The sequence below is a fragment of the Saccharopolyspora sp. NPDC047091 genome (assembly GCF_040643635.1).
Taxonomy (GTDB): Bacteria; Actinomycetota; Actinomycetes; order Mycobacteriales; family Pseudonocardiaceae; genus Saccharopolyspora_C.
The window spans coordinates 1-50,326 of sequence record NZ_JBEYUS010000048.1 but is presented as its reverse complement, the minus strand read 5'-3'; the positions used below and the strand labels follow the sequence as shown (position 1 = coordinate 50,326).

General features: G+C 72.5%; 50 protein-coding genes and 2 pseudogenes. 26 read left to right on the top strand and 26 right to left on the bottom strand.

The window, feature by feature from the left end; genetic code table 11:
* Window positions 1–933, bottom strand: a 933-nt coding sequence (locus ABZ805_RS20080) for an aldo/keto reductase (protein WP_358442297.1), incomplete at its 3' end; no start/stop codon positions are given.
* A 125-nt stretch (window positions 934–1,058) separates the two neighbouring features.
* Between ABZ805_RS20080 and ABZ805_RS20075 the strand changes: the two genes are divergently transcribed.
* Complete coding sequence (locus ABZ805_RS20075; protein ID WP_358442295.1) at window positions 1,059–1,910, top strand: helix-turn-helix transcriptional regulator; 852 nt, start codon at window positions 1,059–1,061, stop codon at window positions 1,908–1,910.
* Window positions 1,911–2,110: 200 nt separating this feature from the next.
* Here the strand turns inward: ABZ805_RS20075 and ABZ805_RS20070 are convergent, their stop codons facing one another.
* Window positions 2,111–2,500, bottom strand: a complete 390-nt coding sequence (locus tag ABZ805_RS20070; RefSeq protein ID WP_358442293.1) for a hypothetical protein — start codon at window positions 2,498–2,500, stop codon at window positions 2,111–2,113.
* On the bottom strand, window positions 2,497–2,745 hold the full coding sequence (locus ABZ805_RS20065; RefSeq protein ID WP_358442290.1) for a hypothetical protein: 249 nt from the start codon (window positions 2,743–2,745) through the stop codon (window positions 2,497–2,499). Before ABZ805_RS20065 ends, ABZ805_RS20070 begins: the two co-directional genes overlap by 4 nt.
* 166 nt (window positions 2,746–2,911) lie before the next feature.
* Between ABZ805_RS20065 and ABZ805_RS20060 the strand changes: the two genes are divergently transcribed.
* Both ABZ805_RS20060 and ABZ805_RS20055 read left to right on the top strand, forming a co-directional pair.
* Window positions 2,912–3,760, top strand: a complete 849-nt coding sequence (locus tag ABZ805_RS20060) for a helix-turn-helix transcriptional regulator (RefSeq protein ID WP_358442288.1) — start codon at window positions 2,912–2,914, stop codon at window positions 3,758–3,760.
* Between the two features lie 5 nt (window positions 3,761–3,765).
* Window positions 3,766–3,972, top strand: coding sequence for a DUF397 domain-containing protein (locus ABZ805_RS20055; RefSeq protein WP_358442285.1), 207 nt, complete (start codon window positions 3,766–3,768; stop codon window positions 3,970–3,972).
* Window positions 3,973–4,014: 42 nt separating this feature from the next.
* On the opposite strand, the gene ABZ805_RS20050 is transcribed toward ABZ805_RS20055, so the two are convergent.
* The 9 genes from ABZ805_RS20050 to ABZ805_RS20010 form a co-directional block, all read right to left on the bottom strand.
* The gene (locus ABZ805_RS20050; RefSeq protein ID WP_358442282.1) at window positions 4,015–5,232 is read right to left on the bottom strand and encodes a VanZ family protein; all 1,218 of its coding nucleotides are present in this window, start codon (window positions 5,230–5,232) and stop codon (window positions 4,015–4,017) included.
* 70 nt (window positions 5,233–5,302) lie between these two features.
* Window positions 5,303–5,980: an HAD-IA family hydrolase gene (locus ABZ805_RS20045; protein WP_358442279.1), complete on the bottom strand. Its 678-nt coding sequence runs from the start codon at window positions 5,978–5,980 to the stop codon at window positions 5,303–5,305.
* Window positions 5,981–6,144: 164 nt separating this feature from the next.
* Window positions 6,145–6,540: a hypothetical protein gene (locus ABZ805_RS20040; protein ID WP_258343461.1), complete on the bottom strand. Its 396-nt coding sequence runs from the start codon at window positions 6,538–6,540 to the stop codon at window positions 6,145–6,147.
* Window positions 6,541–6,794: 254 nt separating this feature from the next.
* Complete coding sequence (locus ABZ805_RS20035; RefSeq protein WP_358442276.1) at window positions 6,795–7,160, bottom strand: CrcB family protein; 366 nt, start codon at window positions 7,158–7,160, stop codon at window positions 6,795–6,797.
* On the bottom strand, window positions 7,157–7,483 hold the full coding sequence (locus ABZ805_RS20030) for a DUF190 domain-containing protein (protein WP_258343465.1): 327 nt from the start codon (window positions 7,481–7,483) through the stop codon (window positions 7,157–7,159). Before ABZ805_RS20030 ends, ABZ805_RS20035 begins: the two co-directional genes overlap by 4 nt.
* A 1-nt stretch (window position 7,484) precedes the next feature.
* On the bottom strand, window positions 7,485–7,955 hold the full coding sequence (gene crcB / locus ABZ805_RS20025) for a fluoride efflux transporter CrcB (RefSeq protein ID WP_358442272.1): 471 nt from the start codon (window positions 7,953–7,955) through the stop codon (window positions 7,485–7,487).
* A 137-nt stretch (window positions 7,956–8,092) separates the two neighbouring features.
* Window positions 8,093–8,755: a response regulator transcription factor gene (locus ABZ805_RS20020; protein ID WP_358442269.1), complete on the bottom strand. Its 663-nt coding sequence runs from the start codon at window positions 8,753–8,755 to the stop codon at window positions 8,093–8,095.
* Entirely contained in the window at window positions 8,752–9,972 is a 1,221-nt protein-coding gene (locus ABZ805_RS20015) for a histidine kinase (protein WP_358442267.1), read from the bottom strand. The genes ABZ805_RS20020 and ABZ805_RS20015 overlap by 4 nt, the downstream gene beginning before the upstream one ends.
* Before the next feature lie 21 nt (window positions 9,973–9,993).
* Window positions 9,994–10,461, bottom strand: a complete 468-nt coding sequence (locus ABZ805_RS20010; RefSeq protein WP_358442264.1) for a DUF3995 domain-containing protein — start codon at window positions 10,459–10,461, stop codon at window positions 9,994–9,996.
* 193 nt (window positions 10,462–10,654) lie between these two features.
* On the opposite strand from ABZ805_RS20010, the gene ABZ805_RS20005 reads away from it, so the two are divergent.
* Both ABZ805_RS20005 and ABZ805_RS20000 read left to right on the top strand, forming a co-directional pair.
* Window positions 10,655–11,605 carry an RsmB/NOP family class I SAM-dependent RNA methyltransferase gene (locus ABZ805_RS20005; protein ID WP_358442261.1) on the top strand — a complete coding sequence of 317 codons (951 nt, stop codon included), beginning with the start codon at window positions 10,655–10,657 and terminating at the stop codon, window positions 11,603–11,605.
* A gap of 167 nt (window positions 11,606–11,772) precedes the next feature.
* The gene (locus ABZ805_RS20000; protein ID WP_358442258.1) at window positions 11,773–14,175 is read left to right on the top strand and encodes a heavy metal translocating P-type ATPase; all 2,403 of its coding nucleotides are present in this window, start codon (window positions 11,773–11,775) and stop codon (window positions 14,173–14,175) included.
* On the opposite strand, the gene ABZ805_RS19995 is transcribed toward ABZ805_RS20000, so the two are convergent.
* Window positions 14,153–14,812, bottom strand: a complete 660-nt coding sequence (locus ABZ805_RS19995) for a hypothetical protein (protein WP_358442255.1) — start codon at window positions 14,810–14,812, stop codon at window positions 14,153–14,155. The two genes, ABZ805_RS20000 and ABZ805_RS19995, sit on opposite strands and share 23 nt — an antisense overlap.
* 79 nt (window positions 14,813–14,891) lie before the next feature.
* On the bottom strand, window positions 14,892–16,832 hold the full coding sequence (locus ABZ805_RS19990) for a cytochrome c oxidase assembly protein (RefSeq protein ID WP_358442252.1): 1,941 nt from the start codon (window positions 16,830–16,832) through the stop codon (window positions 14,892–14,894).
* A 384-nt stretch (window positions 16,833–17,216) separates the two neighbouring features.
* Here ABZ805_RS19990 and ABZ805_RS19985 point away from each other — a divergent pair.
* Window positions 17,217–18,458 (top strand): annotated as a pseudogene (locus ABZ805_RS19985) (PepSY-associated TM helix domain-containing protein); the annotation flags it as partial.
* A 372-nt stretch (window positions 18,459–18,830) separates the two neighbouring features.
* Here the strand turns inward: ABZ805_RS19985 and ABZ805_RS19980 are convergent.
* The 4 genes and pseudogenes from ABZ805_RS19980 to ABZ805_RS19965 all read right to left on the bottom strand — a co-directional run.
* Window positions 18,831–19,190 (bottom strand): annotated as a pseudogene (locus ABZ805_RS19980) (DUF2637 domain-containing protein); the annotation flags it as partial.
* Window positions 19,191–19,508: 318 nt separating this feature from the next.
* Window positions 19,509–20,393: a glycine betaine ABC transporter substrate-binding protein gene (locus ABZ805_RS19975; RefSeq protein ID WP_358442250.1), complete on the bottom strand. Its 885-nt coding sequence runs from the start codon at window positions 20,391–20,393 to the stop codon at window positions 19,509–19,511.
* Between the two features lie 20 nt (window positions 20,394–20,413).
* Window positions 20,414–21,274: an ABC transporter permease subunit gene (locus ABZ805_RS19970; RefSeq protein WP_224958668.1), complete on the bottom strand. Its 861-nt coding sequence runs from the start codon at window positions 21,272–21,274 to the stop codon at window positions 20,414–20,416.
* On the bottom strand, window positions 21,267–22,430 hold the full coding sequence (locus ABZ805_RS19965; protein ID WP_358442248.1) for a betaine/proline/choline family ABC transporter ATP-binding protein: 1,164 nt from the start codon (window positions 22,428–22,430) through the stop codon (window positions 21,267–21,269). Before ABZ805_RS19965 ends, ABZ805_RS19970 begins: the two co-directional genes overlap by 8 nt.
* Before the next feature lie 225 nt (window positions 22,431–22,655).
* Here ABZ805_RS19965 and mshC point away from each other — a divergent pair, with 225 nt between their 5' ends.
* Window positions 22,656–23,891 carry a cysteine--1-D-myo-inosityl 2-amino-2-deoxy-alpha-D-glucopyranoside ligase gene (mshC, locus tag ABZ805_RS19960; RefSeq protein ID WP_358442245.1) on the top strand — a complete coding sequence of 412 codons (1,236 nt, stop codon included), beginning with the start codon at window positions 22,656–22,658 and terminating at the stop codon, window positions 23,889–23,891.
* Window positions 23,892–23,964: 73 nt separating this feature from the next.
* Here the strand turns inward: mshC and ABZ805_RS19955 are convergent, their stop codons facing one another.
* Complete coding sequence (locus ABZ805_RS19955) at window positions 23,965–24,798, bottom strand: PAC2 family protein (protein ID WP_358442242.1); 834 nt, start codon at window positions 24,796–24,798, stop codon at window positions 23,965–23,967.
* A 269-nt stretch (window positions 24,799–25,067) separates the two neighbouring features.
* Here ABZ805_RS19955 and ABZ805_RS19950 point away from each other — a divergent pair, with 269 nt between their 5' ends.
* The 3 genes from ABZ805_RS19950 to ABZ805_RS19940 all read left to right on the top strand — a co-directional run bounded on the left by ABZ805_RS19950 (window position 25,068) and on the right by ABZ805_RS19940 (window position 27,072).
* Window positions 25,068–25,748: an HAD family phosphatase gene (locus tag ABZ805_RS19950; RefSeq protein WP_358442240.1), complete on the top strand. Its 681-nt coding sequence runs from the start codon at window positions 25,068–25,070 to the stop codon at window positions 25,746–25,748.
* A gap of 55 nt (window positions 25,749–25,803) precedes the next feature.
* A complete protein-coding gene (locus ABZ805_RS19945) occupies window positions 25,804–26,067 on the top strand; it encodes a phosphoribosyl-ATP diphosphatase (protein WP_358442237.1) in 264 nt (87 codons plus the stop codon).
* 156 nt (window positions 26,068–26,223) lie between these two features.
* Window positions 26,224–27,072 (top strand): VOC family protein, encoded by an 849-nt coding sequence (locus tag ABZ805_RS19940; RefSeq protein WP_358442234.1) that lies wholly within the window; start codon window positions 26,224–26,226, stop codon window positions 27,070–27,072.
* Window positions 27,073–27,278: 206 nt separating this feature from the next.
* Here the strand turns inward: ABZ805_RS19940 and ABZ805_RS19935 are convergent, their stop codons facing one another.
* Together ABZ805_RS19935 and ABZ805_RS19930 are read right to left on the bottom strand one after the other, a co-directional pair.
* On the bottom strand, window positions 27,279–28,055 hold the full coding sequence (locus ABZ805_RS19935; protein WP_358442231.1) for a thioesterase family protein: 777 nt from the start codon (window positions 28,053–28,055) through the stop codon (window positions 27,279–27,281).
* Window positions 28,056–28,093: 38 nt separating this feature from the next.
* Window positions 28,094–29,020: a RecB family exonuclease gene (locus ABZ805_RS19930; protein WP_358442228.1), complete on the bottom strand. Its 927-nt coding sequence runs from the start codon at window positions 29,018–29,020 to the stop codon at window positions 28,094–28,096.
* Window positions 29,021–29,108: 88 nt separating this feature from the next.
* Between ABZ805_RS19930 and ABZ805_RS19925 the strand changes: the two genes are divergently transcribed.
* Complete coding sequence (locus tag ABZ805_RS19925) at window positions 29,109–30,251, top strand: site-2 protease family protein (protein WP_358442225.1); 1,143 nt, start codon at window positions 29,109–29,111, stop codon at window positions 30,249–30,251.
* 134 nt (window positions 30,252–30,385) lie between these two features.
* Window positions 30,386–31,216: a tRNA (adenine-N1)-methyltransferase gene (locus ABZ805_RS19920; RefSeq protein WP_224960100.1), complete on the top strand. Its 831-nt coding sequence runs from the start codon at window positions 30,386–30,388 to the stop codon at window positions 31,214–31,216.
* Between the two features lie 45 nt (window positions 31,217–31,261).
* Here ABZ805_RS19920 and ABZ805_RS19915 read toward each other — a convergent pair whose 3' ends face one another.
* Window positions 31,262–32,053: a hypothetical protein gene (locus tag ABZ805_RS19915; protein ID WP_358442221.1), complete on the bottom strand. Its 792-nt coding sequence runs from the start codon at window positions 32,051–32,053 to the stop codon at window positions 31,262–31,264.
* 570 nt (window positions 32,054–32,623) lie between these two features.
* Here ABZ805_RS19915 and arc point away from each other — a divergent pair.
* Window positions 32,624–34,423, top strand: coding sequence for a proteasome ATPase (gene arc, locus ABZ805_RS19910; protein WP_358442219.1), 1,800 nt, complete (start codon window positions 32,624–32,626; stop codon window positions 34,421–34,423).
* Window positions 34,424–34,550: 127 nt separating this feature from the next.
* The gene (locus ABZ805_RS19905) at window positions 34,551–35,495 is read left to right on the top strand and encodes an aldo/keto reductase (protein WP_358442216.1); all 945 of its coding nucleotides are present in this window, start codon (window positions 34,551–34,553) and stop codon (window positions 35,493–35,495) included.
* 12 nt (window positions 35,496–35,507) lie between these two features.
* Here ABZ805_RS19905 and ABZ805_RS19900 read toward each other — a convergent pair whose 3' ends face one another.
* Window positions 35,508–36,023, bottom strand: a complete 516-nt coding sequence (locus ABZ805_RS19900; protein ID WP_358442213.1) for an NUDIX domain-containing protein — start codon at window positions 36,021–36,023, stop codon at window positions 35,508–35,510.
* A gap of 124 nt (window positions 36,024–36,147) precedes the next feature.
* Here ABZ805_RS19900 and dop point away from each other — a divergent pair, with 124 nt between their 5' ends.
* The 4 genes from dop to prcA all read left to right on the top strand — a co-directional run bounded on the left by dop (window position 36,148) and on the right by prcA (window position 39,867).
* The gene (gene dop, locus ABZ805_RS19895; protein WP_358442210.1) at window positions 36,148–37,647 is read left to right on the top strand and encodes a depupylase/deamidase Dop; all 1,500 of its coding nucleotides are present in this window, start codon (window positions 36,148–36,150) and stop codon (window positions 37,645–37,647) included.
* A gap of 166 nt (window positions 37,648–37,813) precedes the next feature.
* Window positions 37,814–38,005 carry a ubiquitin-like protein Pup gene (locus tag ABZ805_RS19890; protein WP_184478281.1) on the top strand — a complete coding sequence of 64 codons (192 nt, stop codon included), beginning with the start codon at window positions 37,814–37,816 and terminating at the stop codon, window positions 38,003–38,005.
* Window positions 38,006–38,179: 174 nt separating this feature from the next.
* Window positions 38,180–39,028: a proteasome subunit beta gene (prcB, locus tag ABZ805_RS19885; RefSeq protein ID WP_358442207.1), complete on the top strand. Its 849-nt coding sequence runs from the start codon at window positions 38,180–38,182 to the stop codon at window positions 39,026–39,028.
* Window positions 39,029–39,102: 74 nt separating this feature from the next.
* Window positions 39,103–39,867: a proteasome subunit alpha gene (prcA, locus tag ABZ805_RS19880; RefSeq protein ID WP_358442205.1), complete on the top strand. Its 765-nt coding sequence runs from the start codon at window positions 39,103–39,105 to the stop codon at window positions 39,865–39,867.
* Window positions 39,868–39,872: 5 nt separating this feature from the next.
* On the opposite strand, the gene ABZ805_RS19875 is transcribed toward prcA, so the two are convergent.
* Window positions 39,873–40,916, bottom strand: a complete 1,044-nt coding sequence (locus tag ABZ805_RS19875; RefSeq protein WP_358442203.1) for a zinc-binding dehydrogenase — start codon at window positions 40,914–40,916, stop codon at window positions 39,873–39,875.
* Between the two features lie 75 nt (window positions 40,917–40,991).
* Between ABZ805_RS19875 and ABZ805_RS19870 the strand changes: the two genes are divergently transcribed.
* Window positions 40,992–41,573: a TetR/AcrR family transcriptional regulator gene (locus ABZ805_RS19870; RefSeq protein WP_358442299.1), complete on the top strand. Its 582-nt coding sequence runs from the start codon at window positions 40,992–40,994 to the stop codon at window positions 41,571–41,573.
* A 248-nt stretch (window positions 41,574–41,821) separates the two neighbouring features.
* Here ABZ805_RS19870 and ABZ805_RS19865 read toward each other — a convergent pair whose 3' ends face one another.
* Window positions 41,822–43,306 carry a phosphatase PAP2 family protein gene (locus tag ABZ805_RS19865; RefSeq protein WP_358442200.1) on the bottom strand — a complete coding sequence of 495 codons (1,485 nt, stop codon included), beginning with the start codon at window positions 43,304–43,306 and terminating at the stop codon, window positions 41,822–41,824.
* Between the two features lie 67 nt (window positions 43,307–43,373).
* Here ABZ805_RS19865 and pafA point away from each other — a divergent pair, with 67 nt between their 5' ends.
* Both pafA and ABZ805_RS19855 read left to right on the top strand, forming a co-directional pair.
* On the top strand, window positions 43,374–44,732 hold the full coding sequence (pafA, locus tag ABZ805_RS19860) for a Pup--protein ligase (RefSeq protein WP_224960113.1): 1,359 nt from the start codon (window positions 43,374–43,376) through the stop codon (window positions 44,730–44,732).
* 114 nt (window positions 44,733–44,846) lie between these two features.
* Window positions 44,847–45,245 (top strand): VOC family protein, encoded by a 399-nt coding sequence (locus tag ABZ805_RS19855; RefSeq protein WP_358442197.1) that lies wholly within the window; start codon window positions 44,847–44,849, stop codon window positions 45,243–45,245.
* Between the two features lie 84 nt (window positions 45,246–45,329).
* Here ABZ805_RS19855 and ABZ805_RS19850 read toward each other — a convergent pair whose 3' ends face one another.
* Window positions 45,330–46,073: an SDR family NAD(P)-dependent oxidoreductase gene (locus ABZ805_RS19850; RefSeq protein WP_358442194.1), complete on the bottom strand. Its 744-nt coding sequence runs from the start codon at window positions 46,071–46,073 to the stop codon at window positions 45,330–45,332.
* 200 nt (window positions 46,074–46,273) lie between these two features.
* On the opposite strand from ABZ805_RS19850, the gene ABZ805_RS19845 reads away from it, so the two are divergent.
* The 5 genes from ABZ805_RS19845 (at window position 46,274) to tatC (ending at window position 50,188) form a co-directional block, all read left to right on the top strand.
* Window positions 46,274–47,281 (top strand): WYL domain-containing protein, encoded by a 1,008-nt coding sequence (locus ABZ805_RS19845; RefSeq protein ID WP_358442192.1) that lies wholly within the window; start codon window positions 46,274–46,276, stop codon window positions 47,279–47,281.
* Window positions 47,278–48,252 carry a YafY family protein gene (locus ABZ805_RS19840; protein WP_358442189.1) on the top strand — a complete coding sequence of 325 codons (975 nt, stop codon included), beginning with the start codon at window positions 47,278–47,280 and terminating at the stop codon, window positions 48,250–48,252. Before ABZ805_RS19845 ends, ABZ805_RS19840 begins: the two co-directional genes overlap by 4 nt.
* Before the next feature lie 408 nt (window positions 48,253–48,660).
* A complete protein-coding gene (locus tag ABZ805_RS19835) occupies window positions 48,661–48,867 on the top strand; it encodes a bacteriophage holin (RefSeq protein WP_358442187.1) in 207 nt (68 codons plus the stop codon).
* Between the two features lie 70 nt (window positions 48,868–48,937).
* Window positions 48,938–49,210 carry a Sec-independent protein translocase subunit TatA gene (gene tatA / locus ABZ805_RS19830; protein WP_358442184.1) on the top strand — a complete coding sequence of 91 codons (273 nt, stop codon included), beginning with the start codon at window positions 48,938–48,940 and terminating at the stop codon, window positions 49,208–49,210.
* A gap of 102 nt (window positions 49,211–49,312) precedes the next feature.
* The gene (tatC, locus tag ABZ805_RS19825) at window positions 49,313–50,188 is read left to right on the top strand and encodes a twin-arginine translocase subunit TatC (protein ID WP_358442181.1); all 876 of its coding nucleotides are present in this window, start codon (window positions 49,313–49,315) and stop codon (window positions 50,186–50,188) included.
* Window positions 50,189–50,326 lie beyond the last annotated feature (138 nt).

Here is a 50,326-nt window from a genome sequence, read left to right as displayed (position 1 = left end):
CCTGGCCGATCCGGTGGTGGCGCTGCTGATCGGCTTGCTGATCGGGTGCGCGCTGACCGCGTGGACGTTGTCCCGCGACGCCGTGGTGCGGGCGCCGACCAGCGGCACCACGTCCTCGCCCTGCGCGGCGACCCACGCGATGGCCAGCTGGGCGACGGTGCAGCCCTTCTCGTCCGCGACCCGGCGCAGCTCCTCCACCAGCGCCAGGTTGTGCTCCACGTTGCCGCTGGAGAACCGCGGCGACGCCCCGCGCGCGTCCCCGGTGGCACCGCCGCGCTCCGCGCTCCAGTGCCCGGAGATGAGGCCGCGACCCAGCACGCCGTACGCGGTCAGGCCGATGCCGAGCTCGCGCAACGTCGGCAGCACCTCGGCCTCCACCGCGCGGGACAGCAGCGAGTACTCGATCTGCAGGTCCGCGATCGGGTGCACCGCGTGGGCCCGGCGGATCGTGTCCGCGTCCACCTCGGAGAGACCGATGTGGCGCACGTGCCCGGCCTCGACCATCTCGGCGATCGCCCCGATGGTGTCCTCGATGGGCACCGCCGGGTCGAGCCGCGCGGGCCGGTACACGTCGATGTGGTCGGTGCCCAGCCGCTGCAGCGAGTAGGCCAGGAAGTTCCGCACCGCCGCCGGCCGGTTGTCCTGCCCGCCGAAGCGCATGCCGGGGCCGCGGAGCGCGCCGAACTTGACGCTCAGCAGGTAGTCCTCCCGGTTCCGGTCGCGCAGCGCCTCGGCGAGCAGCAGTTCGTTGTGGCCCATCGCGTAGAAGTCGCCGGTGTCGATGAGCGTGACCCCCGCGTCCAGCGCGCGGTGCACGGTGGCGATGCTCTCCGCCCGGTCGGACGCGCCGTACGCCTCCCCGGACATGCCCATCGCGCCGAGCCCCAGCGCGGAGCTCACCGGTCCGGTCGTCCCCAGCTTTCGTTGCCGCATGGCGTGTTCTCCTTCGTAGGTCTCGCCGTCCACCTTGCGCCGGAACCGGGCGGTGCGGGAGCGAGCGTGCATCGTGGGAGAGCCGCTCCCTGGATGCGGTCGGCGGCCGGGAGCAAGATGGAACCGTGCAGCGTGATGCCCTGGCCGATTTCCTGCGCCGCCGCCGCGAAGCGGTCCGCCCCGCCCAGGTGGGGCTGCCCGCCGGGCCGCGGCGCCGCACCGCCGGACTCCGCCGGGAGGAGGTGGCGATGCTGGCGGGCATGTCGGTGGACTACGTGGTGCGCCTGGAGCAGGGCCGCAGCAGCCAGCCGTCGACGCAGCTGCTCGGCGCGCTCGCGCGGGCGCTGCGGCTGTCCGACGACGAGTGCGCGCACCTGTTCCACCTCGCCGGGCACCACCCGCCGCACGCGGCCGGGACGGCCCGCACGGCCCGCGCCGGGCTGGTGCGGATGCTCGACCTGCTCGGCGACACGCCCGCGCTGGTGCTGTCCGACCTGGGCGAGGTGCTGGCGCAGAACCCGGCGAGCCTGGCGCTGATGGGCGACCAGACCCGGTTCACCGGCGACGACCGCTACCTGGTGCACCGGTGGTTCACCGACCCCGACGTGCAGCTGCGGCACCTGCCGGAGGAGCACGACCGGCACTCCCACCAGCTGGTCGCGGACCTGCGGGCGACCGCGGGCCGCCGCGCGGACGATCCGGAGGTGGCCGCGCTGGTGGAACGGCTGCGGGCGGCGAGCGACGAGTTCCGGCGGCGCTGGGACGAGCACGAGGTGGCCGTCCGCCGCGCCGACCGCAAGACCCTGGTGCACCCGCGGGTGGGCCCGCTGCTGATGGACTGCGAAACGCTCGTCACCCCGGACCAGCGGCAAGAACTCCTCGTCCTCACCCCCGCCGACACCGACACCCGCGAACGCCTGGACCTGCTCCTGGTCCTCGGCACCGAGGAATTCCCGGCAGACGCCCCACCCCGCTGACCGCCCGCGCGGCTGCGGCGGGGCGGGCGGCCTTCCGGGCCGGTGACGCGTGGGCCGGTCACCGGCCCGAAGCCCCGGTACCCGTCGGGGAAGGGGTTCCGGGTACCGGGGCCGGGTTCCTCGCCGGAGCTCGCGGTCGGGGGAGCGAGTCCGGCGAGGCGCGGCCTGCCGCCGGGGGCTGCGGACGGCCGCGGTCCGGGTCAGGCCGCCGCGCTCAGGCGGCGGCCGAATCCGGGGATCGGCGGGAGCCACTGCGGTGTCGCGATCCGGCCCGGCGCGTCCGGGTCCTGCTCGGGCCAGGCGATCGGCGGCTCCGGCGGCGGTTCGGCGTGGAACGAACGGCGTTCGGACAGCACGACCAAGGCGATCTCGAACGCGGACGACGTTCCCGGCTCGTCGTCGTGCGCCACCGCCGCGACGCAGGACTGGCACACCTCGCGCCCGTCCGGCGGTGGGATGTCCAGGACGCGCGACATCCGGCCGGTGAGCGGGTGTCTGCAGATCGCGACGATCACCGCTCCCCGCGCGCCACGACCCACCAGGTGCCAGGTCGAGCACCACTCCGAGGTCAGCCAGGCCCGCCCGGTCACGCCGGTGCCTCGAAACCGAGTTCGGCGCGCGCGGCGGCGGACCGGAGCGCCGTCGTGCGGACGCACACCATGCACGGCATCCCGCGGAGGCCGTCGACGAGCTCCGCTTCGTCCGCGCGCAGCACCGCCGCGCAGAGCGTGCCCCAGTCCCCGTCCGGGCGGCGAACACCCGCGTGCACGACCCGGCGGGTCTCGCCCACCAGACCCGGCGCGTAGCGGACCCGCACGACGTCATCGGCGTTCACGATCGCTTCCCGAGGTTCGAGGGACAGGTTCTCAACCCTGTCCCGAGTTCTCCGAGCTGTTCAGCCGTGGACTCACTGTTCTCGCTGTATCAAGAACAGCTTCCATGTACCCGAGCACACGATCAATGCCTCTTTCGAGTGCACCGGCTTCGCTTAGCCTGTGGTCATGCCAGAGACCACGCCGTCACCACGCGCGTACATCCTGGGCTCCGAGATCAGGGAGGCGCGGAAGCGCTGCGGACACTCGCTCCGCGCCATGGGCGAGAAACTGGACGTCGCGCACTCCGTGATCGCCCGTTGGGAACGTGGCGAACGCGTACCGGGACAAGATTCGATCGTCGCGTTGTGCGCCGTACTCGACATCAACGGCGAGGCGCGTGAACGTGTGATCACGCTCGCCCGCGAGGCTGCCGCGGAATTGGCCAATTCCGTCTCCGTCGGGGCAGACGGTGAAGCGGATGTGTTGGCCGCGCTGATGGACTTCGAGCGGAACGCCCAGCGGATCACCAACGTGGCACCCGTCGTCATCCCGGGATTGCTGCAGACGTCGGACTACGCGCGAGCCATCGTCGACGGCAGCGCGTCGAACGCCGAGCGGGACCGAATGGTGTCGATGCGGATCGGCCGTCGCGACGTGCTGACTCGCCGCAGGAACCCGGTGCAGTACACGGCTTTCCTCCTCGAATGGTCATTGCTCCAACCGATCGGCGACGACGCGGCGATGCGCGATCAGCTGGAGTTCCTCATCGAGATGTCCGAGCGGGAGAACGTCACGATCCGAGTCGTGCCGCAGTCAGCGGGATGGACGCCGATCCACGCCGGTCAGTACGTGCTCCTGGAGTTCGCGAAGGCTTCGCCAGTGGTGCTCATGGAACACCTCCGTTCGTCGACGTTCCTCCGCGACGAAGGTGATGTCCGCGCGTTCGTGGAAGCGCGAGACGATATCGAGACAATGGCGATGAGTCCGGCGGACACGGTCGGGCTCATCGGCGAGGTTCTCGAACGGAGGGGATGAACGACGTGACTGTTTCGAACTCGTCGACACCGACCGGGTGGCGCAAGTCCACCCGCAGCCACCAGCACAGCGACTGCGTCGAGGTCGGCCGGGTCGGGGGAGGTGCCGCGGTGCGGGACAGCAAGGACCGGGGCGCGGGCCACTTCACCACCACCGCCGCGCAGTGGACCGCGTTCGTGCGGGCGGTCGGGAACGGCCGCTTCGACGCCTGAGCAGGACCGGCCCCGGCGAACGTCCTCGCCGGGGCCGTCGCGCTACGGTGCCGCGACCGGATCGTCGCTGCGCTGCGGTTCGGGGGCCGGGCGGGGTGCGTTGTGGTGCGGGCGGGCCCGGTTGTGCACTCCGGACGCGAGCTCGTGCAGGCTGCGGTCCTTCGGGTGCAGCCGCACCACCAGGGCGTACAGCGCGACGAACACCATCGACAGCAGCCCGGCCGCCACCCCGGCCAAGGCCACCAGCAGCACGTTCTCGTGGAGCTCGCCGGAGCGGAACACCTCCAGCACCGCGCCCGGCGTGCCCCGGCCCCACAGCACCCCGGCCGCCACCACCAGGAGCAGCAGCGGTGGCAGGAACGGCACGGCCAGCACCACGGCGCGCAGCAGCAGCCGCCACGCCGCCGGACGAGCTCCCGACTCGTCGACGAGCTCCAGCAGCAGCAAGCGCTTGCCCGGCGTCGCCCCGATCCACGCGGGCAGCGCCACGAACCAACCGCCCAGCACCGCGGCCGGACCCCACCACGCGGGCAGCCCGACCACGACCGCCGAGAGCAGCGCGAGCGCGCTCAGCACCGCGGCCCCGGCCAGGTCCAGCAGCAGCGCCACCGCCCGCCGTCCGAACGGGACCGGGTGCCGCGCCAGCACCCGCTCGTCCAACGCGTTCAACGCGGGCACCGCACGCCCCACCTGCCCGCCGAGCCACCAGCCGAGCATCGCGCCGAGCGTGTTCACCAGCAGGTCGTCCACGTCGAACAGCCGGTACGGGCACGGGTAGAGGCCGAACACGCCGGTCCCCTGCGTCACCTCGAACGACAGCGCCACGCCCGCCGCCACCGCCAGCGACGTCCACGGGCCGCGCCGGAAGTGGTAGCGCAGGAACACGCCCAGCGGCAGCAGCAGGAGCAGGTTGAACCCGGTCTCGATCACCGCGGAGTTGTGCAGCACCAGGTCGCCGAAGGTCACCCGGTGCCCGGATTCCTTCCACACGTCCAGAAACGTGTTGCCCGGCGTCAGCTGCCACTGCCCCATCAGCGGGTACTCGCGGCACACGTCCACCGAGGCGCCGGGCAGCGGCATCAGCACCAGGCAGTACGCGGTGATCAGGTAGTACAGGAAGGCGTAGAACGACAGCGCCCACCAGCGCACCACGCCGTGCCTGCGGTAGAGCACCACGGCCACCGGGACGAGCAGGGCGAAGGCGAGCAGCGGGAACAGCACCGCGGCGGTGCGGATCGGCAAGAGGTACGCGTCGGCCACGCGGAGCAGCATCCCCGCAGGGCGGTCCCGGGCACCTCGGCCGATCGGCGCGTTCCCGTCGGCCATCAGGTCAGCGGTGCGCGGCCTCCCCGCCGGTGTGCGCGCGGAGTTCCACGGTGAGACCGGATTCCGCCGAGGTGGCGCGGACACCGGTGAAGTCGGAGATGCGGGGCAGCCCGTCCGCCGCGGGTCCGGTGCGGGAGCCGACGACGACCACCCGGCCGCCTGCGGCGCGGGCGGCCTCGATCCCGGCCTCGGCGTCCTCGAAGATCAGGGCCTCGGTGGCGGGAACGCCGAGCGCGGCCGCCGCCTGCAGGTAGCCCTCCGGGTCGGGTTTGCCGCGCCGCACGTCCTCACCGGTGACGACCACGTCCGGCATCGGCAGCCCCACCGCCGCCATGCGGCGCGCGGCCAGCGCCGGTCCCGCGGAGGTCACCAGCGCCCAGCTCCCGCCGGGCAGCCCGGCCAGCAGTTCGGCGGCGCCGGGGATCGCCACGACCCCGTCCAGGTCGCGCAGTTCCTGCTCGTCGATGCGGGCGGTCTCCGCGGCCACGTCGGCGCCCGCGGGCAGGTGGCGGGCGACGGTCTCGCCGCCGCGGCGGCCGTGCGAGTCGACGAGGATGTCGGCCACGTCCAGCCCGTGCCGTGCCGCGAAGTCGTGCCAGACCCGCTCCACCACCGCGGTGGAGTCGACGAGCGTGCCGTCCATGTCGAACAGCAGGGCGCGCGGGCGGAACCGTGCGGTCATGGTGGTCCTTCCTGGTGCTGCGGTCCGGTGCGCTCCCACCTTCGCGGTGGACGCCGTTCCGCGCCAGGTTCCCTGCTGAATCGTGACACCAGAACTTGAAAATGATTCAGGAAAGGCCCGGAATTCTTCGCGCCGAAGAATTCCGGACCCACCCGAGGACTACATCACCACTGGACCATCGAGGGGTTTCCCTCGCTGCCCTGGGCGCCGAGACCGATTCCGGATCCCGCGTTGTAGGTGGACGCGCCCACGTGGAAAGTGGAACCGTCGGCGCGGATGCCCCAGACGTCGACCGGCGCGTTCGGGCCCGCCGAGGAGAAGTCGTGGTTCCAGCACTGGCCCGGGTTCTGGATGGTGCTGGCCATGCCCGGCGAGCTCATGCCGCCGCCCAGGTCGACGGAGTGGACCTCCACGTACGCCGCGTAGTCGCCCTGCGCGCAGAACTCGATCTTGCCCGGCACGGCGGCCGAGGCCGCGGTCGCGCCGACCGTCCCCGCCAGCAGCGCGCCACCCAGCAGCGCGACCGCGCCCGCGGAGATGCGCCGGACAGAATTGTTCATTCCCATGTGGGGATTCCCTTCGCGAAAGCAGAAACCGGCACCGCTCGGATGCCGCACTCACATTCAATCCCCGGTGTACGACGAGACCGCCGCCGACATCACTCCGGAACTCGGCCCTGCGGGGATTCCCCCCACGAAGGAGGAATCGTCGGCACATCGCGGCGGAACCCGATTCCGCCGTTCGAGGAAGTGCGATCCCGGTGGCCCACCGCCCGGGAACCCGCGGCCGAGCGAGCCGGACCTGCACGACCTGCTCAGACCACCGCCTGCACCGCCGTGTGCCCGAGCAGCGCCGCGCCCACCGACGCCAGCACGCTGATCGCGATGTTCAACCCCGCGTAGAAGTACGCGCGGTCCTCCGCGAGCCGCACGGTCTCGTAACCGAACGTGCTGTACGTCGTCAGCGCGCCGCAGAACCCGACACCGACCAGCTCCGAGACCAGCGGCGGTAACGCCCCGCCCGCCCCGGCGAGACCACCGAGCACCATCGAACCCAGCACGTTCACCGTCAGCGTCCCCCACGGGAAAAGCGTGTCGTGCCGGGACTGCACCGCGCGGTCCGTGAGGTAGCGCAGCGGGGCACCGATCATCGCCCCGAGGAACACCAGTGCCACCGTCACGCCCGCTCGCTCCCCCGGTAGACGATGGTCTCGACCTCGTCGAGCACCACCGCGCCATCGCCGATCAGCCCGTCCAGCTGCGGCAGGAAATCGCGCACCTTCTGCTCCGAGTCCACGATCACCACCAGCACCGGCAGGTCCTCCGCCAAGTCCAGCAACCGCGTCGTGTGCACCCGGGACGACAACCCGTAGCCCTCCACGCCGCGCAGCACGGTCGCCCCGGCCAGGCCCGCGTCCCGGGCCCGCTTGACGATCTCGTGGTAGAGCGGTTTGTGATGCCACCGGTCGTCGGCACCGAGGAATATGGACATCCGCAAGGCCATCTCAGCCCACCTCCCTGACCACGGCCCACCGGGTCAACGCCACGCCGAGCAGCACCGCGAACAGCGCGCACAGCAACGTTCCCGCCAGGTAGGCCCCCGCGACCAGCGCGCTCCCCGGAGCCAGCAGCGCGCCGAACTCCACCGCATAGGTGGAAAAAGTGGTGAACCCGCCGAGCACGCCGACGCCGAAGAACGGCCGCACCAGCGGATGCGCCGTCCACACCTCGGTGATCAGCACCATCAGCACGCCGATGAGCAGGCAACCCAGCACGTTGATCGAGAACGTCCCCCACGGGAACCGCCCCGGCTCGGTCGGCAGCAGCAGCCCCACGCCGTAGCGGGAGATCGCGCCCAGCCCGCCACCGAGGGCGATGACCAGCAGGACCGCACCTCTGGTGCGGGAGAGTTCGCGCCGTTGCGCGGGAATCCGGGTGTCCACGTCCGGATCGATGACGTCGTCGGGGTTCGCCATGCACGCCTCCTACCGGCATCGGACGCACGCGTCCGGTCCGATAGGGACCGTTGGCGGCGTCGTGCCGCGGTTCTCCGACCTTCGGAGCGGCGAGCCCCACCACCGCTGCGCACGATGGTACCTGCCCGCAGGCCCGGTCAGCTCCCGGTCGACGGCGGGACGAACCCCGATTCGAACGCTCGGATCACGGCCTGCGTGCGGTCCCGCGCGCCGAGCTTGGCCAGCACGTTCCCCACGTGCGTCTTCACCGTCTGCACCCCGACGAACAACCGCTGCGCGATCTCGCCGTTGGACAGGCCCGCCGCCATCAGCCGCAGCACCTCCGCCTCCCGCGCACTCAGCCCGGCCCCGTCGAGCCCGCCCGAGCCGGTCGCACCGCGGTGCGCGGCGAGACGCCGGATCGCGGCCGGGAACAGCAGCGAATCGCCCGCGGCGACCGTGCGCACGGCGGCGACGATCTGCTCCGGCCCGGCCCGCTTGAGCAGGAAACCGCTGGCTCCGGCGCGCAGTGCGTCGTACACGTGGTCGTCGTTCTCGAACGTCGTCAGCACGACCACCTTCGGCGGCCCGTCCGCGGCGACCAGGTGTTCGGTGGCCCTGATGCCGTCCACCGCGGGCATCCGCACGTCCATCAGCACCACGTCGGGCTTCGCCCGGCGCACCTGGTCCGGCACGTCGGCGCCGTCGGCGGCCTCACCGACCACGGCGATGTCCGGTTCGGAGTCCAGGATCGCGCGCAGCCCCGAGCGGATCAGCGGCTCGTCGTCCACCAGCAGGACGCCGATGCGGCCTTCGGTCATGCGCCCTCCAGCGGAATCCGCACCGCTACCTCCCACTCGTCCCCGCTCGGCCCCGCCGCGAACTCCCCGCGCAGCAGTTCCACGCGCTCGGCGATGCCGACCAGGCCGCGCCCGCCGCGCGCGACGGCGCGCGAGCGGGATTCGCCGCGCGGGTTGCGCACCCGCACGCGCAGCGACCCGTCCGCCACCTCGACGCGCAGGACGACCGGCACCTTGCCCGCGTGGCGCAGCACGTTCGTCAAGCTCTCCTGCACGATCCGGAACGCGGCGGCGGACGGCTCCGCCCCGACGGCCCCCAGGTCACCGCGCAGTTCGGCGTCCACCTCGATCCCGGCGTGCTCGGTCGCGGCCAGCAGCGCGGGCAACCGGGCGAGGCCCGCCTCCTCGTGCGGCGCCTCGTCCCGCAGCAAGCCGAGCACGTGGTCGAGGTCCTCCAGCGCGGCGCGGGCCGAATCCTCGATCGCCAGCAACGCCGCCTCCGCACCGTCGCGATCGCGGTCCAGCACGCGGCGCGCGGCCCCCGCCTGCACCGAGACGACGCTGAGCGCGTGCCCGACCGAATCGTGCAGCTCCCGGGCCAGCAGGTCGCGCTCCACGAGCCGCTCGGCCCGCCGCTGCAACCGCGCGATCCGCTCCCCCGCGGGGACGCCGAGCAGCACCGCCGCGGCCCGCCCGAACAGCGCACCGGTGCCCGCGACCACGCACACCAGCGCCAGCAGCGCCGCCGACGCCGCGGCGGGCAGCCACGCGCCGGCCCACCCGGCGGGCACCGGCACCATCCCCCCGGGGCCCAGCCCGAACTCGCCGGTGAACGGGGCGGTCCACGCCAGCACGAACACCACCGGCAGCACCAGGCTCGCCGCGCTCACCAGCCCGCCGACGAGGGCGTGCGCCACGAACAGCGCGCTCATCCGCAGCCGCACCGCCGGTTCCGCCGCATCCGCCTCCGGCGCGGGGTCGTCGAGCAGCACCCGCACCGCCGTCCCCTCCAGCACCCGCACCGCGGGCACGGCGGAGACGGCCACCGTCGCCGCGAGGGTCAGCGCGGTCCCGATGGCGAACGCCGTGCCGAGACCTGTCACGACCGGCACCGCGGCCGGCACGGCCACCGCCGCGAAAACCAGCGGCGGCACCAGCATCGCCCCGCCGAACACCAGGTACGCCCAGCGCCGGTAGGTCGAACCGCGCAGCACCGGCCCGAGCGTCCACTGCCTCATCCGCTGATCCTCACCCGTGCGTCACCGGCCGCGCAGGCAGCCGAGGCCGGTGAGTCCGAACAGCAACCCACCGGTCAGGAACACCGGCTCGTAGACCACCGTGGCGAACCTGGCCATCGGGTCCAGGTCCGCCACGGCGAGCCGCCCGGACGCCAGTGCCAGCCAGTCGACGACCGAGGGCGCCGCGTGCACCACCAGCAGCGCCGCGGACCCCCAGACCGCGGCGTGCAGCAGCCACCTCGGCACCCGGCGCCCCCAGGGCCGCACCGGCGCCAGCGCCACCGCCACCGCGACCGCGCACAGCGGGATCGCCACGATGTCGATGACCAGCAGCGGGAGGTTCGAGGTCACGGACGTTCCCGGTGGCAGGCCGATCGTGCCGCCCGCCAGCCAGTGCACGTGCACGAGACCGAACAGCGCCGCCCAGGCCGCCGCTCCGTGCGCGGCGGCGGTGCCCCACCGCCGCCGCTCACCACGTTCCTCCGCCATGCCAAGAGAATCGTCCCGCGCGCCCGTCCTCCGACTCCCCCGCCGGAGGGAATCGGCTCCCGCCCGGGAGTGATCGCTACGCCGCGCCCCCGGCTGCCCGGTGACCAGCGGGCCGGGCCCGGGGGAGCCGCGCGCGAGGCCGCCGTGCCAGGCTTCGGGTACCGGACCGGACGACCCGACAGGAGCAGCGGCCGTGAGCAGCCAGCGCAAGACCCGTGCGTTCGAGAAGCGGATGTCGGAGGTGCTCGGCATCCGCCCGAACCAGGTCGAGTCCGTGTTCCGCGGCGCCCGGCCCACCTCGATCCGGGTGAACCGGCTGCTGGACGAGGAGCGGTACCGGGAGACGCTGGAGTTCGTGCGGGCCGAGGCGCCCGGGCTGATCCCGGTGGACTGGTGCGAGCACTCGTTCTTCTGGCCGGACAACGACGGTTTCGACGAGGTGCTGCCGCTCGCCCACGAAGGCCGGGTGTACCTGCAGAACGCGGCGAGCCTGATCCCGCCGGTGGCGCTGGACGCGCAGCCCGGGGACTCGGTGCTCGACGTCGCCGCCGCCCCCGGTGGGAAGGCGTTCCACATCGCGGCGCGCACCGGCAACGAGGGTGAGTTGTGGCTGAACGACTCGGCCCCGCCGCGGGCCGCGAAGCTCGCGGAGCTGGCCGAGCTCTACGGGGTGCGGTACGCGGAGCTGACCACGCACAACGCGCAGTACATCGACAAGTCGGTGCCCGCGGAGCGGTTCGACCGGATCCTGCTGGACGTGCAGTGCTCCGGGGAGGGCCGGGTGAACCTGCGCAAGTCCGACGCGCTGCGCTTCTGGTCCGAGGAGCGGATCGAGAAGTACAAGCACCTGCAGACGAAGATGTGCGACGCGGCGTACAAGCTGCTGAAACCGGGCGGGACGCTGGTGTACTCGACGTGCACGTTGAGCCCGGAGGAGGACGAGTTCCCGGTGCACAAGGTGCTGCGCAGGCACTCCGACCTGTCGGTGGCGCCGCTCGGGTTCAGCGAGGAGGAGTTCCTGCCGGGCCTGGGTTCCTGGCGGGGCGAGAAGTTCGACCAGGGCCTGCGGCACGCGGTGCGGGTGCGGCCCTCGGACGTCTTCGAGGGGTTCTTCGTGGCGAAGCTGGTCAAGGACCCGTCCTGACGACGACCGATCGTGTAATGGCGAACGCCTGTTCGACCCCGTAATCATGGAAGAGGCCCGGAGTTCCGCAGCTCACAACGAGCCGCGGGAACCCCGCACCGGGCCGGACCGACTGTGTGCACGGGTGGCCTGATCGCGGCCACCGGAGTTCCGCGAGAGGGTGCCCGATGTCCCCGACGACGACCCAGCCGACCGGACCGCCCGCCGGATCGGCGCCGACCGCCCCGTCCCGGCAGGTCGAGCTGTCCGTGCGCGGCATGACCTGCGCCGCCTGCGCGACCCGGGTGGAGCGCAAGCTCAACAAGCTCGACGGCGTGCGGGCCGCCGTGAACTACGCGACGGCCGTCGCCACCGTCGAGCTCTCCGCCGGACGCGGGGCCGAGGACGAGGTCGAGCGGCTGATCGGCACCGTGCGCGGAGCCGGCTACGACGCGGAACCGGTGCCCCCACCGGACGCGGAGCCCGAACCCGCCGCGAACGGGTCCGCGCCGGACCGGGTGCGGGACCTGTGGCGGCGGATGCTGGTCGCGGTGGTGCTGTTCGTGCCGCTGTGCGACCTGTCGATCCTGTTCACGGTGGTGCCGCAGTCCCGCTTCCCCGGCTGGCAGTGGCTGCTGGTGGCGTTGACGCTGCCGGTCGCGGGCTGGGCCGCGTGGCCGTTCCACCGGGCCGCGCTGCGCGGCGCCCGGCGCGGCGCGTCCTCGATGGACACCCTGGTGTCGCTGGGCGTCACCGCCGCCGTCGGCTGGTCGCTGTACGCGATGTTCGCCCGGCCCGACCCGGTCGGCGAACCCGGCTGGTGGCTGCTGCTGAACCCGCAGGGCGCGCTGTACCTGGAGGTCGCGGCGGGCGTGACCGCGTTCGTGCTGGCCGGCCGCTACTTCGAGGCGCGGGCGCAGCGGCGGGCCGGGGACGCGCTGCACGCGCTGGCCGCGCTGCGGGCCAAGGACGTGACCGTGCTGCTCGACGACGGTTCCCAGCAGGAGGTCCCGGCGGCGGAACTCCGCACCGGGCAGCGGTTCCTGGTGCGGCCCGGTGGGACCGTCGCCACCGACGGGATCGTCGAGGACGGTCGCGGTGCGCTGGATCGCAGCGCCATGACCGGCGAATCCGCGCCGGTCGAGGTCGGTGCCGGGGACGACGTGCTCGGCGGCACGACGGTGCTCGACGGGCGGCTCGTGGTGCGGGCCACCCAGGTCGGGGCGGACACCCGGCTCGGGGCCATGCTGCGGCTGGTGTCCGAGGCCCAGTCCGGCAAGGCCGCCGTGCAGCGGCTGGCGGACCGGATCTCCGCGTACTTCGTGCCCGCCGTGCTGGCCGGATCGGCGCTGACCCTGCTGGCCTGGCTGCTGTGGACCGGCGACCCGGACCGCGCGTTCACGGCGGCGCTGGCGGTGCTGGTGATCGCCTGCCCGTGCGCGCTGGGCCTGGCCACGCCCACGGCGCTGATGGTCGCGTCCGGGCGCGGCGCCACGCTGGGCATCTTCATCAAGGGCTACCAGGCGCTGGAGTCGACCCGCGACGTGGACACCGTGGTGCTGGACAAGACCGGCACCGTCACCGAGGGCCGGATGTCGGTGGTGGAGCTGCACGTCCTGCCGGAGCACGACCGGGCCGGGGTGCTGCGCCGGGCGGGCGCGGTCGAGGACGCCTCGGAGCACGCGGTGGCCGCCGCGATCACCGCGTTCGCCCGCACCGAAGCGGATTCCCGCGCGGTGGGCGCCGACGGCGGAGGTGCCGGAGCGGCCGATACCGGCGGGACCGATACCGGCGCACCGTCCGAAGAGGACAGTACGGCGGTCCGGTTCCCCGCGGTCCACTCGTTCGCGGCCCGGCCAGGACTCGGCGCGCACGGCGTCGTCGAGGACCGCGACGTCCTCATCGGCCGCCGCGCGCTGTTCGACGAACGGGATTGGGACGTGCCCGCCGGGCTCGACCGGCTCCGCGAGAGCTGGGAGGCGCAGGGCCGCACCGCGGTGCTCTGCGGCGAGGACGGCGCGGCCGTCGCCGTGTTCGCGCTGGCCGACGCGGTGAAACCCACCGCCGCGCGGGCCGTCGCCGAACTGCACCGGCTCGGGCTGCGCACCATCCTGCTCACCGGCGACAACGCCACGACCGGCCGGGCGGTGGCCGACGAGGTCGGCATCGAACGCATCATCTCCGAAGTGCTGCCCGACGAGAAGGCCGAAGTGGTGCGCGGTCTCCGCACCGAAGGCCACGTCGTCGCGGTGATCGGCGACGGCGTGAACGACGCCCCCGCACTGGCCACCGCCGACCTCGGGCTGGCCGTCGCGACCGGCACCGACATCGCCATCGACGCCGCCGACCTGATCCTGGTCCGGGACGACCTGACGGTCGCACCGGACGCGATCCGGCTGGCGCGGGCCACGTTGCGCACGATCCGCGGGAACCTGCTCTGGGCCTTCGGCTACAACCTCGCCGCGCTGCCGCTGGCCGCGCTGGGGCTGCTCAACCCGCTCATCGCGGGCGCCACGATGGCGCTGTCCTCGTTCTTCGTGGTGTCCAACAGCCTGCGGCTGCGGCGCTTCACCGGGCTGCGCACCGACTAGCGGCGACGCGCGCGACCGGGCCGCACCAGCACCGGCCGACGGTCCGGTCGCGCGCCCACGCCCGGATCTCCGCGTCGAGCGTGGGACGCGCATCCGGTTCGTCCTCGTACCGGACCCGCCACTCCCGCATCGCCGCGAGCTCCTGGTCCGGGTGGAAGTAGCCGACACCCACGACGAACCCGACGGCCCGGTACGGCGAGATCATCCCGTCCAGCAGGGCACCGGCCGCGTTCCGGCACGCCATCGGGAACGACCGCTCGGCGCCGCCCGGACCGATCAGGACCTGCGGCGGGATCTCCACCAGCGGGGCCAGTGCGAGCCGCTCGTCGCGGGAGGCGTGCCGGTGCGGATCGGCCGCCACCTCCGCCAGCGGTTCCCGCAGCTGGTCGACGCAGCGCAGCACGGCCCGCTCCCAGTGGCTGCCGGTGCGGTGCTGCGCCGGATCGTCCAGCAGGGCGAGCACTTCCCGGTAGAGCTGCACCACGCCGCTCGTCGCCACGTCCAGGTCGAGCAGCGCGCAGCCGTGCACGAACCAGGCCAATGCCCGGCCACGGGCCCGCTCCGGCTCCGCGTGGTCCCGCCGCGCGTCGAGACCGCGCAGCTCCTCGACGCGCAGCCGCACTCCACGTGGTCGCACGCCCGCCGAGGATAGGGGCTCGTCCAGGTCCGGTCCCCCGAATCCCGTTGCCGGTCGGGGCAGGTTCGCGGACCCTCCGTCAGCGGCGTTCCGCCAGCTTCGCCAACATCGCGTTGTAGGCCGCGAGCTCGTCGTCCCCGGACCGGTCGGCGCGGCGCGCCACCCGCGTGTCGTGCCGGTTCCACTGGGTCAGCAGCGCGATCAGCACCACCACCAGCGGCGCCTCCCCCGCCGCCCACGCGATGCCGCCGCCGAGCTTCTGGTCCGCGAGCAGGTCCTGCGCCCACGGCAGGTCGAGGGTCCGGTAGAAGTTCTCCGCGATCACGTCGTTCATGCCCATCACGATCACGCCGAAGAACGCGTGGAACGGCATCACCGCGAACACCATGCCCAGCCGCCCCAGGTGCGGCAGCGGCTTCGGCGCCGGATCGACCCCGATCACCGTCCAGTAGTACAGGTAGCCGATGAGGACGAAGTGGACGTTCATCAACTCGTGCGCCCAGTGCTCGGACATCGCGTTCTCGAACAACGGCGTGAAGTACAAGGCGTAGAACGAACCCACGAACAGCACCGTCGCGATCCCCGGATGCGCCACCGCTCGCGCCACCGGTGAGTGCACCACCGCCAGCAGCACCTCCCTGGCGCCGTGCGGATTCCCCCGGCCCGCGGTCGGCAACGCCCGCAGCGCCAACGTGATCGGACCACCCAGCACGAGCAGCACCGGCGCCAGCATGTTCAGCACCATGTGCACCAGCATGTGCACGCTGAACACCCCGGACGAGTAGACGCCCAGCCCGGAGGACGTCGCGACCAGCACCGTCGCGCAGCCGAGCAGCCACGCCGCCGTGCGCCCGGCAGGCCACCGGTCCCCGCGCCGGCGCAACCGGCGCACCCCCGCCACGTACAGCGCCGCCAGCACCACCACGGCGAGGCCCAGGACCAGGTCGAAGCGCCAGGTGCCCAGGAATCCCCAGGCGCTCGGCGGGCCCGGCAGGTCGTAGCCGAGGATCACCTCCGAGGAGCTCGCCTCGCGGTCCAGCATGTTCGGCGGCGGCGTCTGCGCCATGCCCATCGACACCCCGACCGACACCAGCATGATCACCAGCTCGGCGGACAGCAGCGCCACCGGCGCCGCGAACCGGCGCCGCACCCAACTCCCGCAAGCGCCGAGCAGCGCCAGCAGCACGATCTTCGCGAGCACCAGCGCACCGAACCCGGTCCGCCCCAGGTCGGACAGCGGCATCAGCACCAGCACGTCCACCAGGCCGGACGCCGCCAGCACCAGCCAGCTCACGCCGGCGAACCGGCGGTACCTGCGCAGCACCAGCTCGCGGTGCGCGCCACCGCGCCGCAGGTGCGCGATCACCGCCGCGAGCAGCCCCAGCCACAGCGCCGCCGCCAGCACGTGCAGCACGATCGCGTTGGTCCCGAAGTCGTGCCCCGCGTTCGACGCCGAATGGCCCACCACCGCGGGCGGCAGCAGCCCGAACGCGGCGAGCGCCACTAGCCCCAGCGCGGGCCGCCAGCGCAAGGTCATCCGCGCGCTGATCGCCACCACCAGCGCGACGCCCGCGGTGATCGCCCACGCGGTCGGCTCGTACAGGGCGCTGAACAACCCGGTGAACGCATCCGGGGGCAGCACGCGGCGCAGCGGATGGCCGGTCCCGTCCGCCATCTCGAACGGCATCATCAGCACCGCCGCGACCGCCCACACCCACGCCGCCGCACCCGCCGCGCGCACCGCGGCGAACCCGTCCGGCGCGATGCCGCCGGAGTTTCGCGGCGAGGTGAAGAACGCGGCGAACGCCAACGCCCCCAGCGTGATCGCGGCGGCCGAGTCCGCCACCAGCCGCACCAGCCCGATCCCGATCCGCACCACCACGCCCGGATCGGACAACCCGAGCAGCGCGTAGCCGGATTCGCCGAGGAACACGGCGACGAACGCGGACACCAGCGCCGCGACGCTCGCGCCCGCGATCCACGGCAGGCGGTGCGGGGGCTGCGAACCGGGTGGTGCCACTGCGTTCGTCCTCGTGCTCGGCGTCCGGCGGCGGACGGCGGCCCGCCCCGGGAACGGGCCGCTGCCCGTTCCCCGACTGGTCGCGCACCCCGCTGCCCGAGTTCCGCGCACCCGCTGTGACCTCACTCGCACCCGGCTCCGGCGGAGTGAGCGGACCGTTCGTCCGATCCCGCTGGACGAACGGTCCGCTCACCCACCCCGAACCCGAGTGAACGGACCCCTCGCCCAATCCCACTGGACCAACGGTCCGCTCACCCACCCCGAACCCGAGTGAACGGACCCCTCGCCCAATCCCACTGGACCAACGGTCCGTTCACCCGCGCCCGTCGGGTTCGGCGAACGGGGCAGCGGGCACCTCCGTCCGCTCCCACATCGTGGAGGGGGATGTCACAGCGGGAACCGAGCACGATGATCAGGCGACTAGTGGATCGACCGAAGCGGCTGAGGACAGGAGCGGCGATGGCCACGGATCCAGGTCTCGCGGAGCAGCAGGCGCCGGAATCACCCGGTGCGGAGGCGGCGCGGCCGGCGGACCCGCCCGCGTGGGCGGTGCTGCGGCCGCTGGTGCTGCGCCTGCACTTCTACGCGGGTGTGTTCATCGCACCGTTCCTGGTGGTGGCCGCGCTGACCGGCCTGGTGTACGTGTTCACACCGCAGCTGGAGGAGGCCGTCTACGCCCGGGAGCTGCACGTGCCCGCCGCGTCGGCGGTGCACCCGCTGTCGGAGCAGGTCGCGACGGCCCGCGGCGTGCGCCCGAGCGAGCGGGTGCAGGCGGTGCGCCCGGGCGCGACCGGCACCGACACCACCCAAGTGATCTTCGCGGCGCCGGACCTCCCGGAGAGCTACGTGCGCACCGTCTTCGTCGACCCGCACACGCTGGAGGTGCGCGGCGACCTGGTCACCTACGGTTCGGGCCAGGCGCTGCCGCTGCGCGCGTGGATCGACAACCTGCACCGGGGCCTGCACCTGGGCGATGCGGGCCGGCTCTACAGCGAGCTGGCGGCGAGCTGGTTGTGGCTGGTGGTGCTGGGCGGGGTGGCGCTGTGGATCGGCCGCACCCGCCGCGAACGGCGCGCCCGGCTGCTGCTGGCGCCGGAGTTCCGCCCGGCCGGGCGCAGGCGAGTGCTGTCCTGGCACGGGGCGGTCGGGTTGTGGGCGGCGCTCGGGCTGCTGTTCCTGTCCGCGACCGGCCTGACCTGGTCGGTGCACGCGGGCGAGAACGTGACCGCGGTGCGCGAGCAGCTGTCCTGGGAGACCCCGGCGGTGTCGACCGCGCTGCCGTCGCACGCCGCGCGGGACGTGGGCATCGACCGGGTGCACGCCGCGGCTCTGGAGGCAGGCCTGGACGGGCCGGTGGAGATCACGGCGCCCGCCGACCCGGGTTCCGCCTACACCGTGCAGCAGGTGCAGCGCAGCTGGCCGACGAAGCAGGACCAGGTGGCGGTGGACCCGTCGACCGGGTCGATCACCGAGACGATCCGGTTCGCCGACTACCCGCTGATGGCGAAGCTGTCCCGCTGGGGCATCGACGCGCACATGGGGCTGCTGTTCGGGCTGGCGAACCAGCTGGTGCTGGCGGCGCTGATGCTCGGCCTGCTCTCGATGATCTTCTGGGGCTACCGGATGTGGTGGCTGCGCAGGCCCACCCGCGGCGGCGGCCGGGTCGGCCGGGTGCCTCCGCGGCGCGTTCCGGGAGTTCTCGGCGCGTTCGTCGTCCGAAGTGGACGATTCGGTCCTGGCGGCGGGTTCGGCTTCGACGCGCGGCTGGACCTCCGCGCGGGGTTCGACGCGTTCGGTCTCCCGCTCGCCGATCGCGCCGGCCGCCTGTTGCTCCTGCTCGGCCTGCGCCGCGATCTTGAGCGCGTTCGCGCGGCGGGTTCCGGGCGGGGCGAGGGTGCCGAGCCCGGCGATCTCCTCGACCGGGATGTCGATGACCTGCTTGCGGAACGCTTCGCCGGTGCTGCGCCGGTCCACCATCCAGCGCAGCACGAGCAGGCCCGGCCGCAGCCGGAACCCGCGCATGCCGTGCTTGGCCTCGTAGTCCGCGCGCAGCTCCAGCAGCACCACGTCGAACACCGCGACCGCCGCGATGGGGAGCCCGGCGGCGACGATCTGCGCCTCCTGGCTCGGCTGGTGGATCCAGTTGATCCACGAGCTGACGCCGGTGAACGCCCACATCAGGATGCGGCCGCGCACCGCGGAGCGGCCGTTGATGGAGGAGCGGTAGGTCATCAGGGTGCAGGCGAACGCGGCGCCGTCGAAGGTGGCGGGCACCAGCCACGCCGACCAGTAGGTGAACCCGGCCATCGACTGCATGCCGTACTCGTGCAGGCCGACGAAGCTCGCGCCCCAGCCCATCACGGCGGCCATCGCCACGAAGATCAGCGCGGCGATGGACAGCGAGCGGCTTCCGCGATCGCGGGGGGCGCTGGGAAGCGGCTCCGCGTTCGGAATCGGGCTGCTGGTCGAGTGCTCGCTGCTCTTGGCGGCGTCATGCACGGGGTGTCCTCCAGATTCGCGTGACGGCACGCTCGGCAGTGCCGGATAGTAACTAACCCATCACCTGGACGGATGACCGGATGCCGATTCTGTGCTAGGGGAGGGCCCGATTCGCTAGCAATGAGTGGTTTTCGCCGGGTGGCCGACCGCCGCGCGGCAGGAGCGGAGGCGCCGGGATCAGCCGGTGAAGCTCGCGATGACCTCCGGGTGCGCGTCGGCCCACCGAGCCGCCGCCGCCTTCTCCTGGCCCTTGGGCGCGGCGTTGACCTCGTTCTCCAGCGACGCCAGCTGCGCGTCGTCGAGGTGGAACTTCCGCACCATTCCCGTCACCTCGGGGAAGTCGGCCGTGAAGCCCTTCCGGCCGACCGCGTGGATCTGTTCCGCCGCCCCCATCGCGCCGCGCGGATCGGCCAGGTCCTTGATCGGGAACTTCGCGTACGCCCAGTGCGGGTGCCACAGCGTCACCACGATCGGCTGGTGCGCGTCGACGGCGCGTTGCAGCGACGCGAGCATCGCGGTGGTGGAGGAGGTCTGGAGGGTGTACTGCCCGTCCAGCCCGTACTGCGGGATCATCTGGTCGCGGGTCACCCGGCTGAGACCGGCCCCCGGGTCGATGCCGGTGATGGTGCCGCCGAACTCGCCGGCCCGGCCGCGCAGGTCCTCGATCGAGTTCACGTCCACCAGGTAGTCCGGTACCGCGATGTTCAACGTCGCCCGGTCGTACCAGACGCCGAGGTCCTCCAGCCGGTCGTGGTACTGCGCCCAGTAGTCGGCGTGCGTCTGCGGCAGCCACGAGTCGAGGAACAGGTCGACGTCGCCCTTCGCCAGCCCCGCGTAGGTCGGTCCGGCCTCCAGCTCGGTCAGCTGCACCTGGTAGCCCCGCCGTTCCAGCACCACCTCGTACAGGTTGCTGACGGCGATCGCCTCGTCCCAGGCGATGTAGCCGATGGTGATCCGCTTGCTCTGCTGCCCGGTCTCCGGTTGCCTGCCGCCGCACCCGGCGGCGAGCAGCACGAGCGCCGCCAGCAGTGCGACGCACGCGACCCAGCGCGATCTCCGCATGGTCCTGCCTCCCGTCCTCGTCATCCGGTGCGCGCGGCGCGGCGCGCCGCGGGGGAGCGGTCGGCGAGCACGGCGGTGATCCGGTCCAGGTAGACGGCGAGGATCACCACCGCCACGCCCGCTTCGAACCCGGCGCCCAGCTGCACCCGCGTTACCGCGGTGTAGACCTCGGTGCCCAGGCCTTCGGCGCCGACCATGCCCGCGATGACCACCATCGACAGCGACAGCATGATCACCTGGTTGATTCCGGCCATGATCGACGGCAGGGCCAGCGGCAGCTGGATGCCGGTGAGGATCCGGCGCGGCGGCGCCCCGAACGCGTGGCCCGCTTCGACCACCTCGGCGTCGACCTGCCGGATGCCCAGCTCGGTCAGCCGCACCCCCGGCGGCAGCGCGAAGATCACCGTGGCGACCACGCCGGGCACCGACCCGATGTTGAAGAAGAAGATCACCGGGATGAGGTAGACGAACGCGGGCATCGTCTGCATCAGGTCCAGCACCGGCCGCACCACCCGGCTCACCACCCGGCTGCGGGCCGCCAGCACTCCCAGCGGGACGGCCACCGCGATCGCGATCGCGCTGGCCACGAGCACGAGCGCCGAGGTCTGCACCGTCGGCGGGAACTCCCGCATGCTCACCACCAGCCCGAACCCCAGCAGCGCGAACAACGCGAACCGCCAGCCGCGCAGCCACCAGCCCAGCGCCGCCAGCAGCAGCACCAGCACCCACGACGGCGGCCACAGCAGCGCCGCGGTCAGCCCGTCCACCGCCGAGCGCACCACCAGGTCGATGAAGTCGAAGACCGGGCCGATCGTGTCGTCGAGGAAGTTCACCAGCGCCTGGAACCAGTCGCCGAGCGGAACCCTGGGTAGCTCAGGCATCGCCGCCCTCCTGCCCGCCCGCGCCGAGCGCGCGCAGCAGCGGCACCGGCCGCACCAGCCCCACCAGCCGGCCCGTCCCGTCGACGACCGGGGTGTCGGTGCCGACGCGGCCGAGGAATCCGTCGAGCGTGCGGTCCGCGGCCACGGGCTCCGGCCCGGGGTGCAGCAGGTCGGCGAGCGCGGCGTCCGGTGGTGCGAGCTCCGCGGCCGACCGCTCCAGCAGCCCCACCGGCCGCCCGCGGTCGGTGATCGGCAGCCGGTCCAGGTCGTGCTCGCGCAGCAGCTCCAGCGCCCGCCGCAGCGGCTCGGCGCGATCCGCGTGCACGGCCGGTTCGGCGACGAGCCCGGCGGTGAGCACCCGGCTGCGGTCCACGTCCCGCACGAAGCGCGCCACGTAGTCGTCCGCCGGGCGGTGCAGGATCTCGGCGGCGGTGCCGACCTGCACGATGCGCCCGGCGCGCATCACCGCGATGCGGTCGCCCAGCCGCATCGCCTCGTTGAGGTCGTGGGTGATGAACACGATCGTCTTGCCCAGCTCGCCCTGCAGCCGCACCAGCTGGTCCTGCATGTCCCGCTTGATCAGCGGGTCGAGCGCGCTGAACGCCTCGTCCATCAGCAGCACGTCGGTGCCCGCGGCCAGTGCTCTGGCCAGCCCCACCCGCTGGCGCATGCCGCCGGAGAGCTGCGCCGGGAACCGGTGCTCCCACCCGGTCAGGCCCACCATGCCCAGCGCCTCCGCCGCCCGTCCGCGGGCGCGCGCCGGCGGATCGCCGCGGACCAGCGGCCCGTACTCGGCGTTGTCCAGCACGGTGCGGTGCGGCAGCAGCGCGAAGTGCTGGAACACCATGCTCATGGTGCGTTGCCGCAGCACCCGCAGGTCCCGGCCGGTGAGCGCGGTGACGTCGCGGTCGTCGGCGCGCACCCGGCCCGCGGTGGGGGTGAGCAGGCCGTTGAGCATCCGGATCAGCGTGGACTTGCCGGAGCCGGACAGGCCCATCACCACGAACGTCTCCCCGGGCTCGACGGTGAACCCGACGTCGAGCACGGCGACGGTGGCGCCCGCCCCGGCCGGGTCACCGGCCCGGCAACGCCGCAGCGCCTCCTCGGGCCGGGTGCCGAAGACCTTGCACAGACCGTCCGCTCGGAGCGATGTCAACGCCTCGCCTCCTCGCCCGGTGCGGCTCGCGCGGACCTGTGCCAGATCCCGCGATCCCGTGCGGTGCGGCGGAAATCCTCCGCATCCGACCGAGGATAGGCCCGGGGCGGGCGGGGCCCGACATTGTCGAAAGTCCCGACTGCGGGCGGCCCGCGGCAGTGCCCTGGTTCTCACGATGTGTAACGGGGCGGCGTCCGGTCGGCGGAGACGTTTAAGGTCGGATGCATGCAACCCTGGTCGTCGGTCCCCGTGCCCCAGGTGCCGGGCACACCCCGCCCCCTCCGGCTCTTCGACACCGCCACCGGCGAGGTCCGGCCCACCCAGCCCGGCCCCGTCGCGCGGATGTACGTCTGCGGCATCACCCCGTACGACGCCACCCACCTCGGTCACGCCGCCACCTACCTGGCGTTCGACCTGGTCCACCGCATGTGGCTGGACAACGGCCACGAAGTGCACTACGTGCAGAACGTCACCGACATCGACGACCCGCTGCTGGAGCGGGCCGACCGGGACGGCGAGGACTGGATCGTGCTGGGCATGCGCGAGACGGCGCTGTTCCGGGAGGACATGTCCGCGCTGCGGGTGCTGCCGCCGCAGGACTTCATCGGTGCGGTCGAGGCCATGCCGGAGATCGTGGAGGCCGTCGGGAAGCTGCTGTCCTCCGGCGCGGCCTACCGGGTCGACGACGAGTACCCGGACGTCTACTACCGGCACGATGCGACCGGCCGGTTCGGCTACGAGTCGAACTACGGCCCGGAGGACATGCTCAAGTTCTTCGCCGAGCGCGGCGGCGACCCGGACCGCCCCGGCAAGGAGCACCCGCTGGACGCGCTGCTGTGGCGGGCCGCCCGTCCCGGTGAGCCGTCCTGGGAGTCCGAGCTCGGGCCCGGCAGGCCCGGCTGGCACCTGGAGTGCTCGGTGATCGCGCTGAACCGGCTGCGGATGGACTTCGACGTGCAGGGCGGCGGCTCCGACCTCGCGTTCCCGCACCACGAGTACAGCGCCGCGCACGCCGAGGCGCTGACCGGCGAATCCCCGTTCGCGCGGCACTACTGCCACGCGGGCATGGTCGGCCTCGACGGCGAGAAGATGTCCAAGTCCAAGGGCAACCTGGTGTTCGTCTCGCGGCTGCGCGGCGACCGGGTGGACCCGATGGCGGTGCGGCTGGCGCTGCTGGACGCGCACTACCGCACGGACCGCTCCTGGACGGCGGACGCGCTCACCGCGGGCACCGCTCGGCTCGCCCGCTGGCGGGAGGCCGCGGCGCTGACCGCGGGGCCCGCCACGGCGACCGCGATCGCCGGGTTGCGGGACCGGCTCGCCGACGACCTGGACACCGAAGGCGCGCTGCGCGCGATCGACACGTGGGCCGACGAGGCGCTCGCGGGCGGCGGCAGCGACGCGGCCGCGCCCGACGAGATCCGCGCCGCGGTCGACGCGCTGCTGGGCGTGCAGCTCTGAGCAGCGGGCCCGAACAGCGGAACGCCCTCCGAGCCTGGCTCGGAGGGCGTTCTCGTGCGATCGGGCGTGCGCATCAGCCGGGTCCGGGACCCAGCGGCCCCTTGCCGCCCGGCCCCCGCCTGCGCAGGTAGCGCTCGAACTCGGCGGCGATCGCGTCGCCGCTGGTCTCGGTGAGCTTCACCTCGGCATCGCCGCGTTCTTCCAGGGCGCGCACGTAGTTGCGCACGTCCTCGTCCTCCTCGGCCATCTCGCTGACCGTGGTCTCCCACTCCTCGGCCTGGTCGGGCAGGTTGCCGAGCGGGACCTCCAGGTCCAGCGCGTCCTCCACCCGGTGCAGCAGCGCCAGCGTCGCCTTCGGCGACGGCGGCTGCGACACGTAGTGCGGGACCGCCGCCCAGAACGAGATCGCCGGGATGCCCGACTGCACGCACGAGTCCTGGAAGATCCCCACGATGCCCGTCGGGCCCTCGTAGGTGGAGCGCTCCAGCCCGTAGCGGGTCGCCGAGTCCGCGTCGTAGGCCGTGCCGGTCACCGGAACCGGGCGGGTGTGCGGCGAATCGGCCAGCAGCGCGCCTAGCGAGACCACGGTGCGCACCCCCGCCTTGTCGAGGTGCTCCAGCAGCTCCGCGCAGAACGCGTTCCAGCGCATGTTCGGCTCTATCCCGTGCACGAGCACCACGTCGTGCTCGGCGCCCGGCGGCCGGCACACCGACAGCCGCGTCGTCGGCCAGCTCACCTTGCGGGTCACGCCGTCCACCAGCTTCACCGTGGGGCGCGAGACCTGGAAGTCGTAGTACGGGTCCGGGTCGATCTCGGCCAGCGGGGAGGCGTCCCAGGTGAGTTCGAGGTGCTCGATCGCGGAGCTTGCGGCGTCGCCCGCATCGTTCCAACCTTCGAATCCGATCACCGCGATCGGAGCGGTCGGCCCTGCGGGTTTGCCTTCGGTCGATGTCCCTTCGGTCGATTTCCCCTCGGTCCGGTCCACCTGGTCTGCGGAGCGTGGTTCGCGATCGTTCACCGCGTCAGCCTACGACCTATCGCCGACGTGAGCGCCCGACATCCCGCAGACGTTCGGAACCGGCGGGGGAGGGATCGGCCACGTTCGCTGGGAGCCGCCCCGGGCGCCCTGCTGTACTGGCGGGGTGGGACTGATGAGCTTGCTGAGATCAGGGCGCGATGGCTGACGCCCGCCCCGCCGCCGTTCTGTTCGACATGGACGGCACCTTGGTCGATTCCGAGAAGCTGTGGTCGATCTCGCTGAGCGATTACGCCGTGCACCGCGGTGGTGAGCTCGGCGTCGCCACCCGCGAAGCGATGGTCGGCTCGAACATGTCCACCAGCATGCGGATGCTGCTGGCCGATCTGGGCCTGCCCGCCGATCCGGCGAACGTCGCGGACGCCGCCGGGTGGGTCGAGAAGCGCAGCGCCGAGCTGTTCCGCCAGGGCCTGCCGTGGCGGCCCGGGGCCCGGGAGGCGCTCGACCAGGTGCGCGCGCTGGGCATCCCGTCCGCGCTGGTCACCTCCACGATCCGCTCGCTGGCGGAGATCGCGCTGGACACGCTGGGCCGGGATTTCTTCGACGTCACCGTCTGCGGTGACGAGGTCGACGGCCGCAACAAGCCCGACCCGGAGCCGTACCTGCGGGCGGCGCGGCTGCTGGACGTGGACCCGCGGCGCTGCGTGGCGGTGGAGGACTCGCCGACCGGAGTGGCGGCGGCCGTCGCCGCCGGGTGCACCGTGGTCGCGGTGCCCTGCGAGGTGCCGCTGGAGCCGGGGGAGCGGCGGGTGCTGCTGTCCTCGCTGGAGTCCTTCGACGTGCCCGCGCTGAGCGCGCTGCTGCCGGGCGCGGTCGCGTGAGCGGCGGCGGGACCGCTGTCGGGTCCCGCCGCGCCGGATGCGAGGATCGAACGTCGTGAAGACCTTCGACGAGCTGTTCAGCGAGCTCCAGGAACGCGCCCGCACCCGGCCGGAGGGCTCGGCCACCGTCGCCGCGCTCGACGCCGGAGTGCACGCGCAGGGCAAGAAGGTCATCGAGGAGGCGGGCGAGGTGTGGCTCGCCGCCGAGCACGAGTCCGACGAAGCGCTGGCCGAGGAGATCTCGCAGCTGCTCTACCGGCTCCAAGTGATCATGCTCGCCCGCGGGCTGAGCACCGAGGACGTCTACCGGTACCTCTGAACGTGCGACGCGAGCGGGTGGAACATCCCGTTCGTCCCTGTCGTCCCGTTCAACTCCGTTGCCCCGATGGAGGAATCCGCCTCGGCGCGACCTCGATCGCCGATCACTCGGTCATAATGGGAGTGATCTTGAAGCGATGAGGTGGGGGTGAGGAAGATGGCCGTAGTGCAGCCAGGGGAAGCGGCTCCCCAATGGGAGATCGTGGCCGGGATGCCGTGCTGGATCGAGCTGGTCACCACCGACGTGGACCAGGCCCGCGAGTTCTACGCCGAGCTCTTCGGCTGGCAGTACGACACGCACCAGGACGACGAGGCCGGGGAGCACGTCGTCGCCTACCGCGACGGGTTCCCCGTCGCCAGCATCCGCCGCTCCGCGGGCGAGCACTCCGAATGGCGGCTGTTCCTCGCGGCGCAGGACGTCGACGCCGTCGCGGAGCAGGCCCGGGGCGAAGGCGCCCGGATCGTCGTGCCGCCCGCCGACGTCCCCGGCATCGGCCGCAAGACCGTCCTCACGGGGCCCTCCGACGCCGAGTTCGGGTTGCTCTCGCCCGACGACTCCTGGCAGTTCGACGTCGGCCTGCCCGGCACCCTCATGTGGGCCGAGCTCGTCACCATCAAAGCCGCCGCCGCCGACGGCTTCTTCCAGCACCTCTTCGGCTACGAAGCCGAGCAGTTCGGCGCCGAGAACCGCTCCAACTACGCCGTCTGGTACCTCGCCGGGGAATCCGTGCTCGCCCGGGTCAGCATGATCCGGGACTACATCACCCCCGACACCCGGCCGCACTGGCTGCTCTACCTCGGCGCCGACGCCGAGGAAGGCATCGACGGGCTCGTGCACCGCGCCATCGGACTCGGCGGACGAGTCCGCGTCGACCCCTACGGCTCCAGCATCGGCCGGGTCGCCGTGCTGCGGGACCCCACCGGGGCGCGGTTCGCGGTCGTGGACGACACCCAGGCCACCGACTGGTTCGACAGCGCGGCCAACTTCGATCCTTACGACGACTGATCGTCTTCGGCCTGCCCGGCGGGGCGAGTAGCGGAACCTCAGCGTCCTCCTCGCTGCGGGATCGTTTTCACCGGTGGCTCCGCCACAGGAGAAAACGCTGTCCTCGCGAGGAGAACGCTGAGAACCCGCGGGTGGTCCCGTTGCTCTGGTGGTCGCTGCTCAGCGGCTGCGCCGCTGACAGGAAAGAGGGAAGACGGTCGGCTCGGTCAGCGGGGGGTGACCAGGAGGGTCTGGGCGGAGCGGCCGACCGGGCCGGTTCCGTCGTGGACGGTGCTGGTGGCGAGGCCGCCGCCGTCCGGGCCGAGCGTGGTCTCCGCGTCCAGGCCGACCCACTCGCCGACCGGTTCCCGGTGCAGGTGCACCGTCAGGTCGGTGTTCGCGAACGACCACTCCGACATCCGCGCCCGCCGGGACACGCCGCTGGACGAGTCCACCACCGCGAACAACCGCTGCAGCGGGCTCGGTTCCTCCCCGGCCAGCAGCGGAATCCGCTGCCGCGCCCACACCCGCGCGCTGCCGAGCTCGGCGCCCGGACCCGCGCGCCACTCCATCGCCGCCGCGTAGCCGTGGTCCCAGCCGTCGATGCCCGGCACCTCCGGCCACGCCAGCGGATCGCCCAGCACCTCGTGCGCACCGCCCGCGACCGGCGTGCTGTCCCCGCGGACCATGCGCCACGCGCGAGCCGTCGCGCACACCCGCCCGCCCGCGGACAGCTCCGCCGACAGCAACTGCACCGAACGACCCGGGCGCAGCACCTCGGCGCGCACCGCCAGCTCGGCCACCGGCACCGGGCCCAGCACGTCCACCGCCACCCGGCGGATCGCCGTGCCCGGCGCGGGATCGCAGCGCTCCAGCTCGCGCACCAGCAGCGCCGACACCGGGCCGAAGTGCTGCGCCGCATCCGACCAGGGGCCCGCGGTGTGCTCGGTGGCGCGGAACCGGTCCGCGCCCAGCCGCTCGTAGAACACGGCCCGTTCGTCCACTGCGTCCTCCTCGATCACGGTTCGCCCTCGGCGAACGCTCAGTCCGTCCGGTCCAGCAAGGACTCCTGTCCCGGGTCGGGCTCCGGCCAGCCCGGGTAGGGCGGGGGAGTGCCGCCGAACTCCGGGCAGCGGGACTTGTGATCGCAGTAGTCGCACAGCTTGCTCGGGTTCGGGCGGAAGTCGCCGGTCCTCCCGGCGCGCAGGATCGCCTGCCAGATCGCCTCCAGCGTCCGCTCGAACCGGCGCAGCTCGGCCTCGTCCGGCGCGTAGGCCAGCGACTGCTTGTCCGACAGGTACATCAGCAGCAGCTGCTTCGGCACCTCACCGCGGGTGCGCCACAGCACCAGCGCGTAGAACTTCATCTGGAACATGGCCTTCGCCTCGCCGATCAGCCGAGGCGCCGCGCCCGTCTTGTAGTCGACCAGCCGGATCTCCCCGGTCGGCGCCACGTCCACCCGGTCGATGAACCCGCGCAGCAGCAGCCCCGACTCCAGCTCCGTCTCCACCCGCAGCTCGCAGGCCTCCGGCTCCAGGCGGCGCGGATCCTCCAGCTCGAAGTACGAATCGAGCAGCCGGGTCGCCGACCCCAACCAGGTGCGCAGCTGCGGGTCGTCCGGTCCGTCGAACAGCTCCGCCAGCTCCGGCTGCCCCGCGAGCAGGTCCTGCCAAGCCGGTTCCAGCAGGTCCCGGGCGTGCTCGGCGTCGCGCTGCTCGGTGGGCAGCGCGAACATCCGCTCCAGCACCGAGTGCACCACCGTGCCGCGCACCTGCGCCCGCGTCGGCGTCTCCGGCAGCCGGTCCACCGCGCGGAAGCGGTACAGCAGCGGGCACTGCTTGAAGTCACCCGCGCGCGACGGCGACAACGCCGGTCTGCGCCTCCCCGCGGGCAGGCTCGCCCCGTCCGACCCGCCCACGGCGGCGAGCTCCGATCGGGTGCCATCGCTGGTCCGGGCCGGTTCCACCATGCCCGCACCCTAGAACAGGGGTCCGACGGGATCGCGCACGCGTGGCGGATCACCGGCGCCTCACGGGTCCCGCTCTACCCTGTGGGCCATGTCCGCCAACACGGCCCGCGGCCGAGCCGCTCCACCGGACAACGGCCTGCTGCTGTGCCGGGTGGCCGGGGTGCCGGTGCTGCTGTCGCCGTCCTGGTGGGTGGGGGCCGCGTTCATCGTGCTGCTCTACACCCCGCTGGTCGGCCGCATCCTGCCCGCCGCGAGCGTGTGGACCTGCGCGTTCCTCGCCGCCGGGTGCACCGTGCTGCTGGCCGCCTCGGTGCTGCTGCACGAGCTCGGGCACTGCGTGGTGGCGATGCGGCTGGGTCTTCCGGTGCGGCGGATCCGGCTGTTCCTGCTCGGCGGCGTCTCCGAGATCAGCCGCGAGCCCGCGGCCCCCGCGCAGGAGGGCCTGGTGGCCGCCGCGGGGCCCGCCGTGTCGGTGTTGCTCGCCGCGGGCAGCGGACTCGGCTGGTACGCGATGGAACCCGGCGGGGCGATCTGGTTGCTCGTCGCGCAGACCTGCGTCGCCAACATCGCGGTCGCCGTGTTCAACCTGCTGCCCGGGCTGCCGCTGGACGGCGGGCGGATGCTGCGCTCCCTGCTGTGGGCGGTCACCGGGCGCAGGCAGCTCGGCACCACCGCGGGGGTCGTCGGCGCCGGGCTCGTCGCCGCCGGACTGCTGGTGTGGGCGCTGCTCGGGCTGCTGCAGGACGTGGACGACCAGTGGCTGCGGCTGCTGGCCTGCGTGTTCATGGTGTGGTTCGTCATCGCGGGCGCCACCGCCGAGCACGCCGCCGAACAGCGCAAGAGCCGGCCGGTGCGGTTCTCGCTGGCCGAGCTGATGCGCCCCGTGCTGCAACTGCCCGCCGAGAGCCCCGTCGGCGACGCGCTGGTCGCCGCCGCCGGGCGCGGGGTGGTGCTGGTGCGCGCCGACGGCGTCGCGGTGGGCCTGCTCGACCAGTCCGCCGCCGAACGCCTCGCGACCCGCGCGCCCCGCGACCCCGCCGAGCACGCCGCCGAACCCGTCGGCCCGGACACCATCCTGCTGGAGGGAGAGCCGGGGGAGGACGTGCTCGAACGGGTGCGTACCGTACTGGCCTGGCAGTTCCTCGTCATCGACACCGAAGGCAGGCCCTGCGGGGTGCTGCGCCGGGAGGACCTGCGCAGCGCGCTCCGCTCCCGCGCCCGCGAACGGTGAGCACCGGCGGGAACCGCCCGGACCCTCTGCGACGATGGTCCGCCGAACCCGCCGAGCCGCGGCACCCCCGCTCACTCCCGTGACGTCCCGCGCCGGCGGCCCTTGCCGAACGCGCACTTGGAGGAACGAAGCACGTGAGCACCGTCAGCGGTGAGTTCCAGCCCGGCGACCGGGTCCAGCTGACCGATCCGAAGGGCAGGCACTACACCGTCGTCCTCGAGACCGGCGGCGAGTACCACACCCACCGGGGCGCACTGGCGCACGACGACCTCATCGGCAGCCCCGAGGGCTCGGTGGTCACCTCGGCGGGCGGCACCTCGTTCCTGGCGGTGCGGCCGCTGCTGGCCGACTACGTGCTGTCCATGCCGCGCGGCGCGCAGGTCATCTACCCGAAGGACGCCGCGCAGATCCTGATGTGGGGCGACATCCGCCCCGGCGCGCGGGTGCTCGAAGCGGGCGCCGGTTCCGGTGCGCTGAGCTGCTCGCTGCTGCGCGCCGTCGGCGAGCAGGGCAGCGTCGTCTCCTACGAGGTGCGGGAGGACCACGCCGAGCACGCCGAGCGCAACGTGCGGAAGTTCTTCGGCGAGGTCCCGGAGAACTGGACGCTGCGCGTCGCCGACCTCGCCGACTACGACGAGGGCCAGGTCGACCGGGTCGTGCTGGACATGCTCTCGCCGTGGGACGTGCTGGACACCGTCTTCCAGAACCTGGTGCCGGGCGGCGTCCTGGTGGTCTACGTGGCGACCACGACGCAGCTGTCCAAGGTCACCGAGGCCATCCGCGAGCAGCAGTGCTGGACCGAGCCGCAGGCGTGGGAGACGCTGATCCGGCCGTGGCACGTGGTCGGCCTGGCGGTGCGCCCCGAGCACCGGATGGTCGCGCACACCGCGTTCCTGCTGGTCACGCGGCGGCTCGCGGACGGCGTGACGCCGCCGCGCCCGCAGCGCCGCCCCAGCAAGGGCTGAGCGGGGTCCGGTGGCACCGCGACCCCCGCGGTGCCACCGGCCACCTCACTGCCCGAGCTTGCAGATCTTCCAGGCACCGTCCTCGACGGTGAGCACGATCGTCTGGTCGACGGGCATCGTGGCGCCGCCCAGCGTGTAGTCGCCGTTGAGCTTCGCCCGCGCCTGCTCGCCCTGCGCGGTCACCTGCCCCAGCTCCACCTGGAACCGCCCGCTGGAGAGCTGCTGGAACTGCTGGTCCAGCTCTGCGCGGTTGGACTGGCACAGCTGCGGTCCGAGCGCGGCGAAGTCGCCCGCGTTCACCTTGTCGACGAGTTCCTGCGCGGCGGGCCGGGGCTCGCCCGGGCCGCCGCTGCCGCCGAACAGGAAGAGGCCGCCGACGACGGCCCCGGCGACGACGACCACGCCGACCCCGCCGAGGATCCACGGCAGCGGGGACCGGCCCCGCTCGTCCTCGTCGTCCTCGATCTCGGCGGGCTGCTGGGTCCAGGCGCCCGCGCCGAACTCGCCGCCCCAGTTCGGGGCGGGGGCGATCGACCCGTACTGGTCCTGGAACTGCCCGAACTGCGGGTCGAGGTGGGCCTGGCCGAACGCGGGCTGCTGGCCGGGCTGGGGCTGCCCGAACGGGTCCTGCCCGGGCGCGGCCGGGAAGGGCTGCTGGCCCGGTTGTGCCGGAACCCCGGCGATGGGGCCCTGCGGCCAGCCCGCGTGCTGGTTCGCGTAGAACGCGGGCTGCTGCTGCGGAGGTGGGGTGCCCTGGGTTGCCGCGCCGTCCGCCTGGTTCCCGGCGGGCTGCGGGTCCCACCCGCCCGGGCCGGGCTGTTGCGGCGGATAGGTCATGGGATGTTCCTCCCCCAAGGTCTGTGCTTAGGCCGCACGGAGGTGCGGTCGCCGTCTTCTCGGCGCGCGTAAGTAGACCAGAGCGTTATCCGGCGCATGTCAGGAGTAGACCTTTCCGATCCGTACGCCCGGGGTGTCCCTCACCGGGTGAGATGCCCGACATGAGGATCTGGCCGGAGCACGTTTCGACTGCGGAAACCCCGCGTTGTTCCAAATGATGGGAGAAGTCGGACACGCCCGTCCGCAACGACACCCGGTTGTCAGCCCACCGACACCCGGATGCCGACGTTCGGCACCGAACGCGGTGGCGGAGCGGAAAACCCGTGGTCGTGCGCCCGGTCACGCGACCACCGAAACCGGGTGGTGCCACCGAATGGACCATGATCGTGGACGCACCGTGTTCACCGTCCACTCCCACCACGCCCGGGCCGGGTCGTCGACGACGCGCGAATCATGGGTATTCGCCGATTTTTGTGGCAGGCTGGCGCATCCGGCGGGCCAATCACGACGCCGCTGTCGTCGGTGATCGCCGGTACCGTGGTGGTACGAGCACGGGAGGAGGGTGCCGATATGCAGCACGACCGTCCCGGCAGCCGGCCTGAGGAGGGCGGCGAGCAGCAGCCCGGCGGGCAAGCCGAGCTCAACAGCCAGATTCGTCTGCTCCAAGACGAAGTGGCGTTGCTGCGCCGAAAGCTCAACGAGTCGCCCCAACAGGCCCGGTTGCTGGAGAAGCGGCTGGCCGAGGCATCCGAGCGGGTGAGCCAGCTCACCGAACGGAACGCCAAACTCACCGAGACCCTGAAGGAAGCGCGCGGCCAGCTCACGGCCCTGCGCGAGGAGGTCGACCGCCTAGCCCAGCCACCCAGCGGATACGGGACCTTCCTGTGCCGCTACGAGGACGGCACGGTCGACGTGTTCACCTCCGGCCGCAAGATGCGGGTCGCCGTCTCGCCCAACGTCGAGCTCGACGAGCTCGGTCTCGGGCAGTCGGTCCGGCTCAACGAGGCGCTGACCGTCGTGGAGGCGGGCGCCTTCGAGCAGATCGGCGAGGTGTGCACCTTCCGGGAGATCCTGCCCCCGAGCCTCACCGACACCGCGGGCACCCACCGCGCCCTGGTGCTGGGCCACACCGACGAGGAACGCGTCGTGTGGCTGACCGACCCGCTGGTGGAGGCCGGGCTCAAGTCCGGTGACTCCGTGCTGGTCGACAGCAAGGCGGGCTACGCCTACGACACGGTGCCGAAGGCCGAGGTCGAGGACCTCGTGCTCGAAGAGGTCCCGGACGTGGGGTACCTGGACATCGGCGGTCTGGGCAGCCAGATCGAGCAGATCCGGGACGCCGTGGAGCTGCCGTTCCTGCACTCCGACCTCTACGTGCAGTACCAGCTGCAACCGCCGAAGGGCGTGCTGCTCTACGGCCCGCCCGGGTGCGGGAAGACGCTCATCGCGAAGGCGGTGGCGAACTCGCTGGCCAAGAAGGTCGCCGCGGCGCGCGGGGATGACGACGGGCAGGCGAAGTCCTACTTCCTGAACATCAAGGGCCCCGAGCTGCTGAACAAGTTCGTGGGCGAGACCGAGCGGCACATCCGGCTCATCTTCCAGCGCGCCAGGGAGAAGGCCTCCGAAGGCACCCCGGTGATCGTGTTCTTCGACGAGATGGACTCGATCTTCCGCACCCGCGGCAGCGGCGTGTCCTCGGACGTGGAGACCACGATCGTGCCGCAACTGCTCTCGGAGATCGACGGCGTCGAGGGCCTGGAGAACGTCATCGTCATCGGCGCCTCCAACCGCGAGGACATGATCGACCCGGCGATCCTGCGACCCGGCAGGCTCGACGTGAAGATCAAGATCGAGCGGCCGGACGCCGAGTCCGCGAAGGACATCTTCTCCAAGTACCTCACCGAGGCGCTGCCGGTCCACGAGGAGGACCTGCTCGAGTTCGGCGGGGACAAGGCCGCCTGCATCGACGCGATGATCCAGACGACCGTCGAGCGGATGTACGCCGAGACCGACGAGAACCGGTTCCTGGAGGTCACCTACGCCAACGGGGACAAGGAAGTCCTGTACTTCAAGGACTTCAACTCCGGCGCGATGATCCAGAACATCGTGGACCGCTCCAAGAAGGCCGCGATCAAGTCGGTGCTCGACACCGGGCAACCGGGCCTGCGGGTGCAGCACCTGCAGGACGCGATCATCGACGAGTTCGCCGAGAACGAGGACCTGCCCAACACGACCAATCCGGACGACTGGGCGCGGATCTCGGGCAAGAAGGGCGAGCGGATCGTCTACATCCGGACCCTGGTCAGCGGCAAGAACCAGGAATCCGGCCGGGCGATCGACACGGCCACCAACACCGGCCAGTACCTCTGAGCCAGCACGGGAGCGGCCCCGCCGGAACCATCGGCGGGGCCGCTTCTCGTTGCGCCACCGCGGTTTCCGCCCCGGTGGAGTGGTGCCCGAGTGTCGATCCCGACGGGCAGCGATTAGGTTTTCAGGCATGATCTCCACGTCTGCGGGCCGGTTCGGACTCGGGCTGGCCGCGCTCGGCCGCCCCGCCTACATCAACGTCGGCCGCAGCGACGCGCTGCCCGCGCACCGGACCGCCGAAGCGATGCGGGTGCACACCGCCCAGGTGCTCGACGCGGCCTTCGCGCGCGGCATCCGGTGGGTGGACGCGGCCCGCTCCTACGGCTCGGCGGAGGAGTTCCTCGCCGGCTGGCTCGCCGAACGCGGCCACGGCGACGTCACCGTCTCCAGCAAGTGGGGCTACGCCTACGTCGCCGAGTGGCGCATCGAGACCGAGGTGCACGAGGTCAAGGAGCACTCGGTGGAACGCCTCCGCGAGCAGTGGGCGCAGAGCCGCGCGCTGCTCGGCGACCGGGTCGACCTGTACCAGGTGCACTCGCTCACCCCGGAGAGCCCGCTGTTCGACGACCTGGCGCTGCAGCACGAGCTGGCCCGGCTCCGCGACTCCGGGGTGCGGCTCGGGTTCTCCACCAGCGGTGCCGCGCAGGCCGATGCCGTCGAGCGGGCCTGGGAGCTGGAGATCGGCGGGGCACAGCTGTTCAGCGCCGTGCAGTCCACCTGGAACTCGCTGGAGCCCTCGGCTGGGCGGGCGCTGACCGAGGTGCACCACGGTGGCTGGCGGGTGCTGGTGAAGGAGTCCCTCGCCAACGGCAGGCTCGCGGTGGACCCGCCGGAACTGCTGGCCAGGGTCGCGCGGCGGCACGGCACCACGCCCGACGCGGTGGCTCTGGCGCACGCGCTCGCCCAGCCGTGGGCGGACGTGGTGCTCGTCGGGCCCGCCGACGTGGCGCAGCTGGACTCGAACCTGGCGGCGGCCGACGTGCGGCTCGACGCGACCGACCTGGGCGAGCTCGCCGCGCTGGCCAGGGATCCCGCCACCTACTGGGGCGAGCGCGCGTCGATGCCCTGGCACTGACCCCGCCAGCCGTCAGGCCTCCTGCCGGGTGAACCACTCGTGGATGAACTGCCTGCTGTCGGCGGCGAACGACCAGCCCGGGTCCGCCAGGCGGGCGCGCAGCTCGTCCAGCGGCATCCACCAGCCGTCGGCGACCTCCTCCGGCTGGTGCACCACCGGCCCGTCCCAGCGCACCTCGTAGACGAAGCCGTGGTGGCGCACCGAGCCGTCCTGGAACACCGAGCGGAACAGGAACCGCAGCGGCACGCCCCGGACGCCCAGCTCCTCCGCCAATTCCCGCTCGGCGCCCACCGCCGGCTCCTCGCCCGCGGCGACCACCCCGCCCGCGAAGCAGTCGTGCGCGCCCGGGTTGACGTCCTTGTGCTCGGTGCGCCGGTGCACGTAGACCGATCCGCCGTCGACCGAGCGCACCAGGATCGAAGTGGCCGCGTGCCACAACCCGTCCCGCCGCATCCGCCAGCGCGGCGCGGACCCCGCGACCCGGCCCGACTCGTCGTACACCGCCACCTGTTCGTCCTGAGCTCCCACGCCCGCATCCTCGCAGAGATCATCCGGTGGAAACCCGGAACGCGGTTCCCGGGACCACTCGGCAGGCGGAACCGGCACCGCCGGAAACTCTGCTTCCCGGCCCGGAACCCGTAGGCTTCCAGGTATGCGGCGGATCATGGGAACCGAAGTGGAGTACGGCATCGTCGTGCCCGGCGATTCGACGGCGAACCCGGTGCTGACCTCCACGCACATCGTGCTCGCCTACGCGGCCGCGGCCGACATCCCGCGCGCCCGCCGTGCGCGGTGGGACTACGAGGTGGAGTCACCGCTGCGGGACGCGCGGGGCTTCGACCTGGGCGCCTCGGCGCCGCAGAACAACGGCAACGACAGCGACGACCTCGGCGCGGCCAACGTCATCCTCACCAACGGCGCCCGGCTCTACGTCGACCACGCCCACCCCGAGTACTCGGCCCCCGAGGTCACCAACCCGCGTGACGCCGTCATCTGGGACAAGGCGGGCGAACGGGTGATGGAGGAGGCCGCGATCAAGGCGGCCAGCGTGCCCGGCACCGCGCAGATGCAGCTGTACAAGAACAACGTCGACGGCAAGGGCGCCAGCTACGGCACCCACGAGAACTACCTGATGGCCAGGGACACCCCGTTCACCGCGGTGATCGCCGGGCTCACCCCGTTCTTCGCGTCCCGCCAGGTGATGTGCGGGTCCGGGCGCGTCGGGCTCGGGCAGGCGGGGGAGAAACCGGGCTTCCAGCTCTCCCAGCGCTCGGACTACATCGAGGTCGAGGTCGGCCTGGAGACCACGCTCAAGCGCGGCATCATCAACACCCGCGACGAGCCGCACGCCGACGCCGACAAGTACCGCAGGCTGCACGTCATCATCGGCGACGCGAACCTCGCCGAGACCTCCACGTACCTGAAGGTCGGCGCCTCCGCGCTGGTGCTGGACATGATCGAGGCCGGCGAGCGCTTCGACGACCTCAAGCTGGCCGACCCGGTGCAGGCGGTGCACCTGATCAGCCACGACCCGACGCTGCGCCAGATCGTGGAACTCGCCGACGGCCGCCGGTTCACCGGCCTCGACCTGCAGCGCGAGTACCACGACCGGGCGGCGCGGCACGTGGCCGAGCACGGCGGCGACCAGGCCGCCAAGGACGTGCTGGCCACCTGGGGCGAGGTGCTGGACCTGCTCGGCGGGGACCCGATGGACTGCGCGGACCGGCTCGACTGGCCCGCGAAGCTGCGGTTGCTGGAGAACTACCGGGAGCGCGGCAACCTCGGCTGGGCCTCGCCGAAGCTGCACATGATCGACCTGCAGTACTCCGACGTGCGGCTGGACAAGGGCCTGTACAACCGGCTGGTGGCCCGCGGCTCGATGCGCAGGCTCGTCACCGAGGACGAGGTGCGCGCCGCCGTCACCAGCCCGCCGGAGGACACCCGGGCCTACTTCCGGGGACGCTGCCTGGAGCGCTACCCGGCCGCGGTCGCCGCCGCCTCCTGGGACTCGGTCATCTTCGACCTGGGCCGGGAATCCCTGGTGCGCATCCCCACCCTGGAACCGCTGCGCGGCACCCGCGCCCACGTGGGCGAGCTGCTCGACGCCGCCACCAGCGCCGAGGAACTGGTGGACTCGCTGACTCGCGGCTGACCACGATCCGGAACACCCGGTCCGCCCGCCGCGAAAGATCGCAAGAATGCCCGCTCGGATGTGGGCGAACAGGGGTTCCGCTAGGTACTGTTCCTCACAGGATGCCCTTTGTTCGACGACCGTTCGACCAGCCCGGCATCCGACGGACAAGCACCGGGAGGGCGAGATGTCCCAGGAAAAGGTCCAGCGGCCCGACGGCGGCGACGGCGACGAGGAATCGGGTCCCGAAGCAGCCGGCCAGGAACGTCGCGAGAAGCTCGGCGAAGACGTCGACGCCATCCTGGACGAGATCGACGACGTCCTCGAGGAGAACGCCGAGGACTTCGTCCGCGCCTACGTCCAGAAGGGCGGCCAGTAGGCACCGACACCGCGCGGCCGCCGGGACCCTCGCCCGGCGGCCCTCCGCCACGCGGACGGCCGTGATCTTCGCCGTCGCGGGCGATCTTGATTAGAGTTGCGGTACGGCCCAGATCAACCGGCCTCGCCGTCGCGGCGGCGGGGCAGTCCTTCGAAGCAGGAGACGATGTCGCCGATGGAATCCAGCGCGGCTCGGAACTTTCCGGGTCAGGCCCTGCCCGCTGCCTACCTCACCTCCGGATCCTCATCGTTCACCGACTTCCTCCAGGTCACCGCGCCCGAGCTGCTGCCGGGCAACCGGGACGTCCCGCAGGGCGTCGTCGAGGCGCCGCACGGCACCACCATCGTCGCGCTGACCTTCCGCGGCGGCGTGCTGCTGGCCGGTGACCGCCGCGCCACCATGGGCAACCTCATCGCCCAGCGGGACATGGACAAGCTCTACGTCACCGACTCCTACTCCGCGGTGGGAATCGCGGGTACCGCGGGCATCGCGCTGGAGATGGTGCGGCTGTACGCGATCGAGCTGGAGCACTACGAGAAGCTCGAAGGCGTGCCGCTGTCCCTGGACGGCAAGGCGAACAAGCTCGCCACCATGCTGCGCGGCAACCTGCAGGGCGCGATGGCGGGTCTGGCGGTGCTCCCGCTGTTCGCCGGGTTCGACACCGCGGCCGAGGATCCGGACCGGGCGGGCCGGATCATCTCCTACGACATCACCGGCGGGCGCTACGCCGAATCCGGTGGCTACCACGCGGTCGGCTCCGGTTCGGTGTTCGCGAAGTCGGCGCTGAAGAAGCGGCACGACCCGGACGCCGACGTGGACTCGGCGGTGCGCAACGCGGTCGAATCCCTCTACGACGCCGCCGACGACGACACCGCCACCGGCGGCCCGGACGTGTCCCGGCGGATCTACCCGACCGTCGTGACCATCACGGCCGAGGAGGGTGCGGTCCGGCTCGACGAGCAGCAGTCCGCCGCCATCGCCGAAGAGGTCGTGCAGGGCAGGCGCGAGAACCCGGGCGGCTGACGCCGCATTCCCCCGACGATGCCGTTCCCCGCCGAGCGGGGCTGCCGAACGATTCGATCCAGGAGTGCACAGCCGTGACGATGCCGTTCTACACCTCCCCCGAACAGCTGATGCGGGAGCGTTCCGAGCTGGCCCGCAAGGGCATCGCCCGGGGACGCAGCGTGGTGGTGCTCAAGTACGCGGGAGGCGTGCTGTTCGTGGCGGAGAACCCCTCCACCACGCTGCACAAGGTCTCCGAGATCTACGACCGGCTCGGCTTCGCCGCGGTCGGCCGCTACAGCGAGTTCGAGAGCCTGCGGGTGGCGGGGGTGCGCATCGCGGACTTCCGCGGCTATTCCTACGACCGGCGGGACGTCACCGGGCGGTCGCTGGCCAACACCTACGCCCAGCACCTGGGCGCGATCTTCACCGAGCAGATCAAGCCGTTCGAGGTGGAGATCTGCGTCGCCGAGGTCGGGCAGACCGCCGAGACCGACCAGCTCTACCGGCTCACCTACGACGGTTCGATCGTGGACGAGCCGCAGTTCGTGGTGATGGGCGGGCAGGCCGACACGATCAACTCGGCGATGAAGGATTCGTTCGAGGACGGCATGGAGCTGGGCCCGGCGGTGGAGCTGTCGGTGCAGGCGCTCGCGGCCAGCGGGGAGAGCACCCGCGAGCTCGGCGCCAAGCAGCTGGAGGTCGCCGTGCTGGAGCGGTCCCGGCCGCACCGCACGTTCCGGCGCATCGCGGGCGCGGCGCTGGAAGCACTGCTGCCGAAGCCCGCCGCCGAGTCCGAGAGCTCCGAGGAGTCCGCGGACTCCGGCGACGGCGGGAACGGCTCCGCGAACGGGAAGTAGCCCGCTCAGCGGTCGACCAGCACGAGCTTGCCGACGTGCCGCCGCGAGGCCAGCTCGGCCTGCGCCCGGTGCACGTCGGCGAGCTCGTACGTCCCGGCGATGACCGGGCGGACCGCGCCGTCGCGGGCGATCTCGGCGAGCTGCCGGAAGTGCGCCGGGGTGTGCATGCTCGATCCGACGAGCGCGATGTTGTGCAGGTACAGCCGGCGCACGTCGAGCTCCACCAGCGGGCCGGCGAGCGCCCCCGCCACGACCCACCGGCCGCCGTCGCGCACCGCGGACAGGCCGTCCGGGATGTTCTGACCCGCGGCTACGTCGAGGACCACGTCGACCCGGCCCGCTCCGACGGCGTCCCAGGGCCGTTCGGCGCGGTCGACGACCTCGGTGGCGCCCGCCGCGCGTACCGCGGCGAGCTTGCCCGCGCTGCTGATCGCGAGCACCTCCGCGCCACGGGCCGCGGCCAGCTGCACCAGCGCCAGCCCCACCCCGCCGGAAGCCCCGGTCACCGCGACGGTGTGCCCGTCGCGCACGTCGCCGCGTTCGAGCATGCCCAGCGCGGTGCCGTAGGCGGTGGGGAAGCAGGCGAGCTCGGCGTCGTCCAGCGGTGATCCGCTCATGTCGTGCGCCCGGTCGGCGCGCGCGGTGACGTACCGGGCGTAGCCGCCGTCGCGTTCGCTGCCGAGCAGCCCCACCGGGTTCGCGTCCTCGCCTTCGCCGTCGTAGATCGCGGGGTCGAGCAGCACGCGGGTGCCGCGCAGAGCCGGATCGGCGCCGGGACCGACGTCGACGACGGTGCCCGCGACGTCCGCGCCCTGGATGCGGGGGAAGTCGACGGGGCCGCGCCAGCCCGCGCGGGCGTCGGGGTCTCCGGGCCTGCCGTAGGCGCCTTCGCGGGTCCACAGGTCGGTGTTGTTCAGCGCGGCCGCGCCCACCCGGACCAGGACTTCGCCGGGGGCGGGCGTCGGCACCGGGACGTCGGCGAGCTGCAGGACCTCGGGTCCGCCGTGGCCGGTGAGGCGGGCTGCGGGCATGGTGCCGGGAACGGTCATCGGGGGCCTCCGCACGCTAGTACACTGATCTGTGAAGTCGGCCGCGAGCGTAAGGTATACCGATCGGTGAACACAATGCCGCTGGATCCGCAGACCCTCACCCCCGGCGCGCGGCGCATCCTCGACGCGGCGGCCGCCCTGTTCTACGAGCTCGGCATCACCGCCGTCGGCGTGGACCTGATCGCCGAGCGCTCCGGGGTGACCAAGCGGACCCTCTACGACCGGTTCGGTTCCAAGGACGTCCTGGTCGCCACCTACCTCGCCGAACGCGACCAGCGGTGGCGCGCCGAGGTCACCGCCGCCCTGGAGCGCCCGGGGCTGTCCGCGCTGGACCGGGTGACCGCGCCGTTCGACGCGCTCGCCGCGTGGACGGCGCAGCACTCGCGGGGCTGCGCCTTCATCAACGCGCTCGCCGAGCTGCCCGACGGCGGGCACCCGGCCCGCGAGGTCGCCGCGGACGAGAAGCGGTGGCTGCTGGCGCTGTTCGAGCGGCTGGCGGCCGAGGCGGGCCTCGCCGACGCCGCGCCGCTCGCCGGCGAACTGCTGTGCCTGCACGAAGGGGCGCTCGTGGTGGGCTCGGTCCTGCCCGGCGACGCCATCGGCGACGCGGGACGAGCGGCCCGCGCGCTCATCGCGGCCAGGGCGTGGTCGGGCTGACCGGGTCGGGCTCGGTTCCGGTCCAGCTCGTGTCGGGCTCGGTTCCCGTGTCGGGTCGGGGTCGTTTTCGGTGGAGCTGGTGGGTGGTCGGACTCGTGCCGGGGCGGGCCGGTGGCCGATCGGGCTCTCGCCGGGTCGGACTCGTGCCGGGGCGGGCCGGTGGCCGATCGGGCTCTCGCCGGGTCGGGCTCCTGCCGGGGCGAGCCGGTGGGTGATCGGGCTCGTGCCGGTGCCCGATCAGGCCCGCGCTAGTCGAGCTCGCGCCGGTACACGCTCAGCATCTGGTCGTGCGCGGTGAACGCGAACCGGTTGCCCGGCGTCCCGATCTCCCCGTCGGTGGCCACCGCCACCGCGGGACCCCGCACCACCACGTCCAGGAACCGGTGCTCCTGCTCCACGTAGGTGCGGCTGCGGTGCAGCGCACCGGTCATCGCCGCCAGCACGAACCGCGGCCGGGACCAGCGGACGTCGGCGCGCACGTAGCGGACGTCGAGCCGCCCGTTGTCCAGGCGTGGCCGCCACGAGGGCGCGAACCCGCGCGGCGCGTACGAACCGTTGCCCGCGAACAGGATCCAGACCTGCCGCCGCACGCCGTTGAGCTCCACGTCCAGCGGGCTCGACTCGTAGAGCACCCGAGCCAGCGCCAACGCACCCGCGGGCCACTTGCCCCAGCGCCCGGCCCACTGCTCGCGGAACCGCACCAGGTCCGGGTAGCCGCCGATGCTGGCGGTGTTGAGGAACCAGCGCGTCGGCCGGGCGTCGACGGTCACCCCGCCCAGGTCGACGCGCACCGCCGTGCCCTGCTCCACCGCGTCGGCCACCGAATCGGAGTCGGACACCCCGGCGTCCCTGGCGAAGTGGTTCAACGTGCCCGCCGAGAGCACCGCGAGCGGAATGCCCCTGGTGGTGGCGAGGGCCGCGACCGCGGCCACCGTGCCGTCGCCGCCCGCGACGCCCAGCGCGCGGATGGTGCCGCCCTCCTGGTCCAGCCGGTCGGCGAGGTCCGCGACCACGTCGCGACCCGGCTCCGCGAGCACCACCTTCGCCGCGGGCCAGCGGGTGCTCACCCACTGCTCCGGGTCGAAGGTGCCGTCCCCGGAACCGGGGTTGACCAGCACCAGCACGCCTTCGCCGTCGTGTAACGCGGGCACGTCCGCCGGGTGGCGGACCGCGGCGGGCTCGTCCGGGCGGACCGGCCACCAGCGCCGCGTCGCCCACGCCAGGCCCGCGCCGATCGCGGCGCCGCACACCACGTCGCTGGGCCAGTGCACCCCGGTGTGCACCCGGGAGTAGCCGACGGCCGCGGCGAGCGGGGCCACGGCCAGCCCGAGCGCGGGCGATTCCATCCCCACCGCGGTGGCGAACGCGGCCGCGGAGGCGGCGTGCCCGGACGGGAACGACGAGGAGCTCGGCGGATCGCTGAGCCTGCGGTGCCGCGGCACCAGCCGCGCGGCCGGCCGTCGGCGCGGGAACAGCGGCTTGCCCAGCAGGTTCGTCGCCGCGCTGGACGCCGCGATCGCCGCGAGACCGCGCAGGGCGGCCCGCCGCGGCGTCCCCTTGCGAACGGCCAGCCCGGCGGCGACCGAGAGCCACAGCGCGCTGTGGTTGGCCGCCGTGCTCAGGGCTTTCAACCCCGGATCGGCGGCGGTGCGGGGGAGGGCGGCACTGCGCCGGGCCAGGTCGCGGTCCACCGCGTCCACCTTGCGGGTGATCTTGGGAAGCCACGTCTGCACGTCCCGCACGCTACCGATGCCCGAACGGCGGACCGCCGACGGCCGTCGCAGCGCCTACTGTGGAGACATGCAGCGGCGGATCTTCGGCATCGAAACCGAGTTCGGGGTCACCTGCACGTTCCACGGGCAGCGGCGGCTCTCCCCGGACGAGGTGGCCAGGTACCTGTTCCGGCGGGTCGTGTCGTGGGGACGTTCCTCGAACGTGTTCCTGCGCAACGGCGCCCGCCTCTACCTCGACGTCGGCTCGCACCCGGAGTACGCGACCGCCGAGTGCGACGACCTGACCCAGCTGGTCACCCACGACAAGGCGGGCGAGCGGATCCTGGAGGACCTGCTCGTCGACGCCGAACGCCGCTTGGCCGACGAGGGCATCGGCGGGGACATCTTCCTGTTCAAGAACAACACCGACTCGGCGGGCAACTCCTACGGCTGCCACGAGAACTACCTGGTCGGGCGGTCCGGCGAGTTCTCCCGGATCGCCGACGTGCTGCTGCCGTTCCTGGTGACCCGGCAGCTGATCTGCGGGGCGGGCAAGGTGCTGCAGACCCCGCGCGGCGCGGTGTACTGCCTCTCGCAGCGCGCCGAGCACATCTGGGAGGGCGTCTCCTCCGCCACCACCCGGTCCAGACCGATCATCAACACGCGGGACGAGCCGCACGCGGACGCCGAGCGCTACCGCAGGCTGCACGTGATCGTGGGCGACTCGAACATGTCCGAGGTGACCACGCTGCTCAAGGTGGGTACCGCGCACCTGGTGCTGGAGATGATCGAGAGCGGCGTGCAGTTCCGGGACTTCAGCCTGGACAACCCGATCCGCGCGATCCGCGAGATCAGCCACGACCTCACCGGCAGGCGGACGGTCCGGCTGGCAGGCGGGCGGGAGGCCTCGGCGCTGGACATCCAGCGCGAGTACCACAGCCGGGCGGTGGACCACGTGGCGCGCCGCGGCTCCGACCCGATGTCCGAGCGGATCCTGGACCTGTGGGGCCGGGCGCTGGACGCGGTGGAATCGCAGGACTACTCGTCGATCGACCGCGAGGTGGACTGGGCGATCAAGCTGCGGCTGCTGGAGCGCTACCGCAGCAAGCACGGGCTGGAGCTGTCCAGCCCCCGCATCGCGCAGCTCGACCTCGCCTACCACGACATCCGGCGCGGCCGGGGCCTGTTCGACATGCTGCAGCGCAAGGACCTGGTCGACCGCGCCACCGAGGACGGGGAGATCGAGGCCGCGAAGGACACCCCGCCGCAGAGCACGCGGGCGAAGCTGCGCGGGGACTTCATCGCCGCCGCGCAGGCCGCCGGGCGCGACTTCACCGTCGACTGGGTGCACCTGAAGCTGAACGACCAGGCGCAGCGCACCGTGCTGTGCAAGGACCCGTTCCGCGCGGTGGACGAGCGGGTGGAGCGGCTGATCGGGTCGTTGTAGCGGGTCGTCGCGGCGGGGGCCACACGATGCGGTGAAGCGGCACCCGAGATCGCCTATTCGAACACGGGTTCGGATAAGGTGATCTCAGTGTCGCCTCACCGGAAGGATCCCGCCATGATCACTCAGCCGAAGTTCGCGGTGCTCCACGTCGCCGACCAGGAGCGGGCGCTGGAGTTCTTCGCCGAGACCCTCGGGTTCGAGGTGCTCACCGATGCGCCGTACGGCGACGGTGACCGGTGGCTCGAGGTGCGGCCACCAGGGGCGCGGACGTACCTGGTGCTCGCCGCCGGAGATCCGGAGCTCGTCGCTCGCATCCGGGAGCAGCGCGGGCCGATGAGCACGGTGTGGTTCGACGCCGACGACCTCGACGCGACCTTCGCGGAGCTCAGCGCGAAGGGCGTGCCGTTCCCGGTCGAGCCGCAGGCCGCGCCGTGGGACCCCGGTGGGACGACGCGGTGGGCGCAGTTCGCCGATCCGGAGGGGAACCTGTACGGGGTCAGCGCCCAGGACTAGCGCGCGAGCGGTGGTGGCGACCGGTGCCTGAACCGGTGTCCGAGTCGATGGGTGAGTCGGTGCGCGTGCTCGGCGCGGCGCCGGTCAGCGCAGCGGGTGCTGGCCGGTGGGGCGGATGAGCAGTTCGTTGACGTCCACGGTGGCGGGCTGGTTCAGCGCGTAGAGCGCCGCCTCGGCGATGTCGGTGGCGTGCAGCTTGGGGCGGTCGGCCTGCTCCGGGGTGTTCATCCCGGTCTCCACCAGGCCGGGCTGCAGCAGCGTGACGCGCACGCCGGTGCCGACGCACTCCGCGCGGATGTTCTGCGCCATGCCGGTCACCGCCCACTTGGTGGCGGAGTAGAGGTTCCCGGGCCGGATGCCGCGCCCCGCCGCGGATCCGGTCAGCAGCAGGTGTCCGCGGGTGCGCACCAGCGCCGGGAGCGTCGCGCGGGCGGTGAGCGCCGTGCCGTGGACGTTGGTGAGCACCATGTCCCGCCAGTCCGCGGGATCCGCGCCGTCGGTGCCGAGGAACGAGGTGGCGACGCTGCGGCCCGCGTTGGCGAACGCCGCGTCGAGCCTGCCGAAGTGCTGCTCGACCTGCGTCACGGCGTCGCTGAGCTCGGTCCAGTCGGTGACGTCGCAGGGCACGGCCAGTGCGCGGGGTTCTCCGGTGCGCCCCGCATCGGCGTCCAGCTCGCGGACCAGCTCGGCGAGCGAGTCCGCGGAGCGGGAGAGCAGGGCGAGCCGGTAGCCGGCGCGGGCCGCGGCTCGTGCGGTGGCGGCGCCGATCCCGCGGGAGGCGCCGGTGATGAGCAGGACCGGGTCGGACGTGTCCGCAGGCGCTGGCATGACCGCAGTCTAGGAGCGGAGGAGGTGTGATGAACGACTTCACGGCCACGACACCTTCAGTGTCGAATGAAATCAATGCGGCGGCGGTGCGGCGCGCGTGGCGGGCGAAAGGGCACGTCCACCGCGGCCGAGGACGCGGCCCGCCAGGGATCCGCGTGCCCGAAAGACCTGATCAACTGCGATGGAGCTAGAGTTTCAAAGTGGCCACTGCGCGTGCTGAACGCTTGGTGAACCTGGTGCTGTGCCTGCTCTCGACACGCCAGTACCTGACGGCGGAGCGAATCAGGGGGATTGTTCCGGGTTACACCGACGCGCCCAATGACGAGGCGTTCTTCCGGACCTTCGAGCGCGACAAGTCCGAACTGCGGGACCTGGGTGTGCCGTTGGAGACCGGCCGGAACTCGGCGTTCGACGCCGCCGACGGCTACCGGATCGCCCGGCGGGACTACGAACTCGGCGACATCGGGCTCGAACCGGACGAGGCGGCGGCCGTGGCGCTGGCGCTGCGGCTGTGGGATTCGCCGGAGCTCACCGGCGCGGCCCGGGGCGCGCTGCTGAAGCTGCGGGCCGCAGGGGTGGACGTCGACGACCGGGCCGCGGGCACCATCGAACCGAAGGTCCGCACCAGCGAGCCCGCGTTCCCCGCGCTGCTCGCCGCCGTGCAGGCCGGCCGGGTGGTCACCTTCGACTACCGGCGGCCCAACGAGGCGCTGGCGCAGCTGCGCACCGTGGAACCGTGGGGCGTGGTGGCCTGGCGGGGGCGCTGGTACCTGGTCGGGCACGACCGGGACCGGCGGGCGCCGCGCTGCTTCCGGCTGTCCCGCGTGCAGGGCGACCCGAAGGCGCAGGGCCGGGCGGGCGCGGTGAGCAGGCCGCCGGACGTCGACCTGCTGTCGATGGTGGCCGGGGAGCAGCGGGACGCGCCGCCGAGCACGCCGGTGCGGCTGTGGGTCGTGCCGGGGCGCGCGCAGGGCCTGCGCCGCCAGGCATCGGTGGTGGACTCGATGCGGCTGGACGGCATCGAGGGCGACGTGCTGGAGCTGGACCTGTCGTACCCGGACTTCGCGGCCTCCTGGATCGCGGGCTACGGGCCGGACGTGGTGGTGCTGGAGCCGGACGTGCTGCGGAAATCGGTGCACGAAGCGCACCTGGGTGCCGCGGCCGCGGCTGCGGCCGGAAGCGACGAAGCAGGGGAGGTGCGCCGATGACGGCCGGGGCGACGCAGCGGTTGCCGCGACTGCTGGCACTGGTGCCGTACCTGCTGAGCAGGCCGGGCATCCCGGTCGCCGATGCGGCCGCCGACTTCGGGGTCGGGGAGCAGCAGCTGCGGCGGGACCTGGAGCTGCTGTGGATGTGCGGTCTGCCGGGGTACGGGCCGGGCGACCTGATCGACCTGTCCTTCGAAGGCGAGACGATCACCGTCACCTACGACGCGGGGATGCGCCGCCCGCTGCAGATGACGGCCTCGGAAGCGACCTCGCTGCTGGTGGCGTTGCGCGCGCTCGCCGACACCCCGGGCATCGCCGACACCGAGGCGGTGCAGCGGGCGCTGTCGAAGGTCGAGGAGGCCGTCGGCCAAGCCGGTCCGACCGGGGTCGTGGTCGGGCTGTCCGGCCGGGAAGGCCCCATCGCGCCCGGGGTGCAGGACGCCGTGCAGCGTGCCGTGACCGAACACCGCGCGCTGCGGATGCGGTACTACACCGCGTCCCGGGACGAGATCAGCGAACGCACCGTGGACCCGATGCGGCTGGTGATCGTCGACGGCCGCAGCTACTTGGAAGCCTGGTGCCGCTCGGCGGTGGCGGTCCGCCGCTTCCGGCTGGACCGCATCGACGCCGCCGAGGTGCTCGACGAGCCGGCCCGGCCGCCGTGGGACGCCGAACCCACCGACTTCTCCGCCGGGCTGTTCCGCCCGATGCCGGACCAGCCGAGCGCGCTGCTGGAGCTGGACCCGGACGCCCGCTGGGTCAGCGAGTACTACCCGGTGGACGAGCTCACCGAGCTGTCGGAAGGCCGGATCCGCGTGCGGATGCGGTACTCGGACCGCTCGTGGATGGTGCGGCTCGTGCTGGGGCTCGGCGGTCAGGGACGCGTGGTCGAGCCGCGCGACCTCGCCGAGGACGTGCGCAAGCGCGCCGAGGAGGCGCTCGCACGGGTGCGGCACCTGTCCGCGCACTGACCGCAGCGGCCCGGCCGGTACCCGGCCTCGCTTCCGGCGAGCATCCGCTCGTCGCCGTCGCCGTCGCCGTCGCCGTCGCCGTCGCCGTCGGTGTCCGGCTCCGTGGTCGGTGGGCTCCTGCACGTCGCGGTCGGTGGACGGCGTGGTGCCGCGCGGGTTCCGGTCCGGGCTTCGGGCGGCGTCGCTCGGCGATCTCCGGTTCGGGCTTCGGGCGGGTGCGTCGTGGGGCGGGTCCCGCTCCTCGTGGGCCGTGCCTGGGGCGGCCCCGCCGGTCGTCCGGGGGCGCCGGATGCGCTTCCGGGCCGCGCCGGGTTCGTCGCGAGGCCGGCGCCGGGCTCGGCGGAACGACCACCGCTCGCCCGGCCACGCCGCTGCGGGGGCGGCCGTCCCGCGCGCTACGGTGATCCGGTGCCGTACGTGTGGAGTCTTGTGCTGTTCGTGGTGGGAGTGCTGCTCCTGCTCGCCTTGCTGATCAGGTTCTTCGTGCTGCTCCGGAGGGTGCGCGCGGTGCAACGCGAAGTGACGGAGGACGTGGCGAACCGGTCGGGTCTGCTGAAAGCACGAGTCGCGGGGCTCCAGGTGGTGCTCGCAGAGCGGCGTAAAGGTGCCACGTGACGGCCTATGAGAGCGTCATCCGCCCGCGTACCATTGCGGTCGCAGGAAGCCCCGAGAAAGGTGTGCACTGATGGGTTTGCCAGGTGGGTGGGAACTCGTACTCATCGTCGCTGTGCTGGTGTTGCTGTTCGGTGCCACCAAGCTGCCGCAGATGGCGCGTTCGCTCGGCCAGTCCGCGCGCGTGTTCAAGGCCGAAGCGCGCGGCATGAAGGAAGACGAAGCCGCTGCCAAGCGCGACAAGGAGGCCTCCTCCGAACCGCAGCAGCTCACCACCGGTGAGCCGAGCGCGCCGGTGACCGCGACCAACGCGGAAGAGGCGCCGCGCAAAGAGAACAAGAACTGATCGGAGACGGAACGCACGGTGAGTTCAAACCCGTTGCGCCGTTTGAACCCGTGGCGCAGTGACCGCCGCCGTTGGGGGCGCAGGCACAACCCCGACGGCACCATGACCCTCATCGATCACCTCTACGAATTGAGGTATCGACTCGGTTGGGCGGCATTCGGCATTCTGGTCGGCGCGATCCTCGGCTTCATCTGGTTCTCGCACGAGATCTTCGGCCTGCCGAAGCTCAGCGATATCTTGATCCACCCGTATTGCCAGTTGCCGGCAGACGTGCGCTTCAGCCCGAACGGCGAGTGCCAGCTGTTGCAGACGAAGGCGTTCGAAGTCTTCATGCTGCAGTTGAAGGTCGGCATCGCGGTGGGCTCGTTGCTGTTCAGCCCGCTGTGGCTGTACCAGGTGTGGGCGTTCATCACGCCGGGCCTGCACGCGAACGAGCGGAAGTTCGCCCGCACGTTCGTGAGCATCGCGAGCCTGCTGTTCGTCGCGGGCGGGGTGCTGGCCTACTTCGTGGTCCCCGAGGGCCTGGCCTTCATGACCGGCTTCGGCGGCGGCGCGTTCTTCACCGCGCTGACCGGTGGCGAGTACATCAACTTCGTGCTGCTGATGCTGCTGATGTTCGGCATCAGCTTCGAGATGCCGCTGGTGCTGGTGATGCTGAACCGGGCCGGCGTGGTCAGCTACGCGAAGCTGAAGAGCTGGTGGCGGGGCATCGTGTTCGGCCTGTTCGTGCTGGCCGCCGTCGCCACCCCGGGGCAGGACCCGTTCTCGATGCTGGCGCTGGCCGCGTGCCTGGTGGTGCTGTTCGTGATCGCCTTGGTGATCTGCCGGGCGCAGGACCGCTCGAAGGCGCGGAAGCTCGCCGGGCAGGGCATGGAGGGCGTCGGGCTCGACGAGGCCTCGAAGATCGATCATCAGCCGTCGAAGCTGGACACCACCGCGTCGCAAGCGCCGGTCGGCAGCAACGACGACGCCACGTAGCACGGCGGACGACATTCCGGTGCTCTTCGTCGGCGCGCCTCCCGCGGCGCTGCGGGATTCGGGCCTGGAGTCGGTGGACGACGAGCTGCTGGGCAACGTGCTGGGCCCCGGCGGGAATCCGGCCCGGGTGGCGGCGTT

Bases quoted from the DNA above. Each gene is read 5' to 3' on its own strand.
- ABZ805_RS20060 (WP_358442288.1), top strand. From the start codon at position 2,912: ATGCCAGAGACCACGCCGTCACCACGCGCGTACATCCTGGGCTCCGAG.
- ABZ805_RS20045 (WP_358442279.1), bottom strand. From the start codon at position 5,980: ATGACCGCACGGTTCCGCCCGCGCGCCCTGCTGTTCGACATGGACGGC.
- ABZ805_RS20040 (WP_258343461.1), bottom strand. From the start codon at position 6,540: ATGAACAATTCTGTCCGGCGCATCTCCGCGGGCGCGGTCGCGCTGCTG.
- ABZ805_RS20030 (WP_258343465.1), bottom strand. From the start codon at position 7,483: ATGGCCTTGCGGATGTCCATATTCCTCGGTGCCGACGACCGGTGGCAT.
- crcB (WP_358442272.1), bottom strand. From the start codon at position 7,955: ATGGCGAACCCCGACGACGTCATCGATCCGGACGTGGACACCCGGATT.
- ABZ805_RS20020 (WP_358442269.1), bottom strand. From the start codon at position 8,755: ATGACCGAAGGCCGCATCGGCGTCCTGCTGGTGGACGACGAGCCGCTG.
- ABZ805_RS20015 (WP_358442267.1), bottom strand. From the start codon at position 9,972: ATGAGGCAGTGGACGCTCGGGCCGGTGCTGCGCGGTTCGACCTACCGG.
- ABZ805_RS20010 (WP_358442264.1), bottom strand. From the start codon at position 10,461: ATGGCGGAGGAACGTGGTGAGCGGCGGCGGTGGGGCACCGCCGCCGCG.
- ABZ805_RS20000 (WP_358442258.1), top strand. From the start codon at position 11,773: ATGTCCCCGACGACGACCCAGCCGACCGGACCGCCCGCCGGATCGGCG.
- ABZ805_RS19975 (WP_358442250.1), bottom strand. From the start codon at position 20,393: ATGCGGAGATCGCGCTGGGTCGCGTGCGTCGCACTGCTGGCGGCGCTC.
- ABZ805_RS19970 (WP_224958668.1), bottom strand. From the start codon at position 21,274: ATGCCTGAGCTACCCAGGGTTCCGCTCGGCGACTGGTTCCAGGCGCTG.
- mshC (WP_358442245.1), top strand. From the start codon at position 22,656: ATGCAACCCTGGTCGTCGGTCCCCGTGCCCCAGGTGCCGGGCACACCC.
- ABZ805_RS19950 (WP_358442240.1), top strand. From the start codon at position 25,068: ATGGCTGACGCCCGCCCCGCCGCCGTTCTGTTCGACATGGACGGCACC.
- ABZ805_RS19940 (WP_358442234.1), top strand. From the start codon at position 26,224: ATGGCCGTAGTGCAGCCAGGGGAAGCGGCTCCCCAATGGGAGATCGTG.
- ABZ805_RS19930 (WP_358442228.1), bottom strand. From the start codon at position 29,020: ATGGTGGAACCGGCCCGGACCAGCGATGGCACCCGATCGGAGCTCGCC.
- ABZ805_RS19925 (WP_358442225.1), top strand. From the start codon at position 29,109: ATGTCCGCCAACACGGCCCGCGGCCGAGCCGCTCCACCGGACAACGGC.
- ABZ805_RS19915 (WP_358442221.1), bottom strand. From the start codon at position 32,053: ATGACCTATCCGCCGCAACAGCCCGGCCCGGGCGGGTGGGACCCGCAG.
- arc (WP_358442219.1), top strand. From the start codon at position 32,624: ATGCAGCACGACCGTCCCGGCAGCCGGCCTGAGGAGGGCGGCGAGCAG.
- ABZ805_RS19905 (WP_358442216.1), top strand. From the start codon at position 34,551: ATGATCTCCACGTCTGCGGGCCGGTTCGGACTCGGGCTGGCCGCGCTC.
- dop (WP_358442210.1), top strand. From the start codon at position 36,148: ATGCGGCGGATCATGGGAACCGAAGTGGAGTACGGCATCGTCGTGCCC.
- ABZ805_RS19890 (WP_184478281.1), top strand. From the start codon at position 37,814: ATGTCCCAGGAAAAGGTCCAGCGGCCCGACGGCGGCGACGGCGACGAG.
- prcB (WP_358442207.1), top strand. From the start codon at position 38,180: ATGGAATCCAGCGCGGCTCGGAACTTTCCGGGTCAGGCCCTGCCCGCT.
- ABZ805_RS19875 (WP_358442203.1), bottom strand. From the start codon at position 40,916: ATGACCGTTCCCGGCACCATGCCCGCAGCCCGCCTCACCGGCCACGGC.
- ABZ805_RS19870 (WP_358442299.1), top strand. From the start codon at position 40,992: ATGCCGCTGGATCCGCAGACCCTCACCCCCGGCGCGCGGCGCATCCTC.
- pafA (WP_224960113.1), top strand. From the start codon at position 43,374: ATGCAGCGGCGGATCTTCGGCATCGAAACCGAGTTCGGGGTCACCTGC.
- ABZ805_RS19855 (WP_358442197.1), top strand. From the start codon at position 44,847: ATGATCACTCAGCCGAAGTTCGCGGTGCTCCACGTCGCCGACCAGGAG.
- ABZ805_RS19850 (WP_358442194.1), bottom strand. From the start codon at position 46,073: ATGCCAGCGCCTGCGGACACGTCCGACCCGGTCCTGCTCATCACCGGC.
- ABZ805_RS19840 (WP_358442189.1), top strand. From the start codon at position 47,278: ATGACGGCCGGGGCGACGCAGCGGTTGCCGCGACTGCTGGCACTGGTG.
- tatA (WP_358442184.1), top strand. From the start codon at position 48,938: ATGGGTTTGCCAGGTGGGTGGGAACTCGTACTCATCGTCGCTGTGCTG.
- tatC (WP_358442181.1), top strand. From the start codon at position 49,313: ATGACCCTCATCGATCACCTCTACGAATTGAGGTATCGACTCGGTTGG.